This window comes from Paraburkholderia monticola, assembly GCF_001580545.1.
GTDB lineage: Bacteria > Pseudomonadota > Gammaproteobacteria > Burkholderiales > Burkholderiaceae > Paraburkholderia > Paraburkholderia monticola.
This window is the reverse complement of sequence record NZ_LRBG01000022.1, coordinates 230686-288356: the sequence shown is the minus strand read 5'-3', so window position 1 is coordinate 288356 and position 57671 is coordinate 230686. Positions and strand designations below refer to the sequence as shown.

General features: G+C 64.0%; 50 protein-coding genes and 1 tRNA gene (2 of these 51 only partly in view). 15 read left to right on the top strand and 36 right to left on the bottom strand.

What is annotated here, in order from left to right; translation table 11 throughout:
• The 3 genes from CI15_RS18145 to CI15_RS36965 form a co-directional block, all read left to right on the top strand.
• Positions 1 to 1030: the end of a glycoside hydrolase family 31 protein gene (locus CI15_RS18145; RefSeq protein ID WP_062129676.1), read on the top strand. The gene continues 1394 nt to the left of window position 1, outside the view; only the last 1030 of its 2424 coding nucleotides appear in the window; the start codon falls outside the window, past its left edge; the stop codon is at positions 1028 to 1030.
• A 96-nt stretch (positions 1031 to 1126) separates the two neighbouring features.
• Positions 1127 to 2311, top strand: a complete 1185-nt coding sequence (locus tag CI15_RS18140; RefSeq protein WP_062129675.1) for a porin — start codon at positions 1127 to 1129, stop codon at positions 2309 to 2311.
• A 9-nt stretch (positions 2312 to 2320) separates the two neighbouring features.
• Complete coding sequence (locus CI15_RS36965) at positions 2321 to 2497, top strand: hypothetical protein (protein WP_161950040.1); 177 nt, start codon at positions 2321 to 2323, stop codon at positions 2495 to 2497.
• Between the two features lie 113 nt (positions 2498 to 2610).
• Here the strand turns inward: CI15_RS36965 and CI15_RS18135 are convergent, their stop codons facing one another.
• The 7 genes from CI15_RS18135 to cysS form a co-directional block, all read right to left on the bottom strand.
• A complete protein-coding gene (locus tag CI15_RS18135) occupies positions 2611 to 3249 on the bottom strand; it encodes a response regulator (protein ID WP_075643719.1) in 639 nt (212 codons plus the stop codon).
• A 637-nt stretch (positions 3250 to 3886) separates the two neighbouring features.
• Positions 3887 to 3980 (bottom strand) — tRNA-Ser (locus tag CI15_RS18130).
• A 189-nt stretch (positions 3981 to 4169) separates the two neighbouring features.
• Positions 4170 to 5420: an aspartate kinase gene (locus CI15_RS18125; protein ID WP_062129673.1), complete on the bottom strand. Its 1251-nt coding sequence runs from the start codon at positions 5418 to 5420 to the stop codon at positions 4170 to 4172.
• Between the two features lie 416 nt (positions 5421 to 5836).
• Positions 5837 to 7321: a tRNA lysidine(34) synthetase TilS gene (gene tilS / locus CI15_RS18120; RefSeq protein ID WP_062129672.1), complete on the bottom strand. Its 1485-nt coding sequence runs from the start codon at positions 7319 to 7321 to the stop codon at positions 5837 to 5839.
• Between the two features lie 55 nt (positions 7322 to 7376).
• Complete coding sequence (locus CI15_RS18115; protein ID WP_062129671.1) at positions 7377 to 8348, bottom strand: acetyl-CoA carboxylase carboxyltransferase subunit alpha; 972 nt, start codon at positions 8346 to 8348, stop codon at positions 7377 to 7379.
• A 137-nt stretch (positions 8349 to 8485) separates the two neighbouring features.
• Positions 8486 to 9586: a DNA-3-methyladenine glycosylase family protein gene (locus CI15_RS18110; RefSeq protein WP_062129670.1), complete on the bottom strand. Its 1101-nt coding sequence runs from the start codon at positions 9584 to 9586 to the stop codon at positions 8486 to 8488.
• Between the two features lie 47 nt (positions 9587 to 9633).
• Entirely contained in the window at positions 9634 to 11031 is a 1398-nt protein-coding gene (gene cysS / locus CI15_RS18105) for a cysteine--tRNA ligase (protein WP_062129669.1), read from the bottom strand.
• Between the two features lie 250 nt (positions 11032 to 11281).
• Here cysS and CI15_RS18100 point away from each other — a divergent pair, with 250 nt between their 5' ends.
• From CI15_RS18100 to CI15_RS18085, 4 genes are all read left to right on the top strand, one after another.
• The gene (locus tag CI15_RS18100) at positions 11282 to 12067 is read left to right on the top strand and encodes a tetratricopeptide repeat protein (RefSeq protein ID WP_062129668.1); all 786 of its coding nucleotides are present in this window, start codon (positions 11282 to 11284) and stop codon (positions 12065 to 12067) included.
• A 50-nt stretch (positions 12068 to 12117) separates the two neighbouring features.
• Complete coding sequence (locus CI15_RS18095) at positions 12118 to 12699, top strand: peptidylprolyl isomerase (protein WP_062129667.1); 582 nt, start codon at positions 12118 to 12120, stop codon at positions 12697 to 12699.
• Positions 12700 to 12839: 140 nt separating this feature from the next.
• Entirely contained in the window at positions 12840 to 13334 is a 495-nt protein-coding gene (locus CI15_RS18090; protein WP_013089755.1) for a peptidylprolyl isomerase, read from the top strand.
• 63 nt (positions 13335 to 13397) lie between these two features.
• Positions 13398 to 14195 carry a UDP-2,3-diacylglucosamine diphosphatase gene (locus CI15_RS18085; RefSeq protein ID WP_062129666.1) on the top strand — a complete coding sequence of 266 codons (798 nt, stop codon included), beginning with the start codon at positions 13398 to 13400 and terminating at the stop codon, positions 14193 to 14195.
• A gap of 51 nt (positions 14196 to 14246) precedes the next feature.
• Here the strand turns inward: CI15_RS18085 and cysE are convergent, their stop codons facing one another.
• Positions 14247 to 15071 (bottom strand): serine O-acetyltransferase, encoded by an 825-nt coding sequence (cysE, locus tag CI15_RS18080; RefSeq protein ID WP_062129665.1) that lies wholly within the window; start codon positions 15069 to 15071, stop codon positions 14247 to 14249.
• Positions 15072 to 15328: 257 nt separating this feature from the next.
• Positions 15329 to 16159 (bottom strand): RNA methyltransferase, encoded by an 831-nt coding sequence (locus CI15_RS18075; protein ID WP_062129664.1) that lies wholly within the window; start codon positions 16157 to 16159, stop codon positions 15329 to 15331.
• Positions 16160 to 16504: 345 nt separating this feature from the next.
• On the opposite strand from CI15_RS18075, the gene CI15_RS18070 reads away from it, so the two are divergent.
• The 4 genes from CI15_RS18070 to CI15_RS18055 all read left to right on the top strand — a co-directional run bounded on the left by CI15_RS18070 (position 16505) and on the right by CI15_RS18055 (position 23077).
• Positions 16505 to 17308, top strand: a complete 804-nt coding sequence (locus tag CI15_RS18070; RefSeq protein ID WP_062129663.1) for an inositol monophosphatase family protein — start codon at positions 16505 to 16507, stop codon at positions 17306 to 17308.
• Positions 17309 to 17519: 211 nt separating this feature from the next.
• Complete coding sequence (lplT, locus tag CI15_RS18065) at positions 17520 to 18818, top strand: lysophospholipid transporter LplT (RefSeq protein WP_062129662.1); 1299 nt, start codon at positions 17520 to 17522, stop codon at positions 18816 to 18818.
• Positions 18819 to 19026: 208 nt separating this feature from the next.
• The gene (mutS, locus tag CI15_RS18060) at positions 19027 to 21714 is read left to right on the top strand and encodes a DNA mismatch repair protein MutS (RefSeq protein ID WP_062129661.1); all 2688 of its coding nucleotides are present in this window, start codon (positions 19027 to 19029) and stop codon (positions 21712 to 21714) included.
• On the top strand, positions 21701 to 23077 hold the full coding sequence (locus CI15_RS18055) for a hypothetical protein (RefSeq protein WP_174543240.1): 1377 nt from the start codon (positions 21701 to 21703) through the stop codon (positions 23075 to 23077). The genes mutS and CI15_RS18055 overlap by 14 nt, the downstream gene beginning before the upstream one ends.
• On the opposite strand, the gene CI15_RS18050 is transcribed toward CI15_RS18055, so the two are convergent.
• A complete protein-coding gene (locus tag CI15_RS18050) occupies positions 23057 to 23596 on the bottom strand; it encodes an FKBP-type peptidyl-prolyl cis-trans isomerase (RefSeq protein WP_062129659.1) in 540 nt (179 codons plus the stop codon). The two genes, CI15_RS18055 and CI15_RS18050, sit on opposite strands and share 21 nt — an antisense overlap.
• A gap of 32 nt (positions 23597 to 23628) precedes the next feature.
• On the opposite strand from CI15_RS18050, the gene CI15_RS18045 reads away from it, so the two are divergent.
• Together CI15_RS18045 and CI15_RS37725 are read left to right on the top strand one after the other, a co-directional pair.
• Complete coding sequence (locus CI15_RS18045; RefSeq protein ID WP_062129658.1) at positions 23629 to 24882, top strand: cupin domain-containing protein; 1254 nt, start codon at positions 23629 to 23631, stop codon at positions 24880 to 24882.
• 232 nt (positions 24883 to 25114) lie between these two features.
• Entirely contained in the window at positions 25115 to 25393 is a 279-nt protein-coding gene (locus CI15_RS37725) for a hypothetical protein (RefSeq protein WP_075643718.1), read from the top strand.
• Positions 25394 to 25613: 220 nt separating this feature from the next.
• Here the strand turns inward: CI15_RS37725 and CI15_RS18035 are convergent, their stop codons facing one another.
• The 3 genes from CI15_RS18035 to CI15_RS18025 form a co-directional block, all read right to left on the bottom strand.
• Positions 25614 to 27875 (bottom strand): DNA repair helicase YoaA, encoded by a 2262-nt coding sequence (locus CI15_RS18035; protein WP_062129656.1) that lies wholly within the window; start codon positions 27873 to 27875, stop codon positions 25614 to 25616.
• Positions 27876 to 27938: 63 nt separating this feature from the next.
• Complete coding sequence (locus CI15_RS18030; RefSeq protein WP_013089766.1) at positions 27939 to 28157, bottom strand: DUF465 domain-containing protein; 219 nt, start codon at positions 28155 to 28157, stop codon at positions 27939 to 27941.
• 148 nt (positions 28158 to 28305) lie between these two features.
• Positions 28306 to 29253 (bottom strand): coiled-coil domain-containing protein, encoded by a 948-nt coding sequence (locus CI15_RS18025; protein ID WP_062129905.1) that lies wholly within the window; start codon positions 29251 to 29253, stop codon positions 28306 to 28308.
• Positions 29254 to 29584: 331 nt separating this feature from the next.
• Between CI15_RS18025 and CI15_RS18020 the strand changes: the two genes are divergently transcribed.
• Positions 29585 to 31936: a Tex family protein gene (locus tag CI15_RS18020; RefSeq protein WP_062129655.1), complete on the top strand. Its 2352-nt coding sequence runs from the start codon at positions 29585 to 29587 to the stop codon at positions 31934 to 31936.
• An 83-nt stretch (positions 31937 to 32019) separates the two neighbouring features.
• Here the strand turns inward: CI15_RS18020 and CI15_RS18015 are convergent, their stop codons facing one another.
• The 17 genes from CI15_RS18015 to ndk form a co-directional block, all read right to left on the bottom strand.
• Positions 32020 to 33906 (bottom strand): potassium transporter Kup, encoded by a 1887-nt coding sequence (locus CI15_RS18015; protein ID WP_062129654.1) that lies wholly within the window; start codon positions 33904 to 33906, stop codon positions 32020 to 32022.
• A gap of 264 nt (positions 33907 to 34170) precedes the next feature.
• Positions 34171 to 34758, bottom strand: coding sequence for a phosphoribosyltransferase (locus tag CI15_RS18010; protein ID WP_241495860.1), 588 nt, complete (start codon positions 34756 to 34758; stop codon positions 34171 to 34173).
• Positions 34759 to 34761: 3 nt separating this feature from the next.
• Complete coding sequence (locus CI15_RS18005) at positions 34762 to 36108, bottom strand: adenylosuccinate synthase (protein WP_062129652.1); 1347 nt, start codon at positions 36106 to 36108, stop codon at positions 34762 to 34764.
• A 219-nt stretch (positions 36109 to 36327) separates the two neighbouring features.
• Entirely contained in the window at positions 36328 to 37479 is a 1152-nt protein-coding gene (locus CI15_RS18000; protein WP_062129651.1) for an ATP phosphoribosyltransferase regulatory subunit, read from the bottom strand.
• A 226-nt stretch (positions 37480 to 37705) separates the two neighbouring features.
• The gene (locus CI15_RS17995) at positions 37706 to 37897 is read right to left on the bottom strand and encodes a DUF2065 domain-containing protein (RefSeq protein WP_062129650.1); all 192 of its coding nucleotides are present in this window, start codon (positions 37895 to 37897) and stop codon (positions 37706 to 37708) included.
• 43 nt (positions 37898 to 37940) lie between these two features.
• On the bottom strand, positions 37941 to 38846 hold the full coding sequence (hflC, locus tag CI15_RS17990) for a protease modulator HflC (protein WP_062129649.1): 906 nt from the start codon (positions 38844 to 38846) through the stop codon (positions 37941 to 37943).
• A 15-nt stretch (positions 38847 to 38861) separates the two neighbouring features.
• Positions 38862 to 40283 (bottom strand): FtsH protease activity modulator HflK, encoded by a 1422-nt coding sequence (hflK, locus tag CI15_RS17985; RefSeq protein WP_062129648.1) that lies wholly within the window; start codon positions 40281 to 40283, stop codon positions 38862 to 38864.
• Positions 40284 to 40332: 49 nt separating this feature from the next.
• Positions 40333 to 41520, bottom strand: coding sequence for a GTPase HflX (gene hflX, locus CI15_RS17980; protein WP_075643717.1), 1188 nt, complete (start codon positions 41518 to 41520; stop codon positions 40333 to 40335).
• Between the two features lie 58 nt (positions 41521 to 41578).
• Positions 41579 to 41815 (bottom strand): RNA chaperone Hfq, encoded by a 237-nt coding sequence (hfq, locus tag CI15_RS17975; RefSeq protein WP_006051315.1) that lies wholly within the window; start codon positions 41813 to 41815, stop codon positions 41579 to 41581.
• Between the two features lie 163 nt (positions 41816 to 41978).
• Positions 41979 to 43316, bottom strand: a complete 1338-nt coding sequence (gene der / locus CI15_RS17970) for a ribosome biogenesis GTPase Der (RefSeq protein WP_062129904.1) — start codon at positions 43314 to 43316, stop codon at positions 41979 to 41981.
• Positions 43317 to 43785: 469 nt separating this feature from the next.
• On the bottom strand, positions 43786 to 44931 hold the full coding sequence (gene bamB / locus CI15_RS17965; protein ID WP_062129646.1) for an outer membrane protein assembly factor BamB: 1146 nt from the start codon (positions 44929 to 44931) through the stop codon (positions 43786 to 43788).
• A 78-nt stretch (positions 44932 to 45009) separates the two neighbouring features.
• Positions 45010 to 45639, bottom strand: a complete 630-nt coding sequence (locus CI15_RS17960; RefSeq protein WP_062129645.1) for a tetratricopeptide repeat protein — start codon at positions 45637 to 45639, stop codon at positions 45010 to 45012.
• Positions 45640 to 45705: 66 nt separating this feature from the next.
• Positions 45706 to 47046: a histidine--tRNA ligase gene (gene hisS / locus CI15_RS17955; protein WP_062129644.1), complete on the bottom strand. Its 1341-nt coding sequence runs from the start codon at positions 47044 to 47046 to the stop codon at positions 45706 to 45708.
• A gap of 21 nt (positions 47047 to 47067) precedes the next feature.
• Positions 47068 to 48384 (bottom strand): flavodoxin-dependent (E)-4-hydroxy-3-methylbut-2-enyl-diphosphate synthase, encoded by a 1317-nt coding sequence (ispG, locus tag CI15_RS17950; RefSeq protein WP_062129643.1) that lies wholly within the window; start codon positions 48382 to 48384, stop codon positions 47068 to 47070.
• An 85-nt stretch (positions 48385 to 48469) separates the two neighbouring features.
• Positions 48470 to 49597 (bottom strand): helix-turn-helix domain-containing protein, encoded by a 1128-nt coding sequence (locus tag CI15_RS17945; RefSeq protein ID WP_062129642.1) that lies wholly within the window; start codon positions 49595 to 49597, stop codon positions 48470 to 48472.
• 213 nt (positions 49598 to 49810) lie between these two features.
• Positions 49811 to 50962: a dual-specificity RNA methyltransferase RlmN gene (gene rlmN / locus CI15_RS17940; RefSeq protein ID WP_062129641.1), complete on the bottom strand. Its 1152-nt coding sequence runs from the start codon at positions 50960 to 50962 to the stop codon at positions 49811 to 49813.
• 217 nt (positions 50963 to 51179) lie between these two features.
• Positions 51180 to 51605, bottom strand: coding sequence for a nucleoside-diphosphate kinase (gene ndk / locus CI15_RS17935; RefSeq protein ID WP_042322811.1), 426 nt, complete (start codon positions 51603 to 51605; stop codon positions 51180 to 51182).
• Between the two features lie 271 nt (positions 51606 to 51876).
• On the opposite strand from ndk, the gene CI15_RS17930 reads away from it, so the two are divergent.
• Positions 51877 to 52575, top strand: coding sequence for a Bax inhibitor-1/YccA family protein (locus tag CI15_RS17930; protein ID WP_027198083.1), 699 nt, complete (start codon positions 51877 to 51879; stop codon positions 52573 to 52575).
• Positions 52576 to 52721: 146 nt separating this feature from the next.
• Here CI15_RS17930 and CI15_RS17925 read toward each other — a convergent pair whose 3' ends face one another.
• From CI15_RS17925 to CI15_RS17900, 6 genes are all read right to left on the bottom strand, one after another.
• Positions 52722 to 53495 (bottom strand): MBL fold metallo-hydrolase, encoded by a 774-nt coding sequence (locus tag CI15_RS17925; protein ID WP_062129640.1) that lies wholly within the window; start codon positions 53493 to 53495, stop codon positions 52722 to 52724.
• Positions 53496 to 53502: 7 nt separating this feature from the next.
• On the bottom strand, positions 53503 to 54642 hold the full coding sequence (gene bamC, locus CI15_RS17920) for an outer membrane protein assembly factor BamC (protein WP_062129639.1): 1140 nt from the start codon (positions 54640 to 54642) through the stop codon (positions 53503 to 53505).
• Positions 54643 to 54765: 123 nt separating this feature from the next.
• On the bottom strand, positions 54766 to 55683 hold the full coding sequence (gene dapA / locus CI15_RS17915) for a 4-hydroxy-tetrahydrodipicolinate synthase (protein ID WP_062129638.1): 918 nt from the start codon (positions 55681 to 55683) through the stop codon (positions 54766 to 54768).
• Positions 55684 to 55726: 43 nt separating this feature from the next.
• Entirely contained in the window at positions 55727 to 56329 is a 603-nt protein-coding gene (locus CI15_RS17910; RefSeq protein WP_062129637.1) for a class I SAM-dependent methyltransferase, read from the bottom strand.
• Positions 56330 to 56365: 36 nt separating this feature from the next.
• The gene (locus CI15_RS17905) at positions 56366 to 57568 is read right to left on the bottom strand and encodes a tryptophan--tRNA ligase (protein WP_062129636.1); all 1203 of its coding nucleotides are present in this window, start codon (positions 57566 to 57568) and stop codon (positions 56366 to 56368) included.
• Between the two features lie 6 nt (positions 57569 to 57574).
• On the bottom strand, positions 57575 to 57671 hold the final stretch of the coding sequence (locus CI15_RS17900; RefSeq protein WP_062129635.1) for a site-2 protease family protein. 566 nt of this gene lie beyond the right edge of the window; the window shows 97 of its 663 coding nt (coding positions 567-663); its start codon lies beyond the right edge, outside the window; the stop codon is at positions 57575 to 57577.

Sequence of the window (57671 nt, the reverse complement as noted above, 5' to 3'; positions counted from 1 at the left end):
GCACGACGCGCAGCGCGAGCACGCGCCTGACAGGCGCCCGTTCCTCGTGTCGCGCTCAGGCGGCGTCGGCATGCATCGCTACGTACAAACGTGGTCCGGCGATAACTACACGTCGTGGGAAACGCTGCGCTTCAATCTGAAGATGGGGCTTGGTCTCGCGATGTCGGGCGTGTCGAATAGCGGCCACGACATCGGTGGCTTCTCGGGCCCGGCGCCGGACCCGGAACTGTTCGCGCGCTGGGTCGCATTCGGTATCTTCCTGCCGCGCTTTTCGATTCACTCGTGGAACGACGACGGCACGGTCAACGAGCCGTGGATGCATCCCGAAGTCACCCAACACGTCGCCGACCTGATCAAGCTGCGCTATCGCCTGATCCCTTACCTGTACGAGTTGCTGTGGCAATCGCATAGCGCGTACGAGCCGGTGCTGCGGCCGCTGTTCGCGGAGTTCCCGCACGATCCGCGCTGCCTCGTCGACGGCGACGACATGATGCTCGGCTCGTCGATGCTGGTCGCGCCGGTGGTCGATCCGGGCCAGAGCACGCGCGACGTGTACCTGCCGGCCGGACCGCGCTGGGTGTCGTACTGGAGCGGCGAGGCCTTCGACGGCGGCCAGACCGTCACGCTGCCTGCGCCGTTCGAGCGTCCGGTGTTCCTGCTGCGCGAAGGCGGCGTGGTTCCGCTGAACGTCGCCGAGCAGCACTTCGGCCGTCCCGCCGACGAGCGCGCTTTCCTCGCGGTTCCCTATGCCGGCGCGGGCACCGCGCAAGGCGGCTCGATCGAGGACGACGGCGAGACCGAAGCCTGGCGCAACGGCGAGCAAGGCCGCTGGAACGTCACGCTGATAAGCGACGCGAATACGTTGCGCGTGACGCTCGAGCGTCCGCAATGGATGCCCCACGCGCAATCTCGAGTGCGCGTGTTCGTGCCGATGCACGAAACCCGCGCCGTCGTCTGCACGAACGGCACGCTCGCGGCCGATCACACCGCGCACGGCTGGCGCTGCCTGACGATTGCGCTGCCGCACTGACACACACACGAGCAACGACTCGCACGACTAGGCACTGAACAACAAACCGCACGGGCCTGAGGGATCAGGCCGTGCACTCAGTCTGGAGACATCCCCATGAAGACCACCCCGCGCGCGCTCGCCCGCGCGTTAGCCCTCTGCTGCCTGCCGTTTGCGGGCGCCGCGTTGTCGACCAGCGCATCGGCGCAAAGCAGCGTCACGCTGTACGGTGTCGTCGACAACGCGTTCGCCTATTCCAGCAACCAGAAGGGGCATTCGAACTTCTACATGAGCCAGGGCAACCTGCAGGCGAGCAAGTTCGGCTTCCTCGGCTCGGAAGATCTCGGCGGTGGCACGAAGGCGATCTTCCGGCTGGAGAGCGGCTTCAATTCACTGACCGGCGCGCAAAGCACCGCGGGTTATCTGTTCAACCGCCAGGCCTATGTCGGACTCGCGAACGACCGCTACGGCACGGTCACGCTCGGCCGCCAGTACACGCCCTACTTCAATATGGTCGGCGCACTCGGGCCGACCGGCGTGCTGACCGGCGCGACCGGCGCGCACCCGGGCGATGTCGACGCCCTCGACACGACGCTGCGCTTCAATAATTCGGTAACCTATCTATCGCCGACCATCGCGGGTCTGCAGGCAAGCGCGCAGTACGGCCTCGGCGGCGTGCCCGGCAGCGTCGCGAACGGCAGCCTGTTCAGCGCGGCGCTGCGCTACGACTTCCAGCCGGTGTCGATCGCGGCCGGCTACGTGAAACTGAAGGACATCGCAACGAGCGCGGCGCTCGGCAGCTTCGCGATCAACTCGCCGGTCAACAACGGCTATGCGAGCGCGCGCAGCGCGCAGCTGTTCGCCGCGGCGGGCCGCTATACGTGGCACGATCTGATGGTTGGCCTCAACTACTCGAACGTGCAGTACGCGCCGGGCCACGGGTCGCTGTTCTTCGACAAGGCCGTGTTCAACACGTACGGCGCGATTGCGACGTACCGAATCACGCCGAGCGTGACCTTCGGCGGCGGATATAGCTTTACGCAAGCGAGTCAGGCGAACGGCATCACCGATCCGGCGCACTATCACCAGATCTCGCTCGAACAAACCTATAACCTCTCGACGCGCACCACGCTGTACGCGCTCGAAGCCTATCAGCACGCGGGCGGCAAGTCGCTGATCGCGTCGGGCAGCGGTGTGAGCATCGCCGACGCGGTCGCGGTGGTCGGCGACTCGCAGAACACGACGCCCTCGTCGGGTCCGTCGCAGTTCGTCGGCATGGTGGGGTTGCGGCACGCGTTCTAAACGACGCGGTTGCCGCTGATCGTTCAGGTCTGCGCCGTGATGTTGCCGTTGAAGGTGATCGTGCTGTCGGCAGCGAACGCGGCCGACACAATGCCAATCGCCGCCACGACTCCCGCACATGCGAGTGAATGCGCCGTTTTCATTTTGTTCCCTGTCAACTGCAACATCGAATTAAAGATGGTCTGAATAGGAATTCAAGATCCATCCTAAATCAGTTCGCATCCATACTATTATTTTTATGAGCAACTTAATCCAAGCCACCCAGATGAACAGTTTGAGTCAGCCATAGGCCGAGACAGCTAGCTCCGCGAGGGCAGCATGTATTCGAACAACTCACGGTCGTTAGTAAGGCCGAGTTTTTTCATCCCCTGCTTGCGTTGGGTACTGACGGTTTGCAGGCTGCGATGACTCAATGCCGCGATTTCGCTGATGCTCATGCCGCTAACATATAAGCGCAGCACTTCTCCTTCGCGTACCGACAGATGTCCGACTTTCATTGCGTCGAATTCTTCGCAATCGCTGATACCGGTAATACGCCGCACTGAAGGTGCGATATAGAATTGACCACGAGAAACGGAACGCACCGCGCTAATCACTTCTTCCGGCGAGTCGTTTTTCAGCAGTACCCCATGTGCCCGCGATTTGACTACAGCTCTCAATAGCAAAGGATTGGTGAGCGTGGTGACGAAGATGACCTTGGTGGACGGATAGGTTCGGCGCAACAGTGCCATCAGGGCGCTGCCGTCCCTGTACATCTCCCCGGGGATCTCGAAATCGCTCAGCAGCACGTCGACCTCTTTTTCCTGAAGCAATTCGACGATTGCCGTGGAGTCTTCTGCCTCGCCGACCACCCTCAAGCCGCCCTGAGCGCCTAAAACACATCGCATTCCTATTCGCAGAATAGAATTTCCGTCCGCGATAGCAATCTTAGTAAACAAAACCCACCTCCAAACGATGGTTATCGATCACCACTACAGCTCTACCAACCGATTCTTCAAACCCCTGCGAAAAATCTTGGCGCCCCTCCATTCATAAAAATCACACTCGTTAGAATAGACAAAAGGACCCTGCCTGACTGACTGACTTAAATTCGAGATGAATTTACGCATTCAGCATCAACCGTGACTTATATTTACTTGCGCGGATAGCGTGAATGCGGGCGGCGACTGACCGTGCGCAACGCCTTATCAGGGCGTATTGTGGACAGCGCCCGTCGAAATTTGAAATAGAAGAATATCGAAATATTTGTCAATAAACGTCAATGTCAGGCCGAATTTTATTGACGCGCAGACCCAATGCACATTGCTTTTTAATATTAAATTCGTTCTGTATCGTATCTTAATAAATTTGGGAACGTGGAAAGAAGTTACCGGCAGCCGCGTCGCGGCCAGATGGACCGCTGAGAAAAGCGACGCAATGCCAGCGCAGCGGGCGCCTTGGACACGCGTGCAGGATAAGTGTGGGGCGTAGGCACAACGCGTCGCCGCGCATAGCCGGCAGCGCGCCCGCAGAAAACCTCGCGGAAAAACAAAAACCCCGCAGAGCCTAGACTCTGCGGGGTTTCGCCACCATTGCTGGCGGAGACGGAGGGATTCGAACCCTCGATCCAGGTTTTGGCCCAGATGCTCCCTTAGCAGGGGAGTGCCTTCGACCTCTCGGCCACGTCTCCCAAACTTTCTCTCGCACAGGGAGTCAGTGCGAAGAAGCCAAGATAATAGCGGGCCGAGCCGATAAGGTCAATGTCTGAAGAACATTTTTTGTGCCAACGTGGCGCCTCGCGACGCAATTCGTTCACAGGAACGCCACAAAACAAACGGGGCGCACTCATGCGCCCCGTTTTTGCCGCCATTTACGCCATTTACGCCTGATCGAGTTCGAAGGCCTTATGCAGCGCGCGCACTGCGAGCTCCATGTACTTCTCATCGATCAGCACCGAAATCTTGATTTCGGAGGTCGAGATCATCTGGATGTTGATGCCCTCTTCCGACAGCGTGCGGAACATCTTGCTCGCGATGCCGACGTGCGAGCGCATGCCCACGCCAACCACCGACACCTTCGACACCTTCGGGTCGCCCAGCACCTGCTCGGCCTGCACGTGCGCCTTCACCGTGCCCGTGAGGATCTCCATGGCACGCGCATAGTCGCCGCGGCCGACCGTGAACGTGAACGCCGTCTTGCCCTCGACGCTCTGGTTCTGGATGATCATGTCGACGTCGATATTCGCGTCCGCCACCGGGCCGAGAATCTGATACGCGATGCCCGGCTTGTCGGGCACACCCATCACGGCGATACGAGCTTCGTCGCGCTGGAACGCGATGCCCGAGATGACTGCTTTTTCCATGGTCTCGTCTTCTTCAAAAGTAATCAGGGTGCCCGACTTCATTTCTTGATCGAGCGGCATCAGCGGATCGGTCAGGCTCGACAGCACGCGCGTCTTCACCTGATATTTGCCGGCGAACTCCACCGAGCGGATCTGCAGCACCTTCGAACCCAGGCTGGCCATTTCCAGCATTTCTTCGAACGTCACGCGGTCGAGCCGGCGCGCTTCTTCGACGACGCGCGGGTCCGTCGTGTACACACCGTCGACGTCCGTGTAGATCAGGCACTCGTCGGCCTTCAGCCCCGCCGCAACCGCGACTGCCGATGTGTCCGAGCCACCGCGGCCCAGCGTCGTGATGTTGCCATCCGGGTCGATACCCTGGAAGCCGGTGATCACGACCACCTTGCCGGCCGCGAGGTCGCGCAAGACGCGCTCGCCATCGATGTCGCTGATGCGCGCTTTCGTGAACGCGCTATCCGTTTTGACCGGCACTTGCCAGCCTGTGTAGCTGACCGCGTCGACGCCGGCTTCCTGCAGCGCGATCGCGAGCAGACCCGAGCTGACCTGCTCGCCGGTGGCGGCGATCATGTCGAGCTCACGCGGGCTCGGTTGAGTCGTGATTTCTTTCGCGAGGCCAAGCAGGCGATTGGTTTCGCCCGACATTGCCGAGGGCACGACGACCATCTGGTGGCCAGCCTTGTGCCATTTCGCGACGCGCCTGGCGACGTTCTTGATGCGCTCGACCGAGCCCATCGAGGTGCCGCCGTATTTATGTACGATGAGTGCCATTGTCGTTCTGAACTGGAAGAGAAACCGCGCTGGCGCGCTGGAGACGACCGCACAGAAAGCACAGGGGCGCAACGTCTCGTGAACGGCGGCAAAGTGTGTGGCGGCGTAGATGCAGCACGCGTGCAGCACGCGCGGATTTGCCCGGGATGAGATCGCAAATGACTGATCGGAATGCAACGGTGACGACGGATCACGCTCGCCAGCCGACACTAACGACCGATAGCGACAAAAGCGACGGCGAAATCGGGTCGGGCAAACAAGCTAAATTACCCGATTAGGCGCAAAAAGACAAGACACAGCGAACGTTCAAATCCGTCAAATCGGGCCTGCAATGGCCTGTTTTACCGTGGATTAGCGCCCTATTTCACGATTTCGACCATTGCGCGCTCGGGTGGCGCGCGCCGCCGAGCGGCCGATCAAGCGATCAGCAGATCCTCGCGCCAGACGATTCTCACGCGCGCTTCGCCATCCGGGGATGAATCGCGCGCAGCCGCGCGATTCATGCCGATCAGCGGCACGAACAGCAACTCGTCGCCGACGTAAAGCAGCGGCACGTCGCGCTTCCATGCGGGAATAGCGCGCTCCTGAAACAGATTCTTCAGCGTGCGGCTCGGCGCGTTCGGCGCGCCGATACGCATGCGCTCGCCGCCGCGGCGCGCCCGTACGCTCAACGATGCCCGTTGCAGGACGCTGACGGGAATGGTGTCGAATGCCTCGCCACGTTCCGCCTCGCTCGCTTCGTGCGTCGCGCCGGCGTCACCGAAAGCAACGTCCGACGCGACGACCGCGAACACGAACGTGCCGCGCCATTGCGGCACATGCCAGACCTCTTGCCCTTGCCACACGAGTTCGCTGATCTCGCGCTCGACGAGCGCGGTTTCGTCGGCAGGCTCGCTGCTCTCGCCCGCTTCCCAGTAGACGAGGCCGCGATAGCTGCGCAACGCATGGCCAGCGTGATCGATACGCAGACGATGTCCGTCCTGCCCCGCGCCGACCTCGCGCAACTGCCGCAACGCATCGGCGATACGCGCGCTCGACGCCGCGACGAAGCCGAGCGTGCGCATCCAGTAGCGCAGCAGATTCAGCGCGCGATCGTCGTCGAGTGCGAGCAGTGCGTCGTGCGCGAGCGCGCGTCCTTCATCGCGCGATGCGCACTCCATATCGGCACGCGCGAGCGTGTCGAGCAATCGCTGCGCCGAAGCCGCATGCGCGGCCGTGCGCGCGAGCGCATCGCGAAAGCCGGGGAAATGCACTGCGAGCGCCGGCATCACTTGATGACGCAACGCATTGCGTGCGTAACGCGTGTCCGCGTTCGATTCGTCGTCGATCCAGCGCAGCTTGCGCACACTCGCGTAGTGTTCGAGCTGCGCGCGCAGCAGATGCAGGAGTGGCCGCACGCGTGTCGCCGACGCCCCCGCCGAGAGGAACTCGGGCGCCATCGCCGCGAGACCCGCAAGACCGGCGCCGCGCAACAGTTGCAGCAGCACGGTCTCGGCCTGGTCGTCCGCATGCTGCGCGAGCCAAAGCGAACGAGTACCGTGCGTTTCGCACATCGCGTCGAGCGCGCGATAACGCGCGTCGCGCGCCGCGGCCTCGATGCTCACGCCCGGCGCGCGCGACACTTCCACGCGTCGCGCGTCGAACTCGACGCCACGCTCGCGCGCGAATGCCTCGCAATGCGCGAGCCACGCATCGGCATGCGGACTCAAACCATGATGCACATGCAGCGCGATACAACGCGACGCACCCGCAACGCGCACCGCCGCATCGAGCAGCACACTCGAATCGACGCCGCCGCTGAACGCGAGCGCAATACGCGCGTGCGGATCGAGTCCGGACAGCGCCACGCCGAGCGCCTCGATCACGAGGCGCTCGGCGAATGAGTCGGCGGTAGTGGTCACGTCGTTAGCGCGGAAAGCGCCGCTGGACGAAAGAGGCAGGCCAACGCGCGCGGGCTTATGCCCCCGGCGTCGTTTCCTTGAATTTGCCGTACGCCATCAGCCGTTCGAAACGGCGTTCGCGCAGGTCGTTGATGCTCATGCCCTGGAACTGGCGCAACGAATCGGCGAGCGCACGGCGCAGCATCGCGGCCATGCCCTTCGGATCGCGATGCGCACCGCCGAGCGGCTCGTTGACGATCTTGTCGATCAGGCCGAGCGCCTTCAGACGATGCGCGGTCAGGCCGAGCGCTTCGGCCGCTTCCGGCGCCTTCGCGGCGCTCTTCCACAGGATCGACGCGCAGCCTTCCGGCGAAATCACCGAGTAGGTCGAGAACTGCAGCATCAGCACGCTGTCGCCCACTGCGATCGCGAGCGCGCCGCCCGAGCCGCCCTCGCCGATGATCGTCGCGATCAGCGGCGTCTTCAGCTCGGCCATCACGTACAGATTGCGACCGATCGCTTCGGACTGGCCGCGCTCTTCCGCGCCGATGCCCGGGTACGCGCCCGGCGTGTCGATGAACGTGAAGATCGGCAGGCCGAATTTCTCGGCGAGGCGCATCAGACGCTCGGCCTTGCGATAGCCTTCCGGACGCGGCATGCCGAAGTTGCGCAGCGCGCGCTCCTTGGTGTCGCGCCCCTTCTGATGACCGATCACCATGCACGCCTGACCGTTGAATCGCGCGAGACCGCCGACGATCGACAGATCGTCCGCGAAGCTGCGGTCGCCATGCAGTTCATGGAAGTCGGTGAACAGCTCGCTCACGTAGTCGAACGTGTAGGGACGCTGCGGATGACGGGCGATTTGCGAAACCTGCCACGGCGTGAGGTTCGCATACAGATCTTTGGTGAGCTGCTGGCTCTTCTTGGACAGCCGCTCGATCTCTTCCGAAATATCGACGGCCGAATCATCCTGCACGAAGCGCAATTCTTCGATCTTCGCTTCGAGTTCAGCGATCGGCTGTTCGAAATCCAGAAAGGTGGTCTTCATTGGTTGTAATCCTTGGACTTACCGGGCAGCGCGTATTCTAACCGCGCGCGCCGATGTCAAAACCTTTTCTCAACTATCGACCCTGAAAAAGCGATAGTTTCCGAAACAGCTTCGTTTTCTGCGAGTTTGCTGCTCTCTCAGTAGTCGACCGGCAACGGATCGAGACTACGCCACATGTACCACGTCGCGACGGTGCGCCACGGCTCCCAGTTCGCGGCGACCTCGCGCGCTTCGCTGCGCGTGACCGGCTCGCCGCTGAAATAGTTGACGCTGATCGCGCGGATCAGGCCGAGGTCGTCGAGCGGCAGCACGTCGGGACGCGACAGGTTGAAGATCAGGAACATCTCCGCGGTCCAGCGGCCGATGCCGCGAATCTGCGTGAGTTCGGCGATCACCGCCTCGTCGTCCATCGAGGTCCATGTGCCGACGTGCAACGCGCCCGACACGAAATGCTGCGCGAGATCGAGTACGTACTCGGCCTTGCGTTTCGACAACCCGCACGCGGTCAATTTCTCGAGGCCGAGCTTGATGAACTGCTGCGGTACGAGCTTCGGACACGCGGCCTCGACCCTCGCCCACACCGCCTGCGCGGACGCGACCGAAATCTGCTGCCCGACCACCGAGCGCGCGAGCGTGACGAACGGATCGCCACGGCTCAGCAGATGCACGGGGCCGAACTTCGGAATCAGCTTCTTCAGAATGCGATCGCGCTTGACGAGGTCCGCGCACGCCTTGTCCCAATACGCGGGACGGGTGACTTCGGGCGCAAGACCGCCGATCTGCACCGGCACCGCGACTTCGTTCGCGAGCGATGTGACGCCTGCGGCTTCGCCGCTCGCACTGGCCGTGCTGGCCGAAGCAGCCGACACACGTGTCTTGCGCACGACTTCGCCCGCGTTCGTGTCGCGCGCGAGTTCCTGCACGTCGCTGACGAGATCGGCCGGCAAGGCCCCATTGGTCTTCGCGCGCGACGTGGTTTTCGCGCGTTTCACGCTCGCATGCGCGCCTTCAGTGAGCGCGCCGCCCGCGCCATTGACCGGGCGCTTGCGCGCGCCCTTCGTTGCGGCCGAGCCGGCTTTCGCCGCCGCCCCACCCGCTTTCGACGACGCTTTCGCTACCGCGCCGCCGCCCGCGCGAGTCGACGCACGCGTCGACTTAGCCGCGCCTGCCGATGCTGCGGCTGACGCACTGGTTTGAGACGCCGCGCGTTTAGCCGGCGTCTTCGTGGCCGTTGCCATCCTGCCTCCTGCCTGGCGAGTCGATCAGAGGGAAGTACGAGGTGCGCTCACACGCGCCGCCACTCGGTCAACCCGCCGGGTTTGTCTTCAAGGGCAACGCCGGCATCGAGCAATTCCGCCCGGATCCGGTCTGCTGCCGCATAGTCCTTGGCCTGCTTGGCGGCGATGCGCGCTGCGATCTTCGCTTCAATCGCGGCGGGCTCGAGCGCGCCTTCGGCTGCAGCACCCGCTGCCTGCTGCAGATATGCACGTGGCTCGCGTCCCAGCAGCCCGAGCACGGCGCCAAGCGCGCGCAATTGACGGGCCAGCGCAGGGTCGCGCGTGCGGTTCACTTCGGTGGCCAGTTCGAACAGCACCGACACGGCCACCGGCGTGTTGAAGTCGTCGTTCATCGCCGCCCGAAAACGCTGCGCGTGCGCTTCGTTCCAGTCGAGCGCGGCGCTATCGGGCGTGACATCTTTCAATGCGGTATACAAACGCCCGAGTGCATTGCGCGCGTCGTCGATATGCACGTCACTGTAGTTCAGCGGCGAGCGGTAATGCGCGCGCGCGATGAAGAAACGCACCACCTCTGCATCGTACTGCGCGAGCACTTCGCGAATCGTAAAAAAATTGTTCAACGACTTCGACATCTTCTCATTGTCGATCTGTACGTAGCCGTTGTGCATCCAGTAATTGACGAATGTTTGTCCGGTCGCGGCCTCACTTTGCGCGATCTCGTTTTCGTGGTGCGGAAACTGCAGGTCCTGGCCGCCGCCATGAATGTCAAACTGTTCACCGAGCAGCGTGCAGCCCATCGCTGAGCATTCGATATGCCAGCCGGGGCGACCGCGTCCGTACTTCGAATCCCAGCCGGTGTCGGCCGGCTCCTCGGGCTTCGACTGCTTCCACAGCACGAAGTCGAGCGGATCCTGCTTGGCGTCGTTGGCCGCGACGCGTTCGCCCGCGCGCAGGTCTTCGAGCGACTTGCCCGACAGCTTGCCGTAGCCTTCGAATTTGCGAACCGCGTAGTTGACGTCGCCGTCGCTCGCCTGATAGGCGTAGCCGTTGTTCTCGAGCGCCTCGATCATGCCGAGCATTTGCGGAATGAAGTCGGTCGCACGCGGCTCGATATCCGGACGCGCGATGCCGAGCGCGTCCGCGTCTTCATGCAGCGCGGCGATGAAGCGATCCGTCAGCGATTTGATGGTTTCCCCGTTCTCGACCGCGCGCTTGATGATCTTGTCGTCGATATCGGTAATGTTGCGCACGTAGGTCACGTTGTAACCGAGCGTGCGCAGCCAGCGCTGCACGATATCGAACACGACCATCACCCGCGCATGACCGACGTGACAATAGTCGTACACGGTCATCCCGCAGACGTACATCCGCACGACCCCTTCGCGCAGCGGCACGAATGTTTGTTTGTCACGCGCGAGCGTGTTGTAGATGCGCAGAGAATCCATAGAGAACGGTGCGTGAGCCGAAAGAAGTCCGCATTGTGCTTCAGGCGCGCCGCGACCCGCGAAACCAACAGGACTACGGGTGCGTCGCATACAGCTGAAACCGGCGCACCGCGTGCGGCGATCAGGCTGCAGACGAGGCTGCGAACCAGGCGGAGACGGCCACGAGTGGCGAAAAGACAGTCGACGGTTCGACGGAACGCGCAGACCTTTTGTTAGAATGGCTCGGAGTATAACATCCAGACCTGAGCCTATGAAACACTCCAGCGGCCGCGCGCGCAGCGCTGCGACCCTCGCCGCGACTGCGTTTGGCGGCGTTCTCGGCAGCGTCACTTTCGAAGCGGCGCGCACTATTGCGTGGCGCGTCACCGTGGTCGCCGCGCTTGCCGTCGTGCCGGTCGCGAGCGTCTATGCACAGAAGGCCGCGGCGATGCCGCAAGGCCCGGCCGTGCGTGATAACACGCCCGAAATCGACGCGTCGATCGCGCAGAAAAACTGGCAGGTCGCGCTGACCCAACTCGATGCGCATATCGCCACGAATCCGCGCGACGCGCAGGCGAAGTTCAAACGCGCGAACGTGCTCACGCATCTGAATCGCGACGACGATGCCATCGCCGCTTTCACCGAACTCACCCAGCTTTATCCCGAGTTGCCCGAGCCGTACAACAACCTCGCGACGCTGCTGGCACGCCAAGGCCGCCTCGCCGAAGCACGCGCCGCGCTGGAGACGGCCACCCAGGTCAACCCGAACTACAGCCTCGCGTTCGAGAATCTCGGCGACCTCTATCTGCGTCTCGCCGATGCCTCGTATCGTCGCGCGCAAAGCCTCGGCAGGGCAACCCCGAGGACCGCGCAGCGTCTCGCGGACATCCAGAAAATCGTGTCGCCGGCGAAGCCCGCTGCCGCCGCCTCGGCACCCGCCGCGCAGCCCGAGCCCGTCGCGCACCCCACGTCGAACATCATTGACAGCCCGAGCTTCCAGTTCGGCGGCCCGAACGGCTCGCTCGCGATGCCGCCGTACATGGCGCCGTCGCGCTGAGCGCCGAGCTCATCACCCGCCGCACGTTTTCTCCAACCCCGAGGATTTTCATGAAATGGTTGATGTTGGCGCTCGGCAGCGCCGCCCTGATCGCAAACGCACCCGCCTTTGCGCAGTCCGGTTCGCTGGCCGCTCATCCGTCCGTGCTGTTCAAAACGTCGGAGGGTGACATCCGCGTCGAGTTGTATCCCGAGAAAGCGCCAAAGACGGTCGCGAATTTCCTCGACTATGTGAAAGCCGGCCAATATAGCGGCACGATCTTTCATCGTGTCATTCCGGGCTTCATGATTCAGGGTGGCGGCTATACGCAGAGCTTCGTCGAGAAGCCGACGCGCGCGCCGATTCCGCTCGAGAGCCGCACCGGTCTGAAGAACACCACGGGCACGATCGCGATGGCGCGCGCCGGGGACCCGAATTCGGCCACCGCGCAGTTCTTCATCAACACGGTGGACAATGCCAATCTCGACTACCCGAATCCGGACGGCAACGGCTATGCGGTGTTCGGCAAGGTCACGAGCGGCATGGACGTCGTGAAGCGCATCGAAGCCAAGCCGACCACCACGCGCGGCGCGATGAGCGATGTGCCGCAAAAGCCGATCGTGATCGAGTCGGCGACGGTGGTGAGCAAATAACAACGAACCAGCGAGCCGAACGAGCGAGCAAACCCGCGCGGCCGCAGCCCGGAGCGCAACCTACGCCCCGGCGCGGCCTGTCGTCAGTGCATGACGACGCGCCGCGCCTTTTATCCACCTGAACATCCAAGGATTCCATCATGGTTGAACTGCATACGAACCACGGCGTCATCAAACTCGAACTGAACGCCGAAAAGGCGCCGAAGTCGGTCGAGAACTTCCTGAACTACGTGAAGGCCGGCCACTACGACAACACGGTGTTTCACCGCGTGATCGACGGCTTCATGATCCAGGGCGGCGGCTTCGAACCCGGCATGAAGCAGAAGCCGACGGCCGAGCCGATCACCAACGAAGCGAACAACGGCCTGAAGAACGAGAACGGCTCGATCGCCATGGCGCGTACCAACGACCCGCATTCGGCGACCGCGCAATTCTTCATCAACGTGAACGACAACGACTTCCTGAACCACTCGTCGCCGACGCCGCAAGGCTGGGGCTACGCGGTGTTCGGCAAGGTCGTCGAAGGCATGGACGTGGTCGAGAAGATCAAGAAGGTCAAGACCGGCTCGAAGGGTTTCCATCAGGACGTTCCGGTCGATGACGTCGTGATCGAGAAGGCTGTCGTCGTCGGCTAAGCCGTGAGTGAGTCGCGCCTCATGCGGGCGTCGACTCGTTTGAACTGACATCAGGCACCTTCAATGCTGCAAGAGACGCCGCTGCGAAGCGTCGCCGCGGGCGTGCCTGGCGAGGGCCAACGCCCGCACGCCGCGCGCCCTTTTTTCTTCCTCTCCGATCTGCATCTGAGCGAGGCGATTCCGCGCACGGTCGCCGCGTTCGAGCATTTCATCCGCGTGAACGCCGAAGCGGCCGATTCGGTGTTCATCCTCGGCGATCTGTTCGAGTACTGGGTCGGCGATGACATGCTCGCCGAGCCGTTCGTCGCGCGCATCGCGGCGTTGCTGCACACGCTGTCCGAGCGCGGCATCGCGCTCTACATCATGCACGGCAATCGCGACTTTCTGCTGGGCAAGCGCTTCATGAAGGCGGCCGGGGCGATCTGGTTGCCGGACCCGTTCGTGATCACCGCGTTCGGCACGCGCATCGCGCTCGCGCATGGCGATGGTCTGTGCACCGCGGATCGCGGCTATCAGCTGTTCAGGCGGTTCGCGCGCAATCGACTCGCGCAGACGCTGTTTCTCGCGTGGCCGTTTCGCTGGCGCCGCAAGCTCGCCGAAAACATGCGTTCGAAAGGCGAGCATGGCCGCACGCGGCCCATATCGATCAAGTACAACGTGACCCCGCAAGGTGTCGCCGCGCTGTTCAAAACATCGAAGACGGCGACGATCATTCACGGGCATACGCATCTACCCGCGCGGCATCGCGAGCCCGGTGGCACGCGTTGGGTTCTCCCCGACTGGGATCTCGACCACGGCGAGCACCGTGGCGGTTATCTGAAGATCGACGCGGACGGGATTCGGGCTTTGCCGCTCGATTGACGCAGTGGGGCGCGGCACGGCTCACGCGTTGCGCTGCCGTCGCGCCGAGACCTAGCGTTCGGCCGCCACCCCTTCCACCTTCCCGGCGATCGCCGCCGACAACCGCCGCAAATCGAGCAACGCGGCATCGGCGCCCTGGAGCCCTTCGAGGCTCGTGCCGAGCCGTTCGAGCGCATCGACGATTTCATCGATACGCCGCGCCTGCGTCGCCGCATGATCGATCAGGCCGTGAATCGCGAGCGACACCGGATCGTCGGCATTGGGCGTGATGCCGTACGCGCAGAATGCGCTGACGTCGCTACCACGCTTCGTCTGGTTCGACGCGGCCTGCGCACCACTCGCGGCGGCGACGACCGACGCCGCCGGCACGATGATCCGAGCCGGATTGCCGACCGCCGTGCCGCGCGCGGGCACCGGCTTCGTCACGACCGCGTTCGAGCCGATTTTTGCGTCCGCGCCGACCGTGAAGCCGCCGAGCACCTTCGCGCCCGCCCCCACGATCACGCCACGCTCGAGCGTCGGATGCCGCTTCGCGCCACGCGTGAGCGACGTGCCGCCAAGCGTCACGCCCTGGTAGATCGTGCAGTCGTCGCCGATTTGCGCAGTCTCGCCGATCACGACGCCCATGCCGTGATCGATGAACACGCGCCGCCCGAGCGTCGCGCCGGGATGGATCTCGATACCTGTCATGAAGCGCGCCATCTGCGAGACGAAACGCGCGAGCCAGCGGCGCTTCGCGCGCCAGCACGCATGCGCGAGCCGATGCAGCACGAGCGCGTGCAGCCCGGGATAACACGTGAGCACTTCCCATGCGCTGCGGGCGGCGGGATCGCGCTCGCGGATCGTGGCGATATCTTCGCGAAGTCTCGTGAACATGGCAGGGACTGTGTTGTGGGAGGAGAAAAAACCGTCTGCGTGCGCGGAGCCGCGCCGCGTGTTTCTGCGAGCTTCCACCTTGCGCGCCACGCATGACGGCAACGCCGCCGCTTAGCACGGCGGCGGCTTTGCTTCTGACGTTTCGTGGATTGTAGGGCGATTGCGCAAAAGCTGCCGGAAGCCCCCGTCGCCTGCAAGGTTGTCGTCAGACGAAGGCGGCGCATCAGCTGCGCCGCACCGGACTGGTCGATGGACCGTCAGTCGTTGCGCTTCGTCTTGAGCAAGATGTGCTTGGCGATGCCGCGCACGATGTTGACCTCCTCGCGCTCGAGCCCCGAGCGCGCGAAGAGACGTCGCAGCCGTGACATCAGCTTCTTCGGATTGGCCGGATCGAGAAACTCGAGCGCGACCAGCGCGCTTTCGAGATGCACGAACATGCTCTCGATCTCGTCGCTGGCAGCCATCTGTGCGCGCGTGCCGGCCGATTCGGCCGGCGCCGCGCCGGCTCCCGCGGCTGGCACGCCATCGGTCGCTTCAGCTGCGCCGAGATAGGCGGTGCGCAGTTCGTAGGCGAGCACCTGCACGGCCTGCGCGAGGTTGAGCGAGCTGTAGGCGGGATTGGCCGGAATGTGCGCGATCGCGCTGCATCGCTCGACATCATCGTTCGACAGACCCGTGCGCTCGTTGCCGAACACCAGCGCGATCTCGCCGTGCACCGCCTCTTCCTGCGCGGCGGCGGCCGCCGCGCGCGGCGTCCATTGCGGCGGACCGTATTCGCGCAGCCGCGCGGTCAGCGCAATCGACCAGTGCACGCCGGTCAGGGCATCGGCGAGCGTTGGCACCACGTGCGCGGAGGCGAGCACGTCGTCGGCGCCGCTCGCCATTGCGATCGCCTCGGGGTCGTTCTGCACGTTCGGCACGCGCGGCGACACGAGCACGAGCCGTGAAAAGCCCATGGTTTTCAGCGCGCGCGCCGCGGCGCCGACATTGCCCGGATGGCTGGGCTCGACGAGCACGAAGCGCGTCGACGTGAAGCCACCGCGCAATTCAGCCACGGCGGGGTCGGAAGAATGGTGGGTGTGATCCACGATGAAACTCGCCTGTCCAGGAACTCAAGACGCGTATGGTAGCGCCAACGGGCGCCGCTGCCGAATCGAGGAGAGGCGCAGGCACAGGCGCGAGCACCTGCGCGGGCGCGCCCGGACTCAGGTAAAATACCGCTCTTCGCGTCCGGCGCCGGCATTTGCCCGAGGCTTCTGCCGAACCGGCCGCACCGTTCTTATTCAATTCGTCTCCGTCGACGGAATGCGCTCCGCTGTGATATCCGGGGCGGCGTTCCGTGCTATTTTTGCGTCGTTGCGGCGCCCGTCAGCGCAGGTTTCGCGCTTATTTACCAGCCGGCAGCCGTGCTGCCCCGGCACAAGGATCAGTTTATGCATCCCATGCTCAATATCGCTGTGAAGGCCGCCCGCCGCGCAGCGCAGATCATCAATCGCGCATCGCTCGATCTCGACCTGATCCAGGTCAGCAAGAAGCAGCACAACGATTTCGTCACGGAGGTCGACAAAGCGTCTGAAGCGGCGATCATCGATACGCTGAAGACCGCCTATCCCGATCACGCCATCCTCGCCGAAGAATCGGGCAAGTCGGACCACGATTCCGAATATCAGTGGATCATCGATCCGCTCGACGGCACCACCAACTTCATCCACGGCTTCCCGTACTACTGCGTGTCGATCGCGCTCGCGCACAAGGGCGTCATCACGCAGGCCGTCGTCTACGATCCGAACCACAACGACCTGTTCACCGCTTCGCGCGGCCGCGGTGCGTTCCTCAACGATCGCCGCCTGCGCGTCGCCAAACGTGACCGCCTCGCCGACTGCCTGATCGGCACGGGTTTCCCGTTCCGCGACCAGGACAACCTCGAAGCGTACGGCCGCCAGTTCGCCGAGATGACCGAAGCCTGCGCGGGCCTGCGCCGCCCCGGCGCCGCCGCGCTCGATCTGGCCTACGTCGCGGCCGGCCGCATGGACGGCTTCTTCGAGCAGGGCCTGAGCCCATGGGACGTCGCGGCGGGCAGCCTGCTGATCACCGAAGCCGGCGGTCTGGTCGGCAACTACACCGGTGATTCGGATTTCCTCCACGTCGGCGAAATCGTCGCGGGCAATCCGAAGGTCTACGCGCAGATGATTCCGATTTTGTCGCGCTACAGCCGCACGCGTCAGCAGTCGGCTTGAGGTGCGCCGCCGCGGCCAGTTCGCGGCAACGCGTAACGGTTGGACAGAAAAGCGGCTTCGGCCGCTTTTTTGTTGACGGCGCTGCAGTTCGCGAGGCTTCGTGCTACAACGCTGGGAATGACGGCAGCAGGACTCCGCCAGGACCGCTCCCTGCTTCACGCTGCCTTGACCTGTCGGACTCCCGCCCCGCGCGCGGTCTCTTCCCTGCCTCATGAAAAAAGGCTTCCACACCATCATCGCGGCGCAGTTCGTTTCGTCGCTGGCTGACAATGCGCTGTTGATCGCAGCAATCGCTCTGCTTTCCGTGATTCGGTCGGCCGCGTGGGTCACGCCGCTGCTGCAGATATTCTTCACGATCTCGTACGTGCTGCTCGCGCCGTTCGTCGGCGCGTTCGCCGATGCGCTGCAAAAGCGCCACGTGATGTTCATCTCCAACGCGCTGAAGGCAAGCGGTTGCCTGATGATGATCCTCGGCGTTCACCCCATGATTGCTTACGGCGTGGTGGGCTTCGGCGCGGCCGCGTATTCGCCCGCCAAGTACGGCATCCTCACCGAGCTGCTGCCCGCCGAAAAGCTCGTGCAGGCGAACGCATGGCTCGAATCGGCGACGGTGCTCTCGACGATCGTCGGCACGATGCTGGGCGGTGCGTTGATCAGCACTGTGGTCGGGCATTTCGTCACGCGCGTGCATGTACCGCTGATCCGCTCCGCCGCCGACCTCGCCATGAGCGCGGTGATGCTCACCTATGCGATCGCCGCTGTGATCAACGTCTTCATTCCGGATACCGGAGCGCGCTATCCGAACCGGCTGACCGAGCCAAAGAAACTGGTCGGCGATTTCCATCACTGCTTCCGCGTGCTGTGGGCCGACAAGCTCGCGCAGATCGCGCTGTGGGTAACCACGCTGATGTGGGGCGCCGCCGTGACGATGCAGTTGCTGGTGCTCAAATGGGCGAACATGAACCTCGGGCTGTCGCTGTCGAAGGCGGCCGTGATGCAGGGGGTGACCGGCTTGGGCATCGCGATCGGCGCGGCGGGCGCGGCCGCGCTGATTCCGCTGCGCAAATCGCTGAAGGTGTTGCCGGTCGGCGTGCTGACGGGCCTGGTGGCGATCGCGATGGCCTTCTACAACAAGGACCTGTTCCCGCCGGGCGCCGGCCTGCGCTTCGGCACGCACGTCGCGCCCTACTACATCCTGCTCGCTTACCCGCTGATGATCGTGCTCGGCGCATTGTCCGGCTTTTTCATCGTGCCGATGAACGCGATCCTGCAGCATCGCGGCGCGACCCTGCTGTCGGCCGGCCACTCGATCGCCGTGCAGAATTTCAACCAGAATCTCGCCGTGCTGCTGATGCTCGGCGTGTACGCGATGCTGCTCACCGCGAAAATGCCGGCGCAGTGGATCATCGTCGTGTTCGGCAGCTTCATCACGCTGCTGATGTGGCTCGCGAAACGCCGCAGCGCCGCGAACGAACGCAGGGTGGACCTGCGGGCGATGATCGAGGAATAAATGCATCACAGTGCTCCGGTAATGACAGCACGAGGCGCGGCTCGACAGGTCTGACGTGCCGCTGCGGCGCGATACGCGGGCCGCGATCGGTTCAATCATGCTGCCATACGGTTTTTGTATGGGGCATCGTCCGTTCGGCCAGGGTCCGCTCGCCGCGCCGGCGGGTTAAACTCACGCCCTGAGCATCTACCGCAAGAAGACACGAAGGATGGGCATTCAAACCGCAGCGGCCAACGACGTCGCACAACACACGCCGATGATGCAGCAGTACCTGCGCATCAAGGCAGAGCATCCGGGCACGCTGGTGTTCTACCGGATGGGCGACTTCTACGAACTCTTTTTCGACGACGCGGAAAAAGCCGCGCGCCTGCTGGATCTGACGCTCACGCAGCGCGGCGCGTCGGCGGGCAATCCGATCAAGATGGCCGGGGTGCCACATCACGCGGTCGAACAGTATCTGGCCAAGCTCGTGAAGCTCGGCGAATCGGTCGCGATCTGCGAACAGATCGGCGACCCGGCCACCTCGAAAGGCCCGGTCGAGCGCAAAGTAATGCGCGTGGTCACACCGGGCACGCTGACCGACGCCGCGCTGCTGTCCGACAAGAGCGACGTCTATCTGCTCGCGCTGTGCGTCGCGCACAATCGCCGGGGTGTCGCGACGAGCGTCGGTCTCGCGTGGCTGAACCTCGCAAGCGGCGCGCTGCGCCTCGCCGAAGTCGCGCCCGATCAGGTCGCCGCCGCTCTGGAGCGCATCCGTCCCGCCGAAATTCTGGTCGCCGATGCCACCGCGGATTCGACCAGTTGGACTCCTCCCGTCAACGCCAGCGCGCTCACGCGCGTGCCGGGCTGGCACTTCGATATCACATCGGGCACGAAACGCCTGTGCGATCAGCTCGAAGTCGCGAGCCTCGACGGCTTCGGCGCGCATTCGCTCAGCTGCGCTTGCGGCGCGGCCGGCGCGTTGCTGCTGTACGCAGCGTCCACGCAAGGCCAGCAGTTGCGTCACGTGCGCAGCCTGAAGGTCGAATACGAATCCGAATACATCGGCCTCGATCCGGCCACGCGTCGCAACCTCGAACTCACGGAGACGCTGCGCGGAACCGAATCGCCGACCCTTTGCTCGCTGCTCGACACCTGCTGCACGACGATGGGCAGCCGCCTGCTGCGTCACTGGCTGCATCATCCGCCGCGCGATTCGGCGGTGGCGCAGACGCGTCAACAGGCCATCGGTGCGCTGCTCGACGCGCCGCCGGGCGCCGATCTCGATACCCTGCGCCAGGCGTTGCGACAGATTTCGGACATCGAACGCATCACCGGACGTCTCGCGCTGCTGTCGGCGCGGCCGCGCGATCTGTCGAGCCTGCGCGATACCTTCATCGCGCTGCCCGCGTTGCGCGCGCAGCTCACTGACATTGCATCGAACGCGGATTCGCTCGCGCGCATCGACGCGGCGCTCGAACCGCCGGCAGCGTGCGTCGATCTGCTGAAGCTCGCGGTCGCGCAGGAGCCGGCCGCGATGGTGCGCGACGGCGGCGTCATCGCGCGTGGATATGACGCCGAGCTCGACGAACTGCGCGATATTTCGGAGAACTGCGGACAGTTCCTGATCGACCTCGAAACACGCGAACGCGCACGCACCGGCATCAACAATCTGCGTGTCGAATACAACAAGGTGCACGGCTTCTATATCGAAGTCACGCGCGGCCAGACCGACAAGGTGCCCGACGACTATCGCCGCCGCCAAACGCTGAAGAACGCCGAGCGCTATATCACGCCTGAGCTGAAGACTTTCGAGGACAAGGCGCTGTCCGCGCAGGAACGCGCACTCGCGCGCGAACGCGCGCTATACGACGCGTTGCTGCAATCGTTGCTGCCGTTTATTCCCGACTGTCAGCGCGTCGCGTCGGCGCTCGCCGAACTCGATCTGCTGGCCGCGTTCGGCGAACGCGCACGTGCGCTCGACTGGGTCGCGCCGACGTTCTCGGCAGACGCCGGTATCGACATCGAGCAAGGTCGTCATCCGGTCGTCGAGGCACAGGTCGAGCAGTTCATCGCCAACGACTGCACGCTCGCGACCGAGCGCAAGCTGCTGCTGATCACCGGTCCGAACATGGGCGGTAAGTCGACCTTCATGCGCCAGACCGCGCTGATCGCGCTGCTCGCGTACGTGGGCAGCTACGTGCCGGCGCGGCGCGCGGCCTTCGGGCCGCTCGACCGCATCTTCACCCGCATCGGCGCAGCCGACGACCTCGCCGGCGGCCGCTCGACCTTCATGGTCGAGATGACCGAAGCCGCCGCGATCCTCAACGACGCAACCCCGCAAAGTCTCGTGTTGATGGACGAGATCGGCCGCGGCACGTCGACGTTCGACGGCCTCGCGCTCGCGTGGGCGATCGCGCGTCATCTGCTCGCGCACAACGGTTGCTACACGCTGTTCGCGACGCACTACTTCGAGCTGACGCAACTGCCCGCGGAGTTTCCGCACGCGGCCAACGTGCATCTGTCGGCGGTCGAGCATGGGCACGGCATCGTGTTCCTGCACGCGGTCGACGAAGGGCCGGCCAACCAGAGCTACGGTCTGCAGGTCGCGCAGCTTGCCGGCGTGCCGAACGCGGTGATCCGCGCGGCGCGCAAGCATCTCGCGCATCTGGAGCAGCAATCGGCCGCGCAGCCCGCGCCGCAACTCGATCTGTTTGCCGCGCCGGCGCCGATGCTCGTCGAAGACGCGGACGACGACAACGAATTCGATGCCAACGCGGCACCCGCGTCGCCCGCGATGCAGACCCTCGTCGAGCGCTTGCGCGGCATCGACCCGAACGATCTGCGGCCGCGCGAAGCACTCGATCTGCTGTACGAACTGCATGAACTGGCCGTTGCGCCGGATGCGAACCACTGACACACCGAGGCGCCCGCCGCGCCCGCGGGAAGTTCTCGCGGCGTTGCTCCACGCGCTCGCGGCAGCGTGCGTGTGGAGCGCGCCGGCGCACGCCGAAGCCTCGCGCTTCGCGTTCGCAGTGATCTCCGACACGATGCACAGCCCCGCCGACGAAGCCGCCACGCAACGGCTGCTCGAAGCGATCGGCCGCGAGCGCGAGGTGCGCTTCATCGTTTACGACGGCAATCTGAAGGGGTCGAAGGAAGCTTGCCGCGACGCGCTGTTCGAGCGTCGCCACGCCCTGCTCGACAGTTCGCGAACCGCGCTCTTCTTCATCCCGGGTCAGCACGACTGGGTCGATTGCGGCACGGTCGAAGCCGGCGGCTTCGATCCGGTCGAGCGGCTGGATCAACTGCGGCAAACGCTGTTCGCCGATCCGACATCGATGGGGCAGAACCCGATCGCGTTGACCCGCGAAAGCGAAGTGTCGCGCTTTCGTCCGTACCGCGAAAACGTACGCTGGATGGCGAACGACAAAGGCGGCGACATCGTCTTCATCGGCCTGAACGCGCCGGGCCCGAACAATCACTATCTGAGCGCGGGCGGCCGCAACGGCGAGTTCGAGGATCGCGTGATCGCCAACGCATTCTGGCTCGAACACGCGGCCGAATACGCGAAGCGCCGGAACGCACGCGCGATCGTCGTGTTCATTCAGGGTGATTTCGACCCGGAACGCTACGAGCGGCCCGAGCGGTTCGCGTGGCTACACTTCGCGCGCAGCTCGCGCCGCGACGGCTTTCTCGAATTCAAGCGCAGTCTCGTCAAGCTCGCGCAGATTTTTCCCGGACCTGTGGTCGTTGTTCATGCCGACGACGAACGAGCGGCAGGCGGCTTCGTCATCGATCAGCCGCTACGCAACGACAAGGGCATGGTCGTGACGAATCTCACGCGCATCGCATTCGCGCCGCGTGATCGTCTTAACCAATGGATTCAGATTGAAGCGGATTTCGGCCGGAAGCCGCCGTTCAGGGTCAGCGTGCGCGACGTGCCCAGGCAGATGCCGCTGCCCGCCACGCCGCCAGTCTTGCCGCCCGTAACGCCGCGCGACGAAACAGGCGCGTCGATGCCGGGTGCGCCGGAGATGCCGAATGTGGAAGGTTTTGGGCCGGCGTCGGAAGCGCCGCCAGTATTACAGACGCCAGGCGAGCCGCAGAACCAGCAGCCGCGGATCCCGTCCGACCAGGGTGGCGGCGACTACGGGCCCGCGATCTCGATGCCGCCGGGGTCGATCCTGCCGGCGTCACCTGTGTTGCCGGCATCGGTGCCGTCCGCCCCCGCGACGACACCGCGCATGCCCGCAAGCTCAGTGCAGGGTCGGTTTTGAGTTGTCTTCGTCCTCGTCCTCATCGTCGTCGAGGATTTCGAGGCCGTCCGCGCCGTGCGCGTGCTCGTGTTCGATTTCGTCTTCAGTAGCCGGACGCACGTCTTTCACGGTCAAGGCGAAACGCAGCGCCATGCCGGCGAGCGGATGATTGCCGTCGAGCACAACCTTGTCTTCCGCGACGTCGGTCACCACGTACACCAGCGCATCGATTTCCTCGTCGCCATCTTCCGGCGTGCCTTCGAACTGCATGCCGACTTCCAACGGTTCCGGGAAGCGATCGCGCGGCTCGATCTTCACGAGCTCCGGATCGTACTCACCGAACGCGTCTTGCGGTTCGAGCTGGATCTGGGTCTCGAAGCCGGCCTCGTGGCCGTCGAGCTCTTCCTCGATCTTGGGGAACGTGCCATCATAGCCGCCGTGCAGATAGACCATCGGCTCTTCGCTTTCCTCGATCAGATTGCCTTGCGCATCCGACAGCTTGTAAGCGACCGACACGACGGTGTTCTTTGCGATTTTCATTCGATTCTCCAGAATACAACTCACATTATACGATGCCCAGGCGGCCCACTCACCTCCCGGCCGATGCAGCTTCGGCACGCAATTCATCGTCTGCTGCAAAGCCGGCCACGCAGCCCGTTGTTCCGCCCTCGCCCGACCTTCCGACCGCACTGCTCGGCCAGTTGAGCCCGTCGCAATTCATGCGCCGCTACTGGCAGAAAAAGCCGCTGCTGATCCGTCAGGCGATCCCCGAGATCGAAGCGCCGCTGTCGCGCGACGAGCTGTTCGAGCTGGCCGATCAGGACGACGTCGAAGCCAGGTTGATCACGCATTTCCGCAACAAATGGCAGCTGGAGCAAGGCCCTTTCGCGCCCGACGAACTGCCCGCCGTCAAGCAGCGCGCATGGACGCTGCTCGTCCAGGGCGTGGACCTGCACGACGACCGCGCGCGCGCTTTGCTCGACCGTTTCCGTTTCGTGCCGGACGCGCGCCTCGACGACCTGATGATCTCGTATGCGAGCGATGGCGGCGGCGTCGGCCCGCACTTCGATTCCTACGATGTGTTTCTTTTGCAAGTAAAAGGCAAGCGCCGCTGGCGCATCAGCGCGCAGAAAGATCTGACCTTGCAGCCCGGCTTGCCGTTGAAAGTTTTACAGCACTTCGAGCCTGAGGAGGAGTGGGTGCTCGAGCCCGGCGACATGCTGTACCTGCCGCCGCACATCGCGCACGACGGCATCGCCGAGGGCGAATGCATGACCTGCTCGATCGGCTTTCGCGCGCCGTCGGAGGCCGAACTGACCGCGCAGTTCCTTTACCACCTTGCCGAGCGCGGCGAGGCTATGGGCAAGGCCGGCGCGCTTTATCGCGATCCGCGGCAGGCCGCCGTCGAGCGGCCCGCTGAACTACCCGCGGCGCTCGTCGAACGGGTGGGCGCGATGCTTGCTAAAGTGCGATGGAATGAGCAGGACATTGCGTCGTTCCTTGGCACGTATCTCAGTGAACCGAAGCCGAGTGTCGTCTTCGATCCGCCGCAACGGCCGCTCAACGAAGCCCGTTTCGTCGCCGCGGCGACGAAACACGGCCTGCGGCTCGACCGCAAGACTAACCTGTTGTACGAACGGCGTTTTTTCTTCGTAAATGGAGAAGAAATAGCGTGGGACGGCGCAAAAAAATGGCTGTTTGATCTCGCCAACCTGCGGTGTATGAGTGCGAAACGCTTTGTAACAACATCGCACGATTCGTCGGTGACAGCACTGCTACACGAGTGGTATTGTGCGGGCTGGATACAGGTGGGCGAGCTTGCGTAACTCTGCCCACGTGCTATACCGTACAGTGAAATTTTGTATGAGAAAGACAACGTATTGACCCCGGATTTATCGACTGTCAGTACGAAAGTGCATATAATTTCCGCCCAAGCCGTAGGGAAGATTCAAGCTCGTCAAAAGAGCATCTCCACCAGCGGCCCAGGTCGGTGTTGGAGCACATTACCGGTTTTATTTTGCGCTGTTGCTTACCTTTAAACCATAAAAGGACGTGATCATGAAGAAATCCCTCCTCGTAGCATCCCTGTTGGCAGCTGTGGCACTGGCTGCATGCAACAAGAGCAACGATCAAGCCGCTGCACCGGCTAGCGACGCTGCTGCTTCGGCACCGGCTGCTGCTGCTTCGGACGCAGGCGCTGCTGCATCGGGTGCTGCTGCTGCTGCGAGCGACGCTGCTGCTTCGGCTTCGGCTGCTGCTTCGGACGCTGGCGCTGCCGCTTCGGACGCAGGCGCTGCTGCTTCGGCTGCAGCTCCGGCTTCGGGCGCAAGCCAGTAAGCTGTCGCGTAGGGTTCGCCTCTGGGCGAAAACTGCTTCGGGAAGTCGTTATGACTTCCCGAAACGGTCAGGCAAAACGCCACGGATTCATCTCCGTGGCGTTTTGCTTTTTGGCGCGCGATTTATCGACGGTGCCAGTCCGCTAAACGTCTCGCCATCTGAAAAACAAAACGCCGCTATTTATAGCGGCGTTTATTTCCCATGCAAAACCTCAGCCGGTCTATCGGGGCGTCTCCCCCGGCAACGTGCTCTCTTCGAAGAATTCGCGCACCACGTCGATTTCGCGGGTGCGCTTGAACGGCGGCAGACTCTGCCAGATGCGACGGCCATACGGCTTATCGACGAGACGCGTATCGCAGATCATCAGCACGCCGCGATCGGTCTCCGCGCGAATCAGCCGCCCCGCGCCCTGCTTCAGCGTGATCACGGCCTGCGGCAGCTGATGCACGGCGAACGGGCTCAAGCCCTTCTTCGTCAGCGCATCGAGCCGCGCAGCCAGCACGGGATCGTCTGGCGGCGCAAACGGCAGCTTGTCGATCACGACCAGCGATAGCGCGTCGCCACGCACGTCGACGCCTTCCCAAAAGCTCTGACTGCCGACCAGAATCGCATTGCCGTACGCGCGAAAGCGGTCGAGCAATTCGGTGCGGCTCGCGTCACCTTGCACGAGCAGCGGATAGTCCCAGCCGCGCGCCTCGATCGCGTCGCGCAGCTTCGTCGAAATACGGTCCACCGCACGCAGCGTCGTGCACAACATGAAGACGCCGCCGCCCGATGCTTCGATGGCGGGCAACGCGGCATCGAACACGGCGTCGGTGAACATCGGCGATGACGGCTGCGGCAGATTGCGCGGCACATACAGCAGCCCCTGCGACGGATAGTCGAACGGGCTCGGCAAGGTCATCGAACGCTTCGAGTTCAGGCCCATTTGCGCCGCATAGTGCGTGAAGTCGCCGCGCACCGACAACGTCGCCGATGTGAAGATCCACGCCCGCGGCACGCCGGCGCGCTGCTTCGCGAAAATCGGCGCGACCGACAACGGCGTTTCGTGCAGCTGCACCGTGTGCGAGAACACCTCGATCCAGCGCACCTTTTCGTTCGGATCGGCTCGCTCGGCGCGGTCGCCCTCGCCTGCGGCAACCGCATTGCGTTCGGTGCTCGTGGGCGGCGTGGTCCAGCCGCTCAGCACGTCCTGCAACTCGCGCGCGCGACGCAGACACGCGCCCAGCGACTCGGCGCGCTCGGCCTGCCCCGCCAGCGCCGAGGCCAGCGCGTCGAGTTCGGCTTCGAGCGTCTCGAGCGCGGCGAACAGCGGGTGATCGTCCGGCAACTGGCCGATCGACAGACGCACCGAGTCTTCCTTGAACGCGAGCCGCACGTCGCGCGCCGCGCGCTCGAGCGTCGCGCCGAGCTTGACCCAGTCGATCGCATCGCGGGCGTGGCCGAGCCCCTCGGCCACCGAATCGCGCGCGAGTTCGAGAAATTGCGCGGTCGATAGCGTCTCGCCGAAGAACAGCGTCGCGGTTTCGGGCAACTGATGCGCTTCGTCGAAGATGACCGTGTTCGCGGTCGGCAGCAGCTCCGCCATGCCGGTATCGCGCAGCATGATGTCGGCGAAAAACAGATGGTGGTTGACCACCACGATATCGGCCTGTTGCGCTTCGCGGCGCGCCTGCATCACGAAGCAGTCCTTGTAGTGCGGACACTCCTGGCCGAGACAGTTGTCGCGCGTCGACGTGACCATCGACCACACCTGCGCGGTCTCCGGCACGCTCGCGAGTTCGGCCTTGTCGCCGGTGCGCGTGATCTTCGCGAAGCGCACGATGTCCTGCAGATACGAGGTTTCCTGGCGCGACGGCAGACGGCCGTTGTCGGCGGTGCGTTGCAGGTAGTAGTGGCACAGGTAGTTCGCGCGCCCCTTCAGCATCGCGACCGACACCGGGACCGCGAGCGCGTCGCGCACGGTCGGAATGTCGCGCTGGAACAGCTGATCCTGCAGATGCTTGGTGCCGGTGGAGACGATCACCTTGCCGCCCCACAGCATGGCCGGCACGAGGTACGCATAGGTCTTGCCGGTGCCGGTACCCGCTTCGACGATCAGCGTGTTCTCACCGGCTTCCACGCTATCCGTGTCGGCGCCGTTTTCGGTCGACACCGAGGCGGCATCCGGGCTCGCCTGCTGCAGTCGCCGCGCCGGGCGCTTCTGCGTTTCGAACATCGCGGGCTCGGGCATCGCGCGGCCCGACGCTTCCATCGCCGCGGCGACCGCGCGCGCCATCTCGATCTGCGACGCACGCGGCCGATAGCCGTCGATCTGCCGCGCGAGCAGACCGCTGTCGGCGAAGATTTCTTCGAGCTCGCTCGCGCGTCGCCCACTCAGCGACACACCCGGCACCGGCGCTGCCGCGCGCGGCGCGACAGCGTCGGAGGCAGATGCGTTGCCCGGCGCAGCCGGGGATGAAGTGTCATGCGGTGAATTCAAGGCAAGCGTTCCTGCTAAGTCCGGCTCGCGCGGTGCGCGCCCGGCGCCTGCCAGGCCGCGAACTCAGGCGCGCGCGTCCGGTTCGAGCTGCAATTGCAGCAAGATGATGGTGTCCTTGACTTTGAGTTTGCGCTTTTTCAGGCGCTGCAACTCGAAGTCGTCGATGCCGGGTTCATCCGACATCCGGTCGATCAAGCGGTCGAGTCCACTATGCTCCGATTCCAGTTGCAGAATGCGGTCGCGAAGTGTGTTTGCGTCGATGACGTGATGACGATCGCGCATGCTCGCCTCCTCTGGTCGGCGGCACGAACCGCGTGCGCGCGGTCCGATGCCTGAGGTTGCTGTCCGGCTCAAAACGCATTACTGCGACTACGGCGGCCCAGGGCTTGGCCGCCACGGCTCACTCTACGGCACGGCCCCTACAGCACACTTACTGCTGCTCCTGCTGCTGTTTTTGCTGCTCTTCCTGTTGCTGCTGCTTCAACGCGTCCTGACGCTTCTGCTCGGCCTTCTCGGCGGCCTGCTTCTGACGCGCTTCGACGTCGAGCTTATGCTGCGCGGCGTCGGCCTGCTTGCGCTCGAAATTCTCCTGCTTCTGCTGGCGTTCCGTGGCCTTTTGCGCGCCCTGCTGGCGCGCTTCCTCCAACTGGCGCTGGTAATCGCTCTGCTTCTGGTCGTTGGCCTGCTGATTGGCCGCCGCCTGCGCCGGCGCCACGCCATGTTGCGCCTGATCGAGCGCGTGCTGACGCTGCTTTCCCTCGTACGCCTGCGCGTTGGCTGCGCGCTGCGGCGCCTCGGCGTTGCGCTGTGCCTGATCGAGCGCGTGCTGACGCTGCTTTTCCTCGTACGCCTGCGCGTTGGCTGTGCGCTGCGGCGCCTCGGCGTTGCGCTGCGCCTGATCGAGCGCGTGCTGACGCTGCTTTTCCTGGTACGCCTGCTCGTTGCGCGCGTCTTCAGCGGCACGTTGCGGCGCTTCCGCCTCGTTCTGCGCGCGCCGTAGCGCCGTGCGCTCGTCGCGCTCGCGGGCGCGCTGCACGCGCTGCTCGGCGTCGAGCGCAAGCTGTTCCTTGCGGATGTCTGCCTGCACGGTGCGCATCGCGTCGCGCGCGCGGTTCAGACAATGATTGACGAAGAAGCGGCTGTAGCAGTTGTGCTGCGCGACCGCGAATTGATAGTTGTTGTCGTCGGTGCGCTGATTGAGCACCTGTTGCCGGTCCTCGAACGATTTGTCCAGCGCGGCTGCTTCACTCGCGCTTTGGGGACTGTCGGCGCTCGCGTCAGCTTGCGGGCCCGATGCCGCGACCGGCGCCGTGCCTTGCGGGAGCGCCGCGCTCTGCGCCAGCGCCAACACCGGCATGGCGAGCGCGGTGGCGATCACGCACGACGCCCCGACCAACGCGAGCGAAGGACCGAACGAACGCGAGGAAGAACGCGACGAAACCAGCGGCAATTGAGACGGGCCCCGGGACGAGCCCGGCAGCGAACCTGACGTTATCGAAGAGACCAGACGGTTGAGGAACAAGGAGATTGGCAACGTCGTAGAAGGTCAACGGAACATGCCCGAAATTCTAACACCGCGCGGTTGAGCCCTTTGGCATTTATGGCAAAATGCCCCGCTCTAGCAACCTGGTCGCGGCGCCCGCCCGGCCTGTCCCGAATTGCCGCCCGCACGCGGCCCATCACTGAGTCCGCAGGAACACCAAGACCTTATGACGGAAACCGTAGCACTCAAGATCGTCCAGCGCATCGCCACTGAACTCTCTGTCCAGCCTCGCCAGGTCGCGGCCGCGGTGGGACTTCTCGACGAAGGCGCGACCGTTCCGTTCATCGCCCGCTACCGCAAGGAAGTGACCGGCAATCTCGACGACACGCAACTGCGTAACCTCGAGGAACGCCTGCTGTATTTGCGCGAGCTCGAAGACCGGCGCGCGGCGATCATCGCGAGCATCGACGAACAGGGCAAGCTCACCGACGAGCTGCGCGGCGCGATCGAAGCCGCCGACAGCAAACAGGTGCTGGAAGACCTCTATCTGCCGTACAAGCCGAAGCGCCGCACGCGCGCGCAGATCGCGCGTGAAGCCGGTTTGCAGCCGCTCGCCGACGCGCTGCTCGGCAATCCGCTGCTCGATCCGCAGACCGAAGCCGCCGCCTACGTGGACGCGGAGAAAGGCGTCGCCGATGTGAAGGCCGCCCTCGACGGCGCGCGCGACATCCTCTCCGAACAGTTCGGCGAAACGGCCGATCTGCTCGGCAAATTGCGCGACTACCTGTTCAACCAGGGCGTGGTGTCGTCGAAGGTCGTGGAAGGCAAGGAAACCGCGGAAGAAGAAAAATTCCGCGACTACTACGACTACGCCGAAACGATCCGCACGGTACCGTCGCATCGCGCGCTCGCGCTGTTCCGCGGCCGCAATGCCGGCGTGCTGATGATCAAGCTCGGTCTCGGCGAAGAGCTCGACGCGCAGGTGCCGCATCCGGGCGAAGCACTGATCGCGCGTCACTTCGCCATCGCCAATCAGAACCGTCCCGCCGACAAATGGCTCTCCGACGTATGCCGCTGGTGCTGGCGCGTGAAGGTGCAGCCGCACCTCGAAAACGAGCTGCTGACCAATCTGCGCGACGAAGCCGAACACGAGGCGATCCGCGTGTTCGCACGCAATCTGAAGGACCTGCTGCTCGCGGCGCCCGCCGGCCCGAAGGCCGTGATCGGTCTCGATCCGGGCTTGCGCACCGGCGTGAAGGTGGCGGTGGTCGACCGCACCGGCAAGGTGCTCGCGACCGACACGATCTACCCGCACGAGCCGCGCCGCGACTGGGACGGCTCGCTCGCGAAGCTCGCGCGAATCGCCGCGCAGACTCAGGCCGAACTGATCAGCATCGGCAACGGCACCGCGTCGCGTGAGACGGACAAGCTTGCGAGCGAACTGATCGCGCGTCATCCGGAGTTGAAGCTGCAGAAGATCGTCGTGTCCGAAGCAGGCGCGTCCGTGTACTCGGCGTCCGAACTCGCCGCGAAGGAATTCCCCGACATGGACGTGTCGTTGCGCGGCGCGGTGTCGATCGCGCGACGTCTGCAGGACCCGCTCGCCGAGCTCGTGAAGATCGAGCCGAAGGCGATCGGCGTGGGACAGTATCAGCACGACGTGAACCAGCGCGAACTCGCGCGCTCGCTCGATGCGGTCGTCGAAGACTGTGTGAACGCGGTCGGCGTCGATGCGAACACCGCGTCGGTCGCGCTGCTCGCGCGCGTCTCGGGACTCAATGCGACGCTCGCGCGCAACATCGTCGACTATCGCGATGCGAACGGGCCGTTCCCGTCGCGCGAACATCTGCGCAAGGTGCCGCGCCTCGGCGACAAGACCTTCGAGCTGGCGGCTGGTTTCCTGCGCATCAACAACGGCGAGAATCCGCTCGACCGTTCCTCGGTGCACCCGGAAGCGTATCCGGTCGTGCAGCGCATCCTCGCGAAGATCAGCAAGCAGGTCGGCGAAGTACTCGGTAATCGCGATGCGTTGCGCGGACTGTCGCCCACCGAATTCGTCGACGAACGCTTCGGTCTGCCAACCGTGCGCGACATCCTCGGCGAGCTCGAAAAGCCAGGCCGCGATCCGCGTCCCGAGTTCAAGACGGCGACGTTCCGCGAAGGTGTCGAGAAGGTCAGCGACCTGATCCCCGGCATGGTGCTCGAAGGCGTCGTGACGAACGTCGCGGCATTTGGCGCGTTCATCGACGTCGGCGTGCATCAGGACGGTCTCGTGCACGTGTCGGCGATGTCGACGAAGTTCGTGAAGGACCCGCATGAGGTCGTGAAGGCCGGCCAGATCGTCAAGGTCAAGGTGCTCGAAGTCGACGTGAAGCGCCAGCGTATTGCACTGACGATGCGCCTGGACGACGAACCCGGCGCGACGGCCGCGCGCAGCGGCGGCGGTGCGCCGCAGGAGCGCGGCTCGGGGGCCAACTCGAATCGCGGCGGCGCGGGACGTGGCGCGCCGCAACGTTCGCGCGATCCGGAGCCGGGTGGCGCGATGGCGGCCGCGTTCGCGAAGCTCAAGCAGAAGTAAGCGACTGACGCACGCGTATCAACAAAAAGCCCACGCATTGCGTGGGCTTTTTGTTTGCGCCTTCGAACGTCACACAGGGGCGATCAGATCTCGATCTTCGTGCCCAGTTCCACGACCCGGTTGGCCGGGATGCTGAAGAAGTCGGTCGGCTTCGCGGCGTTCTGATGCATCCACGCGAACACACGCTCGCGCCACACCGACATGCCCGGCAATTGCGTAGGCACCACCGTTTCGCGCGCGAGGAAGAATGACGTGTCCATCAATTCGAAGGTCATGTCGTGCGTGCGGCCGACTTCGAGCAGCACCGCTTTCACGTCGGGCGTTTCGTTGAAGCCATAGGCTGCCTTCACCAGGTACAGGCCGCCGTTCATGTCCTTTACCGTCACGCGGTCGGCGTCGTTCACGTACGGAATGTCACGCGTGATGAAGGTCAGGAAGATCGTGCGCTCGTGCAGCACCTTGTTGTGCTTCAGATTGTGCAGCAGGCTCACCGGCACCAGCGAGTCGCTGCCGGTCAGATAGATCGCCGTGCCCGACACGCGATGCGGCGGATGCGCGAGCAGGCCTTGCAGGAACGGCATCAGCGGAATACCGTCGGCGGCCGTGCGTTCCTTCACGATCATCCTGCCCTTGAACCACGTCATCAGCAGGAAGAACAGCAGTCCGCCGATGCACAGCGGCAACCAGCCGCCCTCTTCGACCTTCAGCAGGTTCGCGCCGAAAAAGCCGACGTCGACCATCATGAACACGCCGATGATCAGACCGACGAGCAGCTTGTTCCACTTCCACACCTTCACCATCACGACACAGGCGAGGATCGTCGTGATCACCATCGTTGCGGTGACCGCGATACCGTACGCGGCCGCCAGATTGTCGGAGCTCTTGAAGGCGATCACGATGCACAGAATGATGAACAGCAGCATCCAGTTCACGACCGGCACATAGATCTGCCCGATCGCGAGTTCGGACGTGTGCAGGACCTTCATGCGCGGCACGTAGCCGAGCTGGATCGCCTGACTCGTCAGCGAATACGCGCCCGAAATCACCGCCTGCGACGCGATCACCGTCGCCACCGTCGACAGCACGACGAGCGGCAGCAGCGCCCAATCAGGCGCGAGCAGAAAGAACGGGTTTTCGATCGCCTTCGGGTCGTGCATCAGCAGCGCGCCCTGGCCGAAGTAGTTCAGCACCAGCGACGGCATCACGAGCACGTACCACGCCATGCGGATCGGCTTCGCGCCGAAGTGGCCCATGTCCGCGTACAGCGCTTCGGCGCCGGTCAGCACCAGCACGACCGAGCCGAGCACCACGTAGGCCTGCAGTACGTGCGCGGCCATGAACGTGTAGGCGTAGTACGGATTGAGAGCGCTGATCACGTTCGGCGACTGCATGATGTGCCACAGGCCAAGCACGGCAAGCACGAGGAACCACAGCACCATGATCGGCCCGAACAGACGGCCGACGGTGGCCGTGCCATGCCGCTGGATCCAGAACAGCACGATCAGGATCACGATGGTCAGCGGAATCACCAGATGCGACAGATGCGGCGCGGCGATCTCGAGGCCTTCGACCGCCGAGATCACCGAGATCGCCGGCGTGATCACCGCGTCGCCGTAAAACATGCAGGCGCCGAAGATGCCGAGCATCATCAGAAGGCCGGCCGCTTTCGATTTCTGATCGACCGAGCGCATCGCCAGCGCCATCAGCGCGAGGACACCGCCCTCGCCGTTGTTGTCGGCACGCATCACGAACATCACGTACTTGATGCCGACCACGATCACGATCGCCCAGAACAGCAGCGAGATCACGCCAAGGATCGACTGATCGGTCAGCGGGATGCCGTGCGACGGGCTGAAGGCTTCCTTCAGCGAGTACAAGGGGCTCGTGCCGATGTCGCCGAACACGACTCCGATCGCGGCAATCGCAAGGGACGGCAGCGGCTGTTTGTGTACGTGATTGTTATCTGTCATGAACGCGAGGAGATCCGTTCCCGGGCGGAAAAAACGACCGCTATTCTAAACTGCACATCCGGCACTGCCCGGCTTGTTGTGGATACGCCACGTGGATGTCCGCGCAGTGTAGCACTGCGATATGGACGCGTCTGCCGCGATGCGGGCATCCCGGCGATGCGCGGCGCGCATAAAAAAACGGAGCCCGACTGGGCTCCGTTTTATGACACCGCGATGACGCGCGACATGCGATGCAACCTGGCATGACGCGCGCGCGGCTTCGCGTCAATGACCCGACGACTGTTCGGCCTGCGCGATGCCGCGCTTGATCCACGCCCCGAGGTTATGGGGACGCACCGTGTCCCACTCCTCGAACGGCTGATGAATCCACGGGTTGGTCGGCAGATACTGCACGTGGTAATCGGGCTTCACCTTCGAGCAGCCCTTGTACCACAGCACGGCCGAGCGCACCGCCGTGATCGCCGGATAGCGTTCCTTCAGATGCTGCTGCACGCGCGCGAGCGTGACGCCCGAATCGACGAGGTCGTCGACGAGCAGCACGTTGCCGTGCAATTCGCCGCGCGTCATCGTGATGTATTGCGCAATGTCGAGCTCGCCCTGTTCCGTGCCGGCCGCCTCGCGATACGAGCTCGTTGCCAGAATCGCCAGCGGCAGATCATAGATGCGTGAGAGCTGGTCGCCGACGCGCAAACCGCCGCGCGCGAGGCACAGGATCTGGTCGAACTTCCAGCCCGATTCGTGCACGCCGAGCGCCAGCAACTCGATCAGCCGGTGATATTCGTCCCAGCCGACCCACAGGTTCTTGTCGTCGTTGCGCGGATCTTTCATCGCGATCATCGGTACACCTTGCATTGCTTAAACCTTGAACGGATGACGCCGAAGAATCGTTTCGTCGCGATCCGGACCGGTGGACACCATGTCGATCGGAATACCCGCGGTGTCCTCCACACGCGTGAGATACGCACGCGCATTGGCGGGCAGCTTGTCCCACTCCTTGATGCCGACCGTGCTTTCCTTCCAGCCCGCGAAGGTTTCGTAGACCGGTACGCAGCGCGCCACTTCGGTCGCGCCGCGCGGCAGCAGATCGACGTTCTGGCCGTCGACCGTGTAGCCGACGCACAGCTTCACTTCGTCGAGACCATCGAGCACGTCGAGCTTCGTGATGCACAGACCCGTCACACCGTTGATCTGGATCGAGCGGCGCAGCGCGGCGACGTCGAGCCAGCCGGTGCGGCGCGGACGGCCGGTAACCGAGCCGAATTCCTTACCGACGGTGGCGAGTTCGAGGCCGATCGGATCCTGGCGCGAGGCGTTGTCCGCATCGTACAGCTCGCTCGGGAACGGGCCCGAACCGACGCGCGTGCAGTACGCCTTCGTGATACCGAGGATGTAGTTGAGCTTTTGCGGACCGACGCCCGCGCCTGCCGTCGCGGCACCCGCGACGCAGTTGCTCGACGTGACGAACGGATAGGTACCGTGGTCGATGTCGAGCAGCGTGCCCTGCGCGCCTTCGAACAGCAGATTGCCGCCGTTCGCGTTGACGTCGTACAGGCGGCGCGACACGTCGGTGACCATCGGCTTCAGACGGTCGGCGTAGCTCAGCATCGTGTCGAGCGTCTGCTGGAAATCGACCGCGGCGGCGCCCAGATACTGCGTGAGCACGAAGTTGTGATAGTCGAGGTTTTCACGCAGGCGCTCGGCGAAGGCAGGTGCGTCGAACAGGTCCTGCACGCGCAGGCCACGGCGCGCGACTTTGTCTTCGTAGGCCGGGCCGATGCCGCGGCCGGTCGTGCCGATCTTGCCCGCGCCACGGCGCGCTTCGCGGCCCTGGTCGATCGCGATGTGATACGGCAGGATCAGCGTGGTGGCTTCGGAAATGAACAGGCGTTTCTGAACGTCGACGCCAGCGGCCTCGAGTTCGCCGATTTCCTTGAACAACGCTTCCGGCGACAACACGACGCCATTGCCGATATAGCACGCGACGCCGGGATGCATGATGCCCGACGGAATCAGACGCAAGATGGTTTTCTTGCCGCCGATGATAAGCGTGTGACCGGCATTGTGACCGCCCTGGAAGCGAACGACGCCTTGAGCGTGGTCCGTCAGCCAGTCGACGATCTTGCCCTTGCCCTCATCACCCCATTGGGTACCCACGACGACGACGTTGCGCCCGGGGTTCACATTCACTGCGCTGGCAGACATGTTGTTTCGTAAGCTGGTTAAAAACGTATTTTACCTATGTTCGCGGAAGCTTCCGGAATTTTTCCGTTTCCGCTCAACGGTATGCACGTTATGTTGAGTATTGCGAAAGATGCGCGGCCGCGTGTTTCCATGGCACCGCGCCCGGTTCGGGCGGTGATTGCGCCGCCTTGTGGCGAGCACCGGGGAGGCGCCCCGGCAGCGCTGATCGGAACGCGCGGCTCAGGCGCGCGGTTCGACCACCCATGCGCCATTGCGCTCGACCAGCACACGGTCGAACGCGAATTCATCGAGATCGTGCTTGTGGCCAGGCAGCGCCTGGATCACGACTTCACCGCCGTCGCGCAAGGCCGCGACCGCGACGCGCAATGCCTCGTCGTGCCGCCACGGCGCGAGGATCGCGCTGCTGCGGGCTTCGACCGGCGAGATGCGCGCGACTTCGCGCAGATCGAGCGAAAATCCGGTCGCCGCGCGCGCGCGCCCATAGGCCTGGCCGACGTGGTCGTAACGGCCGCCACGCGCCACCGCGTTCGGCACGCCGTCCACGTACGCGGAGAACATCACGCCGCTGTGGTACGCGTAGCCGCGCAGATCGGCGAGGTCGATCATCACTTCGGCCCCGTCGACCTGGCTCGCGAGAAACGCCAGGTCGTCGAGCGCACGGGCGATCGCCGGCGAATTCGGCAGACGGGCGCGCGCCTCTTCGAGCACCGACGCGTCGCCGTACAGCGTCGGCAGCGCGCGCAGCGCATCGCGAATCACCGGCGAAAATTGCGCGGTCATCTCGACGAGGCGCGGCACGTCCTTGCCGGCCAGCGCGTCGTAGAGGGCCTGGCCGAGTTCCTCGGCGGCCGGCTCGGCTTCGATCAACGCCGCCAGCACGCCCGCGTGGCACAGGTCGAGACGCACCTTCGCGAGGCCGGCCAGATGCAGCGCGTCGAGCATCAGTTGCTGGATTTCGAGGTCCGCCTCGAGGCCCGCGTGGCCGTAGATTTCGGCGCCGATCTGGATCTGCTCGCGCGTCGCATGCAGGCCGCGCGGCCGCGTGTGCGCGACGTTGCCCGCGTAGCAAAGACGCGTGACGCCCTGGCGGTTCAGCAGATGCGCGTCGATGCGCGCGACCTGCGGCGTGATGTCGGCGCGCAGACCAAGCGTGCGGCCCGACAGCTGATCGACGAGCTTGAAGGTGCGCAGGTTCAGATCGTGACCGCCGCCGGTCAGCAGCGACTCGAGGTACTCGAGCAGCGGCGGCATCACCATCTCGTAGCCGTACGAGCGGAAACGGTCCAGCAAATGACGCCGCAATTCTTCGATCTTGCGGGCCTCCGACGGCAGCACGTCGGCAATATTCTCGGGAAGCAACCAGGTCGACATCGATACAGTCCTACGGCGTTGAACACGGCGTCTTGAAGCGCCGATGAATGAGAGTAATGGCGTGCAGCGGCTTGATTCTGGCGGCTGGTGCAGACGCTCGTGCGGCATTCTCGGCTCACGCGCGACGCGCGGCGAGCTGGCCGGACAGCCGGCACGTTGCTCGAACAGGCGAAACACGCGGCGGCCTGCGGCAACTCGCGGTGCTTGTCAGACAAGCAAGCCGGTTTCAGGTCGCGATGAACAGCAGTATCAGCCCGAGCAGCATCACGATGAGCCCGCCGACGCGAATATGATGCGTCGGCCGTTCCGCTATTTTACGGAACGTGTCGCGCCACGCGCTCGGAAAAACGAAGGGGAACATCCCCTCGATAATCAGCATCAACGCGATCGCGAGCAATAACGAACCAGCTATGTCCATGCGAGTGAAGCGGCCGCGATGCGGATGCCGCGGCCTTCGGTAATCAGCGTTTGCGCGCAGCAGGCGCGGGAGCGTCCGGGGCGACGCCGCCGGTCGGGCTACGCATGAAGCGGAAGAACTCGCTGCTGGAGTCGACCACGATCAGATCGCCCGGCTTGAAGGTCTTCCGGTACGCCTGCATGCTTTGATAGAACTGGTAGAACTGCGGGTCCTTGCCGAACGCTTCGGCGGCGATCTCCGCGGCCTTCGCATCGCCTTCGCCGCGAATGCCTTGCGCTTGCGCGAGCCCGTCGGCGAGCACCGCCTGCTGCTTCGCGAGCGCGTCCGAACGGATCTGGTTGGCTTCGGCGGCGCCCTTCGCGCGCTCGTCGGCCGCGACCTGCTCGCGCGCCGCGATCATGCGCTTGAATACCGAGTCGGCCACCGCGGCCGGGAAATCGACGCGCGTGAGCTGCACATCCACGACCGACACGCCGAGCGAGGCCGCGCCCTTGTCCATCGCGCCGCGTGCCTCTTCGGCGACGGTCTGCTGTTTGGCAAGTGCGTCGGACAGCGTGAACTTGCCGAACACATCGCCGAGCGCACCGCGCGACAGCAGCGCGAGCCGGTCCGGCAGACTCTGCAGATCACCCTTCGTCTCGGCGACCAGCTTCAGCGGATCGGTTACGCGGAACTTGATGACCGGGTTGACCAGCAGATCGGTTTTGTCGGACGTGACGTAGTGATCTTCGTCGGGTGCGTCGAGCGACTGGATGCGATTGTCGACGAGCGTGACCGTTTGCAGCGGCGGCGGCAGCTTCACGTGCAGGCCGGGGCCGAGCAGTGTGGGCGTGGCGTCGCCGCGCGCGGACAGCACGGCCATATGTCGTTGATCGACGACGAACACCATCGACGATGCCGCGAACAGCACGATAACGACGGCAACGATAAGCGCAATGATTCGGTTCATATTCTTGTGCGCCCCTTATTGAACGTCGTCTTCGCGCATGCGATTGCGGAACGCTTCGCGCGAGCGCAGCGACGCGGCGCTCGGCCGGCTCGCCGGCGCCGGTGCGGAAGCAGCGGCGGGACCCGACGCGACGTCGGCGGCGGAGCCTGCCGCCGCGCCAGTGTCAGGCGCCGAGGCGGCCGACGGCGCGGCCGCGCTCGCCACTTGCGGCGCGCCCGCTACAGCGGGACCCGCAGCGGCGGGGCCCGATGCGGCGGCGGCCGCCGCCGCGGCCTGGCGCTCGCGGTTCTGTTCGACGAGCCTGTCGAGCGGCAGATACAGCACGTTGTTGCCGTTCTTCGCGTCGACGAACACCTTGGTCGCGTTCGCGTAGATCTGCTGCATGGTTTCCATGTACAGGCGGAAGCGCACGAGCGCCGGCGCCTTCGCGTATTGCGTGTAGACCTGCTTGAAGCGCTCGGCCTCTGCCTGCGCCTGCGCGACCGTGGTTTCGCTGTAAGTTTTGGCTTCCTGGATCTGACGCGCGACGTCGGCCTGCGCACGTGGCAGGAGGTCGGCCGCATAAGCCTGGGCCTCGCGCTTCGCGCGTTCGTTTTCGTCGTGCACCTTCGCGGCGTCGTCGAACGCGGGTTGCACCTGCTCGGGCACCTGCACGCTCTGGATCGTCACGCCCGTGACCCCCAGTCCGGACTGGTACTGATCGAGCGATTGCTGGATCGCCGCGATCAGCTGCTGACGCAACGTTTCGTGATCCTGACCGAGAATATCGCTGGTGCTCTGCGCGCCGACGATACCGCGCACGGCCGCCTGCGCGGCATGCATCACGCCCTGATCGGGATCGACGCTGCGGAACAGAAAGTCGTTGGGTTTGCGCACCTGGTACTGCACCGCAAAGCGCACGTCGACGATGTCGCCGTCGCGCGTGAGCATCGCCGCGTCCTTCACGTTGGCGAGACGCACCACATTACTGCGGCCGATCTCGACCTGACGGATCTGTCCGACGTTGACGAACTCGTGGGACTCGAACGGATACGGCAGGCGCCAGTGCACGCCCTGCGCCGCGGTGTACCGATACTTGCCGAACTGCAGCACGACGGCCGCCTGGCCTTCTTGCACGACGAACACGCCGCTACCGAGGTAGATGGCGATCAGCACGCCGATCACGATGCCCACGCCGATACGCGCACCGCGTCCGTTGTCCGGACGGCCGCCGCCGACACCGCCGCCCTTGCGCCCGAAAATCCTCGAGAGGCGACGATTGAAATCGCGCCACATTTCGTCGAGATCGGGCGGACCTTCACCGTCGCGCGCCGGACGCTTCGGATCGTTCGGCCGTTGCCGGTCGCCGTTGCCGTCGCCCCGGCCCCAGCGCGGATCGTTCAGTGAAAGCGAGGCGCGCATGCGCAGCCAGATACTCCGCTCGTTGTAATCGTTCACCTGTGTTCGTTCACCAGAGTAGACAGCGGGTCAGTGCAATTGGAACGGGTCAATGCCCCAGTTCTGGAACCTTGTGGTCGTCGCGCAGTTGCGTCGCGCGTTCGTCTTCCGACGCATCGAGCGGCATGTCGGAAAGCGGTTCGGCAGTAGCGATTTCAGCGATGGCAGCGCGCAACGCATCCAGCCCTTGGCCCGAGCGCGCGCTCAAAAAGACGCGCGAAATATTACCATACTCATCCCGCTCGACCGCGTCGCCGCGGGCCGCCAGCTCTGGCACCGCGTCGATTTTGTTAAACACGAGCACCTGGCGGATGGTGTCCGCGCCGATCGCGTGCAGCACCTCGTTGACCTGATCGATCTGGTCGAGCCGCACCGCGCTCGATGCATCGACGACATGCAGCAGCAGATCCGCGTGAATGGTTTCCTCGAGCGTCGCGCGAAACGCGGCGACGAGCTGGTGGGGCAACTCACGGATAAAACCGACGGTATCGGACACCACCACCTGCCCCGCTTCATCGCCGAGGTAGACACGCCGCGAGGTGGTGTCCAGCGTCGCGAACAGCTGGTCGGCCGCATACGCCTGCGCCTTGGTCAGCGCATTGAAGAGCGTCGATTTGCCCGCGTTCGTATAGCCGACCAGCGACACCGACATCGTCTGGTTGCGATTACGCGCGCGGCGCTGCGTGCCATGCTGGCGACGCAGCTTCTCGAGCCGGATCTTGAGTGCCTTGATGCGCTCGCCGATCAGCCGGCGGTCGGTTTCGAGCTGCGTTTCGCCAGGACCGCGCAAACCGATACCGCCCTTCTGGCGTTCGAGGTGGGTCCACGCGCGAATCAGCCGGGTCGACAGATATTGCAGCTGCGCGAGTTCGACCTGCAGCTTGCCTTCATGGCTACGCGCGCGCTGCGCGAAAATGTCGAGGATGAGGCTGGTGCGATCGACCACACGCCGATTAAGCGCCCGCTCCAGATTGCGCTGCTGCGCAGGCGCGAGAGCGTGATTGAAGATCACGAGTTCGATGTCGTTCGCTTCGCAAGCAAGGCGCAATTCTTCGGCCTTGCCGCTGCCGACGAACATCTTCGCGTCGGGACTGGAACGGCGTCCGGTGAGGGTGACTACGGGATTCGCACCCGCGCTTTGCGCGAGCAGGCTGAGTTCTTCGAGACTGGCTTCGAAATCGATCTTGCCGAAGTCGATGCCAACAAGCGCTGCATTGATCAAATTGGAGGGTATCAAAATGACGCGGCCGGGAGGGAATCGCCAACGGGCGACATTACGCCGGCCGCGACGAGGGTTAGGACTGTTCGGAATCCGGGTGAAAATTCACCGGACGGGCAGGCACGACTGTGGAAATGGCGTGCTTGTAGACCATCTGGGTGACCGTATTCCGGAGCAACACGACGTACTGGTCGAACGATTCGATGTTCCCTTGAAGCTTGATGCCGTTGACCAGGTAGATCGACACCGGCACATGCTCTTTACGCAGTGCGTTCAAAAACGGGTCTTGTAACAATTGCCCTTTGTTGCTCATAGCAAACTCCGTATTTTTTTGCAGGTTGACTGAATTGACGGCGAAGAAAAAGAGATCCGCCGCCAACCGCTACACTATAGCTGATTTTCATTTCGCCGCGCGGGGCCGGGCCCCGCTGCCAAACCCAGCATACACGCGGGTTTCAGACCCGCTCCAGCCTGTTTCAGCCTTTGTCCGCGTAGGGGTTCGTCGACGATCTGAACTCTATTCGCAATGGAGTGCCCGTCAGCTTGAAAGTTTCCCGGAAGCGATTTTCGAGGTAGCGCTTATACGTGTCCGTGATCGCGTCGAGCGCGTTGCCGTGAATCACGATAATCGGCGGATTCTGCCCGCCCTGGTGCGCGTAGCGCAGCTTCGGCCGCACCGGACCGCGACGGCGCGGTTGCTGGAACTCGACTGCCTCGATCAGCGCACGCGTCAGTTTCGGCGTCGGCAGCTTCGACATGGCGGCCGAATAGGCGTCGTCGACCGAGCGCATCAGCGGCCCGATTCCAGTTTTTTCCGCAGCGGAAATGAAGTGGAATTTGGCGAAGTCCAGAAATTTTAGTTTGCGCTCGAGGTCGGCTTTCGTGCGCTCGCGCACATGCGGATCGAGACCGTCCCATTTGTTCACGCCAACCACCAGCGCGCGACCCTGCTCGACCACGAAGCCGGCGATGTGCGCATCCTGATCCGAAATGTCCTGGCGCGCGTCGAGCAGCAGGATCACGACGTTCGCATCGGAGATCGACTGCAGCGTCTTCACGACCGAAAACTTTTCGATCGCCTCGAACACCTTGCCGCGGCGACGCAGGCCGGCCGTGTCGATCAGCGTGTACGGCTTGCCGTTGCGCTCGAAATCGACGTAGATCGAGTCGCGCGTGGTGCCCGGCATGTCGAACGCGATCACGCGCTCTTCGCCGACCAGCGCATTGATCAGCGTCGACTTGCCGACGTTCGGCCGGCCGACGATCGCGATCTTCACGCCGCGCGCTTCCTTGTCCTGATCGCTTTCTTCCGGCTGACCGGCGTACGCCACTTCGAGCGCCTCGTTGATCATGTCGGTGACGCCGTCGCCGTGCGCGGCCGAAATCGCACGCGGATCGCCGAGGCCGAGTTCATAGAACTCGGCCGCGACGTTGGTGTACTTCATCCCCTCCGCCTTGTTGATGACGAGGAAGATCGGTCGGCCGACCTTGCGCAGATAGTCGGCGATCGACTTGTCCTGCGGTGCGAGACCATTGCGGCCATCGACGATGAACACGACGACGTCCGACTCCTCGACCGCCTGGCGGGTCTGGCGCGCCATCTCGTGCAGGATGCCGTCTTTCGCGACCGGCTCGAAGCCGCCGGTATCGACGACCAGATACGGCCGCTCGCCGGTGCGTCCTTCGCCGTAATGGCGATCGCGCGTGAGACCGGGCAGGTCGGCAACCAGCGCGTCACGCGAACGCGTGAGGCGGTTGAATAAAGTGGATTTCCCCACATTGGGGCGCCCGACGAGGGCAATAACGGGTTTCATCTGATCTTGTTCACGGTGAAACGCGGGATCGCAACCGATCGCGCGCATAGCGACGTCAGGCGGCCGCGACGCGGCGACGTTTTGACGAAATTATCACGAATTCGTCCTGCTCCGGATGTGCGATTGATACGCGCATCCAGGCGGACGGGAGTGGGCTGCGCAGACGCCACCGGGGGGCCGCCTGTTTCAGACCGGGCTGTTCGACGGCTCGCCCGCTGGTGCTCGAGCGCGTCTTCGGTTCGCAAAGCCGCCGATGGAGCGCACGCGCCGCCTTGCACGACGGCCGGCATTTCGACACGACATGCCGGACCAGCCCGTTCGGCAATTCTTTCTATTGAGCCTGCCCGATCGCGCGACGGGCAACATGACTATCCGACGCGGGAGCCGAACGCCAAAGCCGACTCAGACTTCAATTAAAACGCGCGCGGCCGGCAAAGCCGGCCTGCGCGCCTGACACGATGTGTTGCGATCAGCGCGGACGATAGCCGAACAGGCCGCCGTCGCGCGTCTGCACGACCAGCGTATCGCCGGCCAGCACGGGTGCCGCGGTAATCGCGCTGCCGTCGGTCTTCACTCGCGCGACGAGCGCGCCGTCGACGGTCGACAGGAAATGCACGAAGCCCTGGTAGTCACCGAACACGGCCGCCCGGCCCAACAACATCGGCACGCTCAGATCGCGGTTCTTCAGCGCCTCGTTCTTCCACAGCACCGAGCCATTGGTCACGTCGAACGCGGACACGACCGACCAGTCGTCGGCGGCGACCACGCTGCGCTCATCCTGCGCGAGGCCGCTCGTGCTCGAGAACGGCTTGCCCCACAGCGCGCGGCCCGAGTTCGCATCGAAGCAGCCAATCTGGCCCTGGAACGTCACTGCGCAGGTTTCCGAACCAACCAGCGTCGGGGGGCCCGTCACGTCGTTGATACGCTCGACCTCGGTGACGCCCTTCGGATACGACACCGGCGTCTGCCAATAGGCGTCGCCCGTCTGCAGGTTAAGCGCGGCGAACGAGCCGCCCGGGAAGCCGGCCAGCACGGCCACGTCGCCCGCGAACGTCATGCCCGCCGACACGCGCAGGTTCAGCGGCACCGCACGGTTGCGGTAGTTCCACTTCTGCTCGCCGGTTTGGGCGTTGAACGCGACGATCTGACCGTCGATCGTGCGCACGATCACGAGGCCGTTGCCGACGAGCGGCGGCGAAATGATCTCGCTTGGCGCCTTCGCGGTCCACAGCTGCTTGCCGTCCGCGCCGAGCACGTATACGTCGCCCTTCAGTCCGCCGACCGCGGTCAGCGTGCCATCGCTGCCGACACCCGCGGACAGGTCGTCACGCAACTTGATGCGCCACACGTCCTTGCCGGTTTGGGCGTCGATCTTGGCGACCGTGCCGTTCGTGCCAGCGGCGAACACGGCGTTGCCGACCGCGACCGGCGAGAAGATGTAGCGCCCCGCCTTACCCACGCTCGCCGACCAGGATTGCTGCACGTCGAGCACAGGTTTGAACTCGGTGAGCGGCGTCGGCACACGGCGCTCGTCTTTTGTGGATGAGCAAGCCGCCAGCGTGAGAACGGTCATCGCACAGATAACGGGCACAGCGTAACGTTTCAGCAGATTCATCGGTGGACGAAGCATTCAGGAAATGGATTAAAGGAGACCGACTTGCGGTCGTGGCTTGCGGCGCGCCGCGCGGGACGCTCAGCCGCCAAGCGCATCCAGCTTGAACTGGATCAGCTGGCGCGCCGAGATGTCGCTCTTCGCCAGCGAGTCGAGCGCGACCTTGTAGGCCGCGCGCGCGTCGTCGCGTTTGCCCTGGGCCGCGAGCAGGTCGCCGCGGCGGTCCGCCACGACGCCCTTGAAAGCATCGGATTGCGGCTCGGCCAACAGTGCGAGGCCCTGGTCGTAAGCCTTGTCGTCGAGCAGCAGCGACGCCATGCGCAGCTTCGCGACCTGCTTGAACTCGTCGTCCTTCGCGTGATCGATCGCCCATTGCAACTGCGCTTTCGCGCCGGCTTCGTCGCCCGCCGCGTAGAGCGCCTTGGCGACTGCGAGCGCGGTCATCTGCGCGTAGGCGGTGCGCCCGAACTTGTCTTCCATGTCGCCGGCGACGCGCGAGATCTGCGCCTTGTCGCCGGTTGCCGCAGCCTGTTGAACCTGGTCGTACAGCACCGCGGCTTCCGCGGCCTGGCGACGCTGCCAGAAATTCCAGCCATTCCAGCTCGCGCCTGCCAACAACACCACCAGCACGATCCACGTGGTCGCATTGCCCCACTGCTGCCACCATGCCTTCAGACTTTCAATCGATTCTTGTTCGTCGTGGTAACTCATTGCCCGGCGATTTCCTCTTTCTTGCTACGTGTGCGTGTCGAGCCAGCCGGCCCAACGACATTGCGATCAGTCGTCGCCGTCTTCGGCGGATGCAACCATCGCATTGATTAGATATTCGGTCAAGTCTTCGGCCGGCACGTTCTGTTGCTCGCTCTTACCGCCGTTGGCCTGGGTATCGCGCAGCGGTTTCACGCCGACCGTGCCGTTGGCGATCTCGTCTTCGCCGAGCACGACCGCAAACGCGGCGCCGCTCGCATCGGCGCGCTTCATCTGCGACTTGAAACTTGCCGACTGACCATCCGCGCTGCAGTGCAGGATCACGTCGAGGCCCGTATCGCGAAGGCGTTCGGCGATGATGAATGCCTGCTCGCGCGCAGCGTCGCCCTGATGGACCACGTACACGTCGCAGCCTTCGTCTTCAGGCACGAGTTGGTCTTCCTTCAGCAGCTCGAGAATCCGCTCGACACCCATCGCCCAGCCGCATGCCGCCGTTGGCTTGCCGCCGAGTTGCTCGATCAGCGGATCGTAACGGCCGCCCGCCGCGACCGTGCCTTGCGCGCCGAGCTTGTCGGTCACCCACTCGAACACGGTCAGATTGTAGTAATCGAGACCGCGCACGAGACGCGGGTTGATCGTGAACGGAAGGTTGTTCGCTTTCAGCAGGCGCTGCAGGCCTTCGAAGTGCGCGCGCGACGCTTCACCGAGAAAATCGATCAGCTTCGGTGCGTTCTGGGCGACTTCCTGCAACGCGGGGTTCTTCGTATCGAGCACGCGCAGCGGGTTGGTATAGAGACGGCGCTTCGCGTCTTCGTCGAGCACGTCCATGTGCTTTTCGAGGTACGCGATCAGTTCGACGCGATGCGCGGCGCGCTCTTCAGCGAGGCCCAGCGAGTTGATTTCGAGCTTGATGCCAGTCAGACCCAGGTCGTCCCACAGGCGCTGGCACATCATGATGATTTCCGCGTCCGCATCCGGGCCCGCGAAGCCGAGCGCCTCGACGCCGACCTGATGGAACTGGCGATAGCGGCCACGCTGCGGACGCTCGTGACGGAACATCGGCCCGATGTACCACAGGCGCTTCGGACCGTCGTACAGCATGTTGTGCTCGATCGATGCACGCACCACCGCCGCCGTGTTTTCCGGGCGCATGGTCAGGTTTTCGCCGTTCAATGCGTCGGTGAAGCTGTACATCTCTTTTTCGACGATGTCGGTGACTTCGCCGATACCGCGCGTGAACAACTGCGTATGCTCGACGATCGGCGTGCGGATATTCTGATATCCGTAGGAACGCAGCATCGACTTGACGGTAGCTTCGAAAAATTCCCAGAGCCCGGCTTCCTGCGGAAGGATGTCGTTCATGCCCTTCACGCCGGACAGCTTCTCGAGCTTTTTCTTCTGTTCAGTCATCTGTGTTTCGATAGCCGGTATTTAGTTGAGCGCGTCGGCGCGGCCGTAGCGGCGCTCGACGTAGTCGCTCACGATTTGCTGGAATTCTTGCGCGATGTTCTCGCCGCGCAGCGTCTTCACCTTCTCGCCGTCGATGAACACCGGCGCGGCCGGATTCTCGCCGGAGCCCGGCAGGCTGATGCCGATATTCGCCTGCTTCGACTCGCCCGGGCCGTTGACGATGCAGCCCATCACCGCGACGTGCATCGTTTCGACGCCAGGATACTGGTCGCGCCACACCGGCATCTGTTGACGCAGATAGGTCTGGATCTGCGAAGCGAGTTCCTGGAACAGCGTGCTGGTGGTGCGGCCGCAACCGGGGCACGCGATGACCATCGGCGTGAACGAGCGCAGGCCCATCGTTTGCAGGATTTCCTGGCCGACGATCACTTCGCCGGTACGCGACGCGCCCGGTTCCGGTGTCAGCGAAATACGGATCGTGTCGCCGATGCCCTGCTGCAGCAGAACCGACAGCGCCGCCGTCGACGCGACGATACCCTTCGAGCCCATACCCGCTTCGGTCAGGCCCAGATGCAGCGCGAAATCGCAGCGGCGCGCGAGTTCGCGATACACGGCAATCAGATCCTGCACGCCGCTGACCTTGCACGACAGGATGATCTGGTCGCGCCCGAGGCCGAGTTCGACCGCGCGTTCCGCCGAGCCGATCGCCGACTGGATCAGCGCTTCGTACATCACGCTTTGCGCTTCCCACGAGGTGGCGCGAGACGCGTTCTCGTCCATCATCTTCGCGAGCAGGTCCTGGTCGAGGCTGCCCCAGTTCACGCCAATGCGCACCGGCTTGTCGTATTTGGCCGCCGTCTCGATCATCTGCGCGAACTGCGTGTCGCGCTTCGCGCCGTGCCCGACGTTGCCTGGATTGATCCGGTACTTCGACAGCGATTCCGCGCAGCCCGGATAGTCGCGCAGCAGCAGATGGCCGTTGTAATGGAAATCGCCAACGAGCGGCACCATCACGCCCATGCGGTCGAGCTGCTCGCGGATCGCCGGCACGGCAGCCGCCGCTTCCGGTGTATTCACGGTGATACGCACCAGTTCGGAGCCGGCTTGCGCGAGCTCCTTGATCTGGATCGCGGTGCCGATCGCGTCGGCGGTGTCGGTGTTGGTCATCGACTGCACGCGCACCGGCGCATCGCCGCCGATGGTCACGAGCTGGCCGCCCCAGCGGACGTTGACCGCGTGCGATTTGCGCCGCATTGCGGAGCCGCCGAACACAGGCTCGTCTGAAACGATCTTGCTACAGGATTGGGATTGAGCTTCGGTCTGCATCGAAAAACCCATTTACGCCGCACGCGCTATGCAAAAACGCAGCGCCTGAATTGAAAAAGCGCCGCGGACCGGTTGGCCGCGGCGCATACCGTATGTGTCAAGGCAGCGCGAAGCGCGCCACGTTGCCCTTGGCTGCCGAATATTTCGACGGATCGACCGGCTGGCCGTCGAGCGTCACCGACTCGAGACCGGCCTTGTTGCCGACCGTGACCTTGAACGGTCCGACGCCCGTCACTTCCTTCGGATCGCCCGCATGCACGAGGCCGGAGAACAGTTCCTTGCCGTCCTTGTCGCGCACGCTGAACCAGCTGTCCTGCGTCACGCGCAGCGCGACGACCGCCTCGCCGGGCGCTGGCGTGGCCGCCGGAGCCGACGCGTTCGCCACGACTACCGGCGCGCTTGCGGCCGGCTTGGCTGCCTGAGCCTGCGAGCCAGCCTTCGGTGCCGCTGCCGGCGTTGCCGCTACGTTCGCCGCCGACGCCGAGCCCGGCGCGGCGCCAGTGGCCAGCGGCACGGGCATCGGCGTTGCTGGCACAGACGCAGCATTATCCGCGCTCGCCGCGTTCTCGGCAGTGGCTGCAGCCTCCGGTGCCGAGGCGCCCTCCGCCGGCGACGTCGCCGGACCTTGCGCGACGGCGCCCGATGCCGTGTTGTCGCTGCTCGTGGAACTATTCGCGCTTGCCTTCAGGCGCGCGAGCCAAGCAGACGAATCGCCGCCGTTGGTGTGCCACATGCCGAGCGCGATGACCGCGACGACGATCGCCGCGATGCCCCACAGCCACGAGCGGCTCTTGTGCCCGCTGTCGCCGAGCGACAACGAAACCTTGCCGCGCGGTAGATCCTTGCCGGACGACGCCGGCATCGACAGATTCGGCGCCGGCACGCCCTTCTCGCGACGCAGCGCCGCCGTAAAAGGCGTCGGATCGGCGCCCAGCATTTTCGCGTAGCTGCGCACGACACCGAGTGCGAACGTCGTGTCCGGCAGATGACTGATGTCGCCCGCCTCCAGCGCGCTCAGCTTGACGACCGACACCTTCAGCCGCGCCGACACGTCCTCGATCGTCCAGCCTTTCGACTCGCGCAACTGGGTCAAGCGCGCGCCAACCGCCGCCAACGAATCGAGGGCCGGCTGCACGACAGGCTGGACCACCGCCCGCGCAATGGGTGCCGGGTGGTCATCGTTCGTGTCTGTCTCGTGCGGCTGCGGGTGCTGCGGCTCACTCATCCCAAATCCTTTCGCGTCGATTCTTTTAATCGTGCGACCGGACGGGCTCGAGCCTCACGTCCGAATCGCAGACCGTTTATAACAAAATGTGCGGCTTTGTGCGCCGCCCCCGATCGATTCTGCAAACTTTCTTTTTCAATCGACGGTGGCAAGAGAGCAATTTTGCGTTCGCGGTGCTTTCCGCCGAACGCCGACGCCTCCCGCCCCGTGCGATTACACGGCACGAACCTCGATCACCTTCGCCGCCTTCCCGGTGCGCTCAGCAAGGCGCGTGCGGTCTTTCACCGCGCCGGCCAGCTGACCGCAGGCAGCATCGATATCGTCACCGCGGGTCTTGCGCACGGTGGTGACGACGCCCGCATCCATCAACACCTGCGCAAACCGCTTGATCTGTTCCGATTTCGAGCGGATGAGGCCCGATTCGGGGAACGGATTGAACGGAATCAGATTGAACTTGCATGGCACGTTACGCGTGACGGCGAGCAACTCGCGCGCATGCGCTTCGCTGTCGTTCACGCCATCGAGCATGCAATATTCGAATGTAATGAAATCGCGTGGCGCAACTTTCAGATAGCGCTCACAGGCGGCCATCAGCTCACGCAACGGATACTTTTTATTCAGCGGCACGAGTTCGTCGCGCAGCGCGTCGTTCGGCGCATGCAGCGACACCGCGAGCGCCACCGGCAGATCCGCGCCGAGCCGGTCCATCATCGGCACGACGCCCGACGTGGACAGCGTGACGCGCCGGCGCGACAGGCCGTACGCGTTGTCGTCGAGCATCAGGCGCATGGCCGGTACGACCGCGTCGTAATTGAGCAGCGGTTCGCCCATGCCCATCATCACCACGTTCGTGACGACGCGCTCACCCTTGCCGTCGCCGCCCATCGCGCGACCGCCTGCATCGCCGCGAGACGCGCGCAGCGCAAACTCGGCCATGCGCAGCTGGCCGATGATTTCGCCGGTGGTGAGATTGCGGGAGAACCCCTGCTTGCCGGTCGAGCAGAACCGGCAGTTGACCGCGCACCCGGCCTGCGACGACACGCACAAGGTGCCGCGCGTTTCTTCGGGGATGTACACGGTTTCAACGGCATTACCGTTGCCGACGTCGATCAGCCACTTGCGTGTACCGTCCGACGAAACATGATCGCTGACGACGCCCGGCATCGTGATCGAAGCGCGCCCTTTGAGTTTTTCGCGCAAGGACTTCGCCAGATCGGTCATACCGTCGAAGTCCGCAGCGTTGTATTGGTGAATCCAGCGCTGCAACTGCTTGGCGCGAAACGGTTTCTCGCCCAGGCTGTCGCAATAGGCGACGAGCCCTTGGGCGTCGAGGTCGAGAAGGTTGACGGAGGGACTGCTCGTCATATCGAATCCTGCCATTTCAGTGCGAGACTACGTTCATGCAACAAGCTGCATGAACGCCTTGCCGTTCGCGCCCGTTCCTGCTGCTTTTACCTTACTACTTTGCCGTGCCCCGCGCGCGATTCATGCGATAAAACAACTCGGCTGCACGAAACGCGCCACGCGAAGGACGGCTTGCGAGACGCAACTGAAGTCAGTGCCTGACATCAGCGCGAGGCGCTCAACGCGAATAGACGTTGACCTGGGGGAAGAAGAACGCGATTTCAACCGCAGCCGTTTCCGCCGCGTCCGAGCCGTGCACGGCGTTCGCGTCGATGCTATCGGCGAAGTCGGCGCGGATCGTACCCTTCTCTGCCTTCTTCGGATCCGTCGCGCCCATCAGGTCACGGTGCTTCAGGATTGCGTTTTCGCCTTCCAGCGCCTGGACGACCACCGGGCCGGAAATCATGAATTCGACGAGGTCCTTGAAGAACGGACGTGCTGCGTGCACAGCGTAGAACTTCTCGGCGTCAGCACGCGACAGATGAACCATGCGCGATGCCACGATCTTCAGACCCGCGTTTTCAAAACGGGTGTAGATCTGGCCGATCACGTTCTTGGCCACTGCGTCCGGCTTGATAATCGACAGGGTGCGTTCGATCGCCATAAAAACTCCAAAAAATTAAGAGGTTACAGATTCAAATGAATCCGCTATTGTAGCATGTTCCCGTGTATCATTGCGATTGAACCCTTACGGAACTGAAAGCTTCAAAGCAAAGGGTGCAAAATACTGGTAGCGTAGGCCATGTGGGCGACTGGAGGGTATTGAAACTCCGCTCCGCCGCGCTAATCTTACGGATGAACGTTGCGCCCGCAGGCGCTTCGCGAATTGCCGTATCACCATCTCGACACACACGCTTCCGAGGTAAGGAGAGACCATGAACGAACATCCGTATATGTTTGGCCGCAACGGCGCCGTCAGCACGGCCGAAACGCGCAACCGCGTGCTACGGAACACCTACTGGCTGCTCGCGCTATCCATGATTCCGACGGTCCTGGGCGCGTGGGTCGGCCTCGCCACCGGCTTCTCGCTGTTCGCCGCCACCAGCCCCGCCATGAGCATGCTGGCGTTCTTTGCGATCGCCTTCGGCTTCATGTTCGCAATCCAGCGCACCAAGGACAGCGCCGTCGGCGTCTTCGTCCTGCTCGGCTTCACGTTCTTTATGGGGCTGATGCTGTCGCGCATCCTCGCGTTCGTGCTCGGCTTCTCGAACGGCCCGTCGCTGATCATGCTCGCGTTTGGTGGCACTGGTGTGATCTTTGCGGCCATGGCGACCATCGCAACCGTCAGCAAGCGCGACTTCTCGGGCCTCGGCAAGTGGCTCTTCATGGGCGTGATCGTGATCCTGCTGGCTTCGGTCGCGAACGTGTTTCTGCAACTGCCAGCGCTGATGCTGACGGTTTCGGTCATGGCAATCGTGATCTTCTCCGCCTACATCATGTTCGACGTGCAGCGCGTCGTGAACGGCGGCGAGACGAACTACATCACCGCGACGCTCGCGATCTACCTGGATCTGTATAACGTGTTCGTCAACCTGCTTGCACTGCTCGGCATTTTCGGCGGCAACCGCAATTAAGTCTGACCCATCGCGCGGCGTAACCCCCGCCGCGCTCGATGCCCAAAGTAAAAGCCCATAACGATTGCTCGTTATGGGCTTTTTTCATTACATGACAGCTTGATGCGTGCCGGGACGCGCAATCGGAACTCACCCCGGCGTCAGATTCACAGCGTCAACCACGCAAAACCTTCGCTCTGCGACGCGACCACCACCTCTGTGGGCGCTGCGCCTAGCACGTCCGCCAGCGCCGCCCGCGCAAGGTCTGGCAGATTGTTCTGCTGGCTCAGATGCGCGGCGACCAGATGCCGCAGACGCGAGCGGTCGAGCGACGCCAGGATTTCAGCCGCCGCATCATTGTTCAGATGCCCGTGATTGCCACCGATGCGCGCCTTCAGCGACGGAGGATAACGACTGCCTGCGAGCATCTGCACGTCGTGATTGCATTCGAGCACGAGAGCGTCACAGCCACTGAGCACCGCGCTGATATGCGGCGTGGACGTGCCGACATCGGTCAACACGCCGAGCCGGCTCGCGCCATTCGAGAATACGTATTGCAGCGGTTCTCGAGCGTCGTGCGGAACGGTATAAGGAAGGACGCTGAGCTCGCCAATCGCCACCGCCTCGTCGCCCCACAGCACCTGCAGGTCGACGTCGGCTTCGTCGGCGCCCACCGCGCGCGCGGTGCCCCAGCTCATGTACAGCGGAATCGACCACTTGCGCGCCAGCGTCAATGCGCTGCCGATGTGGTCGCTATGCTCATGCGTGATCAGGATCGCATCGAGTTGCTCGGCGCTGGCGCCGAGCCGCGTGAGACGCCGCTCGACCTCGCGCGCGGAAAAACCGCAATCGAGCAGCACGCGCGTGGTGGTCGAGCCGCTGTGCGCCTCGACCAGCAGCGCGTTACCTTCACTGCCGCTGCCGAGGCTTGCGAAGCGCACGGCTCGCCTAGTTCAGTTGCGCGTGCAGCAGCGACACGATGCGCTGGGCGTCCGAGGACGTGTCGATCTGCCCGTTCGCGTCGACGACCGCGACCTGTGTGACAGCGTCGCCCTTCGCGCGCACGTTGACGAGGAATTCCTGGCCCGGCTTGCGCGTCGAATTGCCGCTGTAGAACAGCTTGCCGAGCAGGCCTTCCTTCTTCAGTTCCTGCATCGAATCCGCGTAGCGCACGTAGTAGATGCCCTTCTCGCGATCGCGATTGTCGACCGTAAAGTTGGTGCGATCCAGCGCGAGGCCCACACGCAGCCAGGCGCGGTCGAACGACTCCTGCAGATCGAGCGTCGATGCTCCGGCGTTCTGCTCGAGCGTGACCGGCGCGGCGGCCGGTCGCGCGTCGGTCAGCAGTTGCTTCGACTGCGCTTCGGTCAGACCGAACTTCTGCATCAGCTTGGCGAGGAACAGCGCCTCGAGCGCCGGATCGCGCGGACGCTCTTCCCAGCGCGACGACGTCTTGTCCTGCCCGGTCATCACTTCTTCCATCGCGCTATGCGTGATCGAGATGTCGGTCGCGTTGTCCGCGCCACGCGACACCAACGTGCGGAAACTGTCGCGGGTGCCAGACGAATAGGCGAAGTCGATGACCTTGCCGACCGTGCGACGGAACCAGTCGTCCGGAATGTTCGCCCGGTTTTCCGCCCAGTCGGTCGTCATGATGCCGGTGGCGGGAGCGTCCGTCTTCAGCACGAAGCCGTTCTCCTGCCAGAACTCCTGCAACTGCGGCCACAGTTGTTCCGGCGAGCGGCCGTCCACGACGAGCCAACGACGGTCGCCGTCGCGCTCGATATGCATGCCGAGCGGATCCTGCGCGTTCGGCTGGCCTTCGGTCGCGTTGCCGGCCGCCGTGACAGCGCGCGTCGGCGTGCCGCCGAGCGCCAGATTGGCGGCCGGCGCCACATAGCGCTGGTCGTTCGGCGACGTGCTCAGGTCGCTCGGCACCGCGAGCGGCGGCGCGGTCGGCGTGGCCTTGTAGTCGACCCGGTCGGAAGCGAACCAGTCGTTCAGCGTGTCACAGCCGGCGAGTGTCGACAGGGCAAGCGCCAGCGCCGCCATGCGGGTTGCGTGGAGGGAAAGTGCGGAACGTTTCATGAGGTCCTTCGTGATGCTGGAACGCGATGCCTCGTTCGGTCTGCCGGGAACGTGGGCTGAAGCGACGTCGGTTAATGAAATGCCGGTGGCGGTCTTGCGCGGGCGTCTGGACGATCTGGGCGTTCAACCGAGCAGACCCGCTTCGCGCAGTGCGCCGCGCACCACTTCGTGGTATTGCGCGTCGAGCGGCGTAAGCGGCAGGCGGATGCCGCCCTGCACACGACCCATTTGCTGCAGCGCCCATTTCGCCGGAATCGGATTCGCTTCGGCAAACAGGTACTTGTGCAGCGACAGGAGTTTCAGATGAATGTCGCGCGCGGTCTTCACATCCGCGGCGAGCGCGGCCTTGCACAACTCGCTCATTGCGCGCGGTGCGACATTCGCGGTGACTGAAATATTGCCGTGGCCGCCGAGCAGCATCAGGGCGATCGCGGTGGGATCGTCGCCGCTATAGATGCCGAAGTTCGCCGGCGCCGACTTGATCAGATGCGCGGCGCGATCGATGTTGCCAGTGGCTTCCTTCACACCGACGATGCCCGGCACCTGCGCGCAGCGCAGGATGGTTTCGTTGCTCATGTCGGCGACGGTGCGGCCGGGCACGTTGTACAGGATCACCGGCAGATCGACGCTTTCGGCGATCTTCGAAAAATGACGGTAGATGCCTTCCTGGGTCGGCTTGTTGTAGTACGGCACGACCTGCAGGGTGGCATCCGCGCCGACGTCCTTCGCGTGCTGCGTAAGTTCGATCGCCTCAGCGGTGGAGTTGGCGCCCGCACCCGCGATGACCGGAATCCGGCCCGCGGCGTGCTCGACCGCGGTCTTGACCATCAGCACGTGTTCTTCGACGGACAGCGTAGCCGACTCACCGCTCGTGCCGACCACGACCAGCGCGTTGGTGCCTTCCTCCACGTGCCAGTCGATCAGTTTGCGAAACGCCGGCAGATCGAGGCTGCCGTCTTCGAGCATCGGGGTGATGATGGCAGGAATGCTGCCGCGGATCTGAACGCCGTCCTGGTGACCGCTGTGGTTGCCGTTAGTCATGAAAAGCCATGAATTTGATCAGGTAAACCGCGATTGTAGCGGATTAGCCAGCCAACTCGTAACAAGGCGGTGATGTTGCCCGCGCGCGGTCATTCACAGGCGCCGCCTCCCGAACTGCACAGATGCGCTGAATGTAGGCGGGACGCGGCCTCGCGAGAAATCCGTCCTGAAATGCGACCACCCGCAACTCGCCCCGCACCCTGTCGAGCAGCTCACCGGGCGTCAGCAAAAACGCCGGATTGGACGGCTTGCCGACGCTTTCGTTTCCTTGCGCGAAGGTCTCGTAAACCAGTACGCCGCCCGGTGCGAGCGCGCGCAGCAACTGCGGAAAGAGCGGCCGGTGCAGATAGTTGGTCACGACGACGGCGGCGAACGTCGCATCGCCGGGTAACGGCCACGGCGCGCCTTCGAGGTCGGCCATGAGCGGCGTGACGAGCGGCGCGTCACGCAGCAGGTCGAGCGCGGCAGCGTCGCGATCGATCGCGGTGACCGGATGGCCGAGCGACGCAAAAAAGCGCGCGTGCCGCCCGGCACCCGACGCCACGTCGAGCACCGCGCCGCCCGGCGCGACCAGGTGCGCCCAATGACGCACCCAGCGCGACGGTTCACCGAGGCCGTGCAAGCCGCTGGTAACGGGAGTGCTCATCGCTGCCGTGTGGCCGTGTGGCGCCTCGAGTGCGCATCAGTTGTACGACAGCCCCATCGCCTCGCGGACGTCGCGCATCGTTTCGGTCGCGAAGCGACGCGCCTTGTCGCAGCCGTCGGCGACGATCGCGCGCAACAGCGACGGGTCGTCCATGTACTTCTGCGCGCGCTCGAGCATCGGTTGCTGCTCACGCAGGATTCCTTCGATGACCGGCTGCTTGCATTCGAGACAACCGATGCCCGCCGAGCGGCAGCCCTTCTGCACCCACTCGTGCGTCGCTTCGTCGGTATAGACCTGGTGCAGCTGCCACACCGGGCACTTGTCCGGATCGCCCGGATCGGTGCGGCGCACGCGCGCGGGGTCGGTCGGCATCGTGCGGACTTTCTTCGTGATCGTTTCGGCGTCTTCACGCAGGCCGATCGTGTTGCCGTACGACTTCGACATTTTCTGGCCGTCGAGACCCGGCATGCGCGACGCCTCGGTCAGCATCGCCTGCGGCTCGACGAGGATGATCTTGCGCGAGCCTTCCAGATAGCCGAACAGGCGCTCGCGATCGCTCATCGACAGGCTCTGCGATTCCTGCAGCATCGCCCGCGCACGTTCGAGCGCTTCGTCGTCGCCTTCCTGCTGATACGCGTTGCGCAACTCGTGATAAAGCTTCGAGCGCTTGCCGCCGAGTTTCTTCGCGGCTTCGTTAGCCTTGTCCTCGAAGCCCGGCTCGCGACCATACAGGTAGTTGAAGCGGCGCGCGATTTCGCGCGTCATCTCGACGTGCGGCACCTGGTCCTCACCGACCGGCACGAGCGAGCCGCGATACAGCAGAATGTCCGCCGCCATCAGCACCGGGTAGCCGAGGAAGCCGTAGGTGGACAGGTCCTTGTCCTTCAGCTTTTCCATCTGCTCCTTGTAGGTCGGCACGCGTTCGAGCCAGCCGAGCGGCGTGCTCATGCCGAGCAGCAGCGCGAGCTCAGCGTGCTCGGGCACCTTGCTCTGGATGAACAGCGTCGCCTGCGCCGGATCGATGCCGGACGCAAGCCAGTCGATCAGCACGTCCCAGACGTTCTTTTCGATCACTTCGGGCGTTTCGTAGTGCGTCGTCAGCGCGTGCCAGTCGACCACGCAGAAGAAGCAGGGGTACTCGGACTGCAGTCGCACCCAGTTTTTCAGCACGCCGTGATAGTGGCCGAGGTGCAACGACCCGGTGGGCCGCATGCCGGAGAAGATACGGTCTGGGAACATGGTTATTTAGAAAAGCGAAACAAGTGGAGTCAGAATTGCGGTGATCGCGCCATAGCCGAGCGTAACGAGTGGCTTCAGCCAGAAACGCGTGAGCGTACCTGTC

Excerpts from the sequence above, each read along its gene's own strand:
- CI15_RS17945 (WP_062129642.1), bottom strand. The coding sequence starts at position 49,597 with ATGAGTGAGCCGCAGCACCCGCAGCCGCACGAGACAGACACGAACGAT.
- bamC (WP_062129639.1), bottom strand. The coding sequence starts at position 54,642 with ATGAAACGTTCCGCACTTTCCCTCCACGCAACCCGCATGGCGGCGCTG.
- rlmN (WP_062129641.1), bottom strand. The coding sequence starts at position 50,962 with ATGACGAGCAGTCCCTCCGTCAACCTTCTCGACCTCGACGCCCAAGGG.
- CI15_RS18095 (WP_062129667.1), top strand. The coding sequence starts at position 12,118 with ATGAAATGGTTGATGTTGGCGCTCGGCAGCGCCGCCCTGATCGCAAAC.
- CI15_RS18090 (WP_013089755.1), top strand. The coding sequence starts at position 12,840 with ATGGTTGAACTGCATACGAACCACGGCGTCATCAAACTCGAACTGAAC.
- CI15_RS18110 (WP_062129670.1), bottom strand. The coding sequence starts at position 9,586 with ATGGCAACGGCCACGAAGACGCCGGCTAAACGCGCGGCGTCTCAAACC.
- CI15_RS17910 (WP_062129637.1), bottom strand. The coding sequence starts at position 56,329 with ATGAGCACTCCCGTTACCAGCGGCTTGCACGGCCTCGGTGAACCGTCG.
- CI15_RS18020 (WP_062129655.1), top strand. The coding sequence starts at position 29,585 with ATGACGGAAACCGTAGCACTCAAGATCGTCCAGCGCATCGCCACTGAA.
- CI15_RS18085 (WP_062129666.1), top strand. The coding sequence starts at position 13,398 with ATGCTGCAAGAGACGCCGCTGCGAAGCGTCGCCGCGGGCGTGCCTGGC.
- cysE (WP_062129665.1), bottom strand. The coding sequence starts at position 15,071 with ATGTTCACGAGACTTCGCGAAGATATCGCCACGATCCGCGAGCGCGAT.
- CI15_RS17960 (WP_062129645.1), bottom strand. The coding sequence starts at position 45,639 with ATGAGTTACCACGACGAACAAGAATCGATTGAAAGTCTGAAGGCATGG.
- CI15_RS18070 (WP_062129663.1), top strand. The coding sequence starts at position 16,505 with ATGCATCCCATGCTCAATATCGCTGTGAAGGCCGCCCGCCGCGCAGCG.
- cysS (WP_062129669.1), bottom strand. The coding sequence starts at position 11,031 with ATGGATTCTCTGCGCATCTACAACACGCTCGCGCGTGACAAACAAACA.
- CI15_RS17930 (WP_027198083.1), top strand. The coding sequence starts at position 51,877 with ATGAACGAACATCCGTATATGTTTGGCCGCAACGGCGCCGTCAGCACG.
- CI15_RS37725 (WP_075643718.1), top strand. The coding sequence starts at position 25,115 with ATGAAGAAATCCCTCCTCGTAGCATCCCTGTTGGCAGCTGTGGCACTG.
- CI15_RS18030 (WP_013089766.1), bottom strand. The coding sequence starts at position 28,157 with ATGCGCGATCGTCATCACGTCATCGACGCAAACACACTTCGCGACCGC.
- CI15_RS18100 (WP_062129668.1), top strand. The coding sequence starts at position 11,282 with ATGAAACACTCCAGCGGCCGCGCGCGCAGCGCTGCGACCCTCGCCGCG.
- CI15_RS17905 (WP_062129636.1), bottom strand. The coding sequence starts at position 57,568 with ATGTTCCCAGACCGTATCTTCTCCGGCATGCGGCCCACCGGGTCGTTG.
- dapA (WP_062129638.1), bottom strand. The coding sequence starts at position 55,683 with ATGACTAACGGCAACCACAGCGGTCACCAGGACGGCGTTCAGATCCGC.
- hflC (WP_062129649.1), bottom strand. The coding sequence starts at position 38,846 with ATGAACCGAATCATTGCGCTTATCGTTGCCGTCGTTATCGTGCTGTTC.
- hisS (WP_062129644.1), bottom strand. The coding sequence starts at position 47,046 with ATGACTGAACAGAAGAAAAAGCTCGAGAAGCTGTCCGGCGTGAAGGGC.
- CI15_RS18000 (WP_062129651.1), bottom strand. The coding sequence starts at position 37,479 with ATGTCGACCTGGTTGCTTCCCGAGAATATTGCCGACGTGCTGCCGTCG.
- CI15_RS18005 (WP_062129652.1), bottom strand. The coding sequence starts at position 36,108 with ATGTCTGCCAGCGCAGTGAATGTGAACCCCGGGCGCAACGTCGTCGTC.
- CI15_RS18010 (WP_241495860.1), bottom strand. The coding sequence starts at position 34,758 with ATGCAAGGTGTACCGATGATCGCGATGAAAGATCCGCGCAACGACGAC.
- CI15_RS18115 (WP_062129671.1), bottom strand. The coding sequence starts at position 8,348 with ATGAAGACCACCTTTCTGGATTTCGAACAGCCGATCGCTGAACTCGAA.
- CI15_RS18140 (WP_062129675.1), top strand. The coding sequence starts at position 1,127 with ATGAAGACCACCCCGCGCGCGCTCGCCCGCGCGTTAGCCCTCTGCTGC.
- ndk (WP_042322811.1), bottom strand. The coding sequence starts at position 51,605 with ATGGCGATCGAACGCACCCTGTCGATTATCAAGCCGGACGCAGTGGCC.
- mutS (WP_062129661.1), top strand. The coding sequence starts at position 19,027 with ATGGGCATTCAAACCGCAGCGGCCAACGACGTCGCACAACACACGCCG.
- CI15_RS18050 (WP_062129659.1), bottom strand. The coding sequence starts at position 23,596 with ATGAAAATCGCAAAGAACACCGTCGTGTCGGTCGCTTACAAGCTGTCG.
- hfq (WP_006051315.1), bottom strand. The coding sequence starts at position 41,815 with ATGAGCAACAAAGGGCAATTGTTACAAGACCCGTTTTTGAACGCACTG.
- CI15_RS18015 (WP_062129654.1), bottom strand. The coding sequence starts at position 33,906 with ATGACAGATAACAATCACGTACACAAACAGCCGCTGCCGTCCCTTGCG.
- bamB (WP_062129646.1), bottom strand. The coding sequence starts at position 44,931 with ATGAATCTGCTGAAACGTTACGCTGTGCCCGTTATCTGTGCGATGACC.
- lplT (WP_062129662.1), top strand. The coding sequence starts at position 17,520 with ATGAAAAAAGGCTTCCACACCATCATCGCGGCGCAGTTCGTTTCGTCG.
- CI15_RS17995 (WP_062129650.1), bottom strand. The coding sequence starts at position 37,897 with ATGGACATAGCTGGTTCGTTATTGCTCGCGATCGCGTTGATGCTGATT.
- der (WP_062129904.1), bottom strand. The coding sequence starts at position 43,316 with ATGAAACCCGTTATTGCCCTCGTCGGGCGCCCCAATGTGGGGAAATCC.
- CI15_RS18055 (WP_174543240.1), top strand. The coding sequence starts at position 21,701 with ATGCGAACCACTGACACACCGAGGCGCCCGCCGCGCCCGCGGGAAGTT.
- CI15_RS18045 (WP_062129658.1), top strand. The coding sequence starts at position 23,629 with ATGCCCAGGCGGCCCACTCACCTCCCGGCCGATGCAGCTTCGGCACGC.
- ispG (WP_062129643.1), bottom strand. The coding sequence starts at position 48,384 with ATGGGTTTTTCGATGCAGACCGAAGCTCAATCCCAATCCTGTAGCAAG.
- CI15_RS18125 (WP_062129673.1), bottom strand. The coding sequence starts at position 5,420 with ATGGCACTCATCGTACATAAATACGGCGGCACCTCGATGGGCTCGGTC.